Origin of the sequence: Bradyrhizobium sp. SZCCHNGR1005 (assembly GCF_032489995.1) — a bacterium.
Taxonomy (GTDB): Bacteria; Pseudomonadota; Alphaproteobacteria; order Rhizobiales; family Xanthobacteraceae; genus Bradyrhizobium.
Map to the genome: position 1 here is coordinate 619,783 of NZ_JAUEZC010000003.1, position 54,184 is coordinate 673,966.

Annotated in this window: 60 protein-coding genes (2 of these 60 running past the window's edge); 35 read left to right on the top strand and 25 right to left on the bottom strand. The window is 63.9% G+C overall.

The features are described 5' to 3' along the window. The 4 genes from QXZ85_RS15330 to QXZ85_RS15345 all read right to left on the bottom strand — a co-directional run. Positions 1-971, bottom strand: partial view of an elongation factor G gene (locus QXZ85_RS15330; protein ID WP_315768449.1) — the 5' portion only. The gene continues 1,078 nt to the left of window position 1, outside the view; 971 of the gene's 2,049 nt are visible here — the first part of the coding sequence; its start codon is at positions 969-971; its stop codon lies beyond the left edge, outside the window. A 179-nt stretch (positions 972-1,150) separates the two neighbouring features. Beyond that, the gene (locus QXZ85_RS15335) at positions 1,151-1,630 is read right to left on the bottom strand and encodes a DUF992 domain-containing protein (RefSeq protein WP_315704874.1); all 480 of its coding nucleotides are present in this window, start codon (positions 1,628-1,630) and stop codon (positions 1,151-1,153) included. Positions 1,631-1,929: 299 nt separating this feature from the next. Beyond that, positions 1,930-2,457 (bottom strand): DUF992 domain-containing protein, encoded by a 528-nt coding sequence (locus QXZ85_RS15340; RefSeq protein WP_315744074.1) that lies wholly within the window; start codon positions 2,455-2,457, stop codon positions 1,930-1,932. 121 nt (positions 2,458-2,578) lie between these two features. Continuing rightward, on the bottom strand, positions 2,579-3,781 hold the full coding sequence (locus QXZ85_RS15345) for a pyridoxal phosphate-dependent aminotransferase (protein ID WP_315744073.1): 1,203 nt from the start codon (positions 3,779-3,781) through the stop codon (positions 2,579-2,581). A gap of 190 nt (positions 3,782-3,971) precedes the next feature. On the opposite strand from QXZ85_RS15345, the gene QXZ85_RS15350 reads away from it, so the two are divergent. The 5 genes from QXZ85_RS15350 (at position 3,972) to QXZ85_RS15370 (ending at position 7,269) form a co-directional block, all read left to right on the top strand. After that, the gene (locus QXZ85_RS15350) at positions 3,972-5,201 is read left to right on the top strand and encodes a glycosyltransferase family 87 protein (protein ID WP_315765712.1); all 1,230 of its coding nucleotides are present in this window, start codon (positions 3,972-3,974) and stop codon (positions 5,199-5,201) included. A 207-nt stretch (positions 5,202-5,408) separates the two neighbouring features. After that, the gene (locus QXZ85_RS15355; RefSeq protein WP_315704878.1) at positions 5,409-6,062 is read left to right on the top strand and encodes a glutathione S-transferase family protein; all 654 of its coding nucleotides are present in this window, start codon (positions 5,409-5,411) and stop codon (positions 6,060-6,062) included. Between the two features lie 183 nt (positions 6,063-6,245). Then, positions 6,246-6,500 (top strand): hypothetical protein, encoded by a 255-nt coding sequence (locus tag QXZ85_RS15360; RefSeq protein WP_315704879.1) that lies wholly within the window; start codon positions 6,246-6,248, stop codon positions 6,498-6,500. Positions 6,501-6,569: 69 nt separating this feature from the next. Further along, positions 6,570-6,755, top strand: a complete 186-nt coding sequence (locus QXZ85_RS15365; RefSeq protein ID WP_315704880.1) for a hypothetical protein — start codon at positions 6,570-6,572, stop codon at positions 6,753-6,755. A 52-nt stretch (positions 6,756-6,807) separates the two neighbouring features. After that, the gene (locus tag QXZ85_RS15370) at positions 6,808-7,269 is read left to right on the top strand and encodes a GNAT family N-acetyltransferase (protein ID WP_315704881.1); all 462 of its coding nucleotides are present in this window, start codon (positions 6,808-6,810) and stop codon (positions 7,267-7,269) included. Between the two features lie 198 nt (positions 7,270-7,467). Here QXZ85_RS15370 and QXZ85_RS15375 read toward each other — a convergent pair whose 3' ends face one another. From QXZ85_RS15375 to QXZ85_RS15385, 3 genes are all read right to left on the bottom strand, one after another. Then, positions 7,468-7,785: an antibiotic biosynthesis monooxygenase gene (locus tag QXZ85_RS15375; RefSeq protein ID WP_315704882.1), complete on the bottom strand. Its 318-nt coding sequence runs from the start codon at positions 7,783-7,785 to the stop codon at positions 7,468-7,470. Positions 7,786-7,846: 61 nt separating this feature from the next. Next, complete coding sequence (locus QXZ85_RS15380; RefSeq protein ID WP_316174383.1) at positions 7,847-9,070, bottom strand: DUF1501 domain-containing protein; 1,224 nt, start codon at positions 9,068-9,070, stop codon at positions 7,847-7,849. Further along, on the bottom strand, positions 9,067-10,644 hold the full coding sequence (locus QXZ85_RS15385; protein ID WP_315768478.1) for a DUF1800 family protein: 1,578 nt from the start codon (positions 10,642-10,644) through the stop codon (positions 9,067-9,069). Before QXZ85_RS15385 ends, QXZ85_RS15380 begins: the two co-directional genes overlap by 4 nt. Positions 10,645-10,771: 127 nt before the next feature. Here QXZ85_RS15385 and QXZ85_RS15390 point away from each other — a divergent pair, with 127 nt between their 5' ends. The 5 genes from QXZ85_RS15390 (at position 10,772) to QXZ85_RS15410 (ending at position 13,818) form a co-directional block, all read left to right on the top strand. After that, a complete protein-coding gene (locus QXZ85_RS15390) occupies positions 10,772-11,002 on the top strand; it encodes a cysteine-rich CWC family protein (protein WP_315768451.1) in 231 nt (76 codons plus the stop codon). After that, a complete protein-coding gene (locus QXZ85_RS15395) occupies positions 11,002-11,712 on the top strand; it encodes an HAD family phosphatase (RefSeq protein WP_315765715.1) in 711 nt (236 codons plus the stop codon). Before QXZ85_RS15390 ends, QXZ85_RS15395 begins: the two co-directional genes overlap by 1 nt. A 158-nt stretch (positions 11,713-11,870) precedes the next feature. Continuing rightward, the gene (locus QXZ85_RS15400; RefSeq protein ID WP_316174385.1) at positions 11,871-12,482 is read left to right on the top strand and encodes a hypothetical protein; all 612 of its coding nucleotides are present in this window, start codon (positions 11,871-11,873) and stop codon (positions 12,480-12,482) included. After that, positions 12,479-12,964 carry a hypothetical protein gene (locus QXZ85_RS15405; protein ID WP_315704887.1) on the top strand — a complete coding sequence of 162 codons (486 nt, stop codon included), beginning with the start codon at positions 12,479-12,481 and terminating at the stop codon, positions 12,962-12,964. Before QXZ85_RS15400 ends, QXZ85_RS15405 begins: the two co-directional genes overlap by 4 nt. Before the next feature lie 218 nt (positions 12,965-13,182). Beyond that, positions 13,183-13,818 carry a SagB/ThcOx family dehydrogenase gene (locus QXZ85_RS15410; RefSeq protein WP_315704888.1) on the top strand — a complete coding sequence of 212 codons (636 nt, stop codon included), beginning with the start codon at positions 13,183-13,185 and terminating at the stop codon, positions 13,816-13,818. 35 nt (positions 13,819-13,853) lie between these two features. Here QXZ85_RS15410 and QXZ85_RS15415 read toward each other — a convergent pair whose 3' ends face one another. After that, the gene (locus QXZ85_RS15415; RefSeq protein WP_315704889.1) at positions 13,854-14,522 is read right to left on the bottom strand and encodes a TetR/AcrR family transcriptional regulator; all 669 of its coding nucleotides are present in this window, start codon (positions 14,520-14,522) and stop codon (positions 13,854-13,856) included. Between the two features lie 88 nt (positions 14,523-14,610). Here QXZ85_RS15415 and QXZ85_RS15420 point away from each other — a divergent pair, with 88 nt between their 5' ends. Further along, complete coding sequence (locus tag QXZ85_RS15420; RefSeq protein WP_315744066.1) at positions 14,611-15,393, top strand: crotonase/enoyl-CoA hydratase family protein; 783 nt, start codon at positions 14,611-14,613, stop codon at positions 15,391-15,393. A 3-nt stretch (positions 15,394-15,396) separates the two neighbouring features. Here QXZ85_RS15420 and QXZ85_RS15425 read toward each other — a convergent pair whose 3' ends face one another. The 4 genes from QXZ85_RS15425 to QXZ85_RS15440 all read right to left on the bottom strand — a co-directional run bounded on the left by QXZ85_RS15425 (position 15,397) and on the right by QXZ85_RS15440 (position 18,059). Continuing rightward, complete coding sequence (locus tag QXZ85_RS15425) at positions 15,397-16,092, bottom strand: glutathione S-transferase family protein (protein ID WP_315704891.1); 696 nt, start codon at positions 16,090-16,092, stop codon at positions 15,397-15,399. A 138-nt stretch (positions 16,093-16,230) separates the two neighbouring features. Then, entirely contained in the window at positions 16,231-16,938 is a 708-nt protein-coding gene (locus tag QXZ85_RS15430) for a glutathione S-transferase N-terminal domain-containing protein (RefSeq protein WP_315704892.1), read from the bottom strand. A gap of 107 nt (positions 16,939-17,045) precedes the next feature. After that, positions 17,046-17,282 carry a hypothetical protein gene (locus QXZ85_RS15435; protein WP_315744065.1) on the bottom strand — a complete coding sequence of 79 codons (237 nt, stop codon included), beginning with the start codon at positions 17,280-17,282 and terminating at the stop codon, positions 17,046-17,048. Positions 17,283-17,294: 12 nt separating this feature from the next. Beyond that, on the bottom strand, positions 17,295-18,059 hold the full coding sequence (locus QXZ85_RS15440) for a sulfite exporter TauE/SafE family protein (protein WP_315704894.1): 765 nt from the start codon (positions 18,057-18,059) through the stop codon (positions 17,295-17,297). 90 nt (positions 18,060-18,149) lie between these two features. On the opposite strand from QXZ85_RS15440, the gene QXZ85_RS15445 reads away from it, so the two are divergent. The 3 genes from QXZ85_RS15445 (at position 18,150) to QXZ85_RS15455 (ending at position 19,785) form a co-directional block, all read left to right on the top strand. Further along, a complete protein-coding gene (locus tag QXZ85_RS15445) occupies positions 18,150-19,106 on the top strand; it encodes a LysR substrate-binding domain-containing protein (protein WP_315704895.1) in 957 nt (318 codons plus the stop codon). A gap of 279 nt (positions 19,107-19,385) precedes the next feature. Continuing rightward, on the top strand, positions 19,386-19,514 hold the full coding sequence (locus tag QXZ85_RS15450; RefSeq protein ID WP_315730647.1) for a hypothetical protein: 129 nt from the start codon (positions 19,386-19,388) through the stop codon (positions 19,512-19,514). Between the two features lie 88 nt (positions 19,515-19,602). Then, the gene (locus QXZ85_RS15455) at positions 19,603-19,785 is read left to right on the top strand and encodes a hypothetical protein (protein ID WP_315704897.1); all 183 of its coding nucleotides are present in this window, start codon (positions 19,603-19,605) and stop codon (positions 19,783-19,785) included. Here the strand turns inward: QXZ85_RS15455 and QXZ85_RS15460 are convergent, their stop codons facing one another. After that, entirely contained in the window at positions 19,786-21,765 is a 1,980-nt protein-coding gene (locus QXZ85_RS15460) for an alkyl/aryl-sulfatase (protein WP_316174388.1), read from the bottom strand. Between the two features lie 86 nt (positions 21,766-21,851). Here QXZ85_RS15460 and uvrB point away from each other — a divergent pair, with 86 nt between their 5' ends. Both uvrB and QXZ85_RS15470 read left to right on the top strand, forming a co-directional pair. Beyond that, a complete protein-coding gene (gene uvrB, locus QXZ85_RS15465; RefSeq protein ID WP_316174390.1) occupies positions 21,852-25,133 on the top strand; it encodes an excinuclease ABC subunit UvrB in 3,282 nt (1,093 codons plus the stop codon). A 68-nt stretch (positions 25,134-25,201) separates the two neighbouring features. Continuing rightward, on the top strand, positions 25,202-26,404 hold the full coding sequence (locus QXZ85_RS15470) for a hypothetical protein (protein WP_315744061.1): 1,203 nt from the start codon (positions 25,202-25,204) through the stop codon (positions 26,402-26,404). A 7-nt stretch (positions 26,405-26,411) separates the two neighbouring features. On the opposite strand, the gene QXZ85_RS15475 is transcribed toward QXZ85_RS15470, so the two are convergent. Next, on the bottom strand, positions 26,412-27,047 hold the full coding sequence (locus QXZ85_RS15475) for an MT-A70 family methyltransferase (RefSeq protein WP_315744059.1): 636 nt from the start codon (positions 27,045-27,047) through the stop codon (positions 26,412-26,414). A 131-nt stretch (positions 27,048-27,178) separates the two neighbouring features. On the opposite strand from QXZ85_RS15475, the gene QXZ85_RS15480 reads away from it, so the two are divergent. After that, positions 27,179-28,006 (top strand): BglII/BstYI family type II restriction endonuclease, encoded by an 828-nt coding sequence (locus QXZ85_RS15480; RefSeq protein ID WP_315744058.1) that lies wholly within the window; start codon positions 27,179-27,181, stop codon positions 28,004-28,006. 903 nt (positions 28,007-28,909) lie between these two features. Here QXZ85_RS15480 and QXZ85_RS15485 read toward each other — a convergent pair. Continuing rightward, positions 28,910-29,149 (bottom strand): hypothetical protein, encoded by a 240-nt coding sequence (locus QXZ85_RS15485; protein WP_315704903.1) that lies wholly within the window; start codon positions 29,147-29,149, stop codon positions 28,910-28,912. Positions 29,150-29,463: 314 nt separating this feature from the next. On the opposite strand from QXZ85_RS15485, the gene QXZ85_RS15490 reads away from it, so the two are divergent. From QXZ85_RS15490 to QXZ85_RS15510, 5 genes are all read left to right on the top strand, one after another. Then, a complete protein-coding gene (locus tag QXZ85_RS15490; protein WP_315704904.1) occupies positions 29,464-29,913 on the top strand; it encodes a nuclear transport factor 2 family protein in 450 nt (149 codons plus the stop codon). 165 nt (positions 29,914-30,078) lie between these two features. After that, positions 30,079-30,345: a hypothetical protein gene (locus tag QXZ85_RS15495; protein WP_315704905.1), complete on the top strand. Its 267-nt coding sequence runs from the start codon at positions 30,079-30,081 to the stop codon at positions 30,343-30,345. A gap of 187 nt (positions 30,346-30,532) precedes the next feature. Further along, positions 30,533-30,976 carry a nuclear transport factor 2 family protein gene (locus QXZ85_RS15500; RefSeq protein WP_315704906.1) on the top strand — a complete coding sequence of 148 codons (444 nt, stop codon included), beginning with the start codon at positions 30,533-30,535 and terminating at the stop codon, positions 30,974-30,976. A gap of 147 nt (positions 30,977-31,123) precedes the next feature. Next, positions 31,124-32,065 (top strand): hypothetical protein, encoded by a 942-nt coding sequence (locus tag QXZ85_RS15505; RefSeq protein ID WP_316174392.1) that lies wholly within the window; start codon positions 31,124-31,126, stop codon positions 32,063-32,065. Between the two features lie 152 nt (positions 32,066-32,217). Continuing rightward, a complete protein-coding gene (locus QXZ85_RS15510; RefSeq protein WP_315704908.1) occupies positions 32,218-32,640 on the top strand; it encodes a hypothetical protein in 423 nt (140 codons plus the stop codon). Between the two features lie 274 nt (positions 32,641-32,914). Here QXZ85_RS15510 and QXZ85_RS15515 read toward each other — a convergent pair whose 3' ends face one another. The 3 genes from QXZ85_RS15515 to QXZ85_RS15525 all read right to left on the bottom strand — a co-directional run bounded on the left by QXZ85_RS15515 (position 32,915) and on the right by QXZ85_RS15525 (position 34,108). Beyond that, positions 32,915-33,058, bottom strand: a complete 144-nt coding sequence (locus QXZ85_RS15515) for a hypothetical protein (protein WP_315704909.1) — start codon at positions 33,056-33,058, stop codon at positions 32,915-32,917. Between the two features lie 115 nt (positions 33,059-33,173). Further along, complete coding sequence (locus QXZ85_RS15520; RefSeq protein WP_316174394.1) at positions 33,174-33,653, bottom strand: MaoC family dehydratase; 480 nt, start codon at positions 33,651-33,653, stop codon at positions 33,174-33,176. After that, the gene (locus QXZ85_RS15525; protein ID WP_315704911.1) at positions 33,653-34,108 is read right to left on the bottom strand and encodes a MaoC family dehydratase; all 456 of its coding nucleotides are present in this window, start codon (positions 34,106-34,108) and stop codon (positions 33,653-33,655) included. The genes QXZ85_RS15520 and QXZ85_RS15525 overlap by 1 nt, the downstream gene beginning before the upstream one ends. Positions 34,109-34,405: 297 nt before the next feature. Between QXZ85_RS15525 and QXZ85_RS15530 the strand changes: the two genes are divergently transcribed. After that, complete coding sequence (locus tag QXZ85_RS15530; protein ID WP_315768465.1) at positions 34,406-34,699, top strand: DUF4282 domain-containing protein; 294 nt, start codon at positions 34,406-34,408, stop codon at positions 34,697-34,699. Between the two features lie 6 nt (positions 34,700-34,705). Here QXZ85_RS15530 and ychF read toward each other — a convergent pair whose 3' ends face one another. The 4 genes from ychF to QXZ85_RS15550 form a co-directional block, all read right to left on the bottom strand. Then, the gene (gene ychF, locus QXZ85_RS15535; protein WP_315704913.1) at positions 34,706-35,803 is read right to left on the bottom strand and encodes a redox-regulated ATPase YchF; all 1,098 of its coding nucleotides are present in this window, start codon (positions 35,801-35,803) and stop codon (positions 34,706-34,708) included. Positions 35,804-35,836: 33 nt separating this feature from the next. Further along, on the bottom strand, positions 35,837-36,442 hold the full coding sequence (pth, locus tag QXZ85_RS15540) for an aminoacyl-tRNA hydrolase (RefSeq protein WP_315704914.1): 606 nt from the start codon (positions 36,440-36,442) through the stop codon (positions 35,837-35,839). Positions 36,443-36,515: 73 nt separating this feature from the next. Next, on the bottom strand, positions 36,516-37,211 hold the full coding sequence (locus tag QXZ85_RS15545; RefSeq protein WP_315704915.1) for a 50S ribosomal protein L25/general stress protein Ctc: 696 nt from the start codon (positions 37,209-37,211) through the stop codon (positions 36,516-36,518). A gap of 237 nt (positions 37,212-37,448) precedes the next feature. Beyond that, positions 37,449-37,727 carry an accessory factor UbiK family protein gene (locus QXZ85_RS15550; protein WP_315704916.1) on the bottom strand — a complete coding sequence of 93 codons (279 nt, stop codon included), beginning with the start codon at positions 37,725-37,727 and terminating at the stop codon, positions 37,449-37,451. 292 nt (positions 37,728-38,019) lie between these two features. On the opposite strand from QXZ85_RS15550, the gene lgt reads away from it, so the two are divergent. The 5 genes from lgt (at position 38,020) to QXZ85_RS15575 (ending at position 42,656) form a co-directional block, all read left to right on the top strand. Further along, on the top strand, positions 38,020-38,871 hold the full coding sequence (lgt, locus tag QXZ85_RS15555; protein WP_315704917.1) for a prolipoprotein diacylglyceryl transferase: 852 nt from the start codon (positions 38,020-38,022) through the stop codon (positions 38,869-38,871). Continuing rightward, positions 38,868-39,977 (top strand): class I SAM-dependent methyltransferase, encoded by a 1,110-nt coding sequence (locus QXZ85_RS15560; protein WP_315704918.1) that lies wholly within the window; start codon positions 38,868-38,870, stop codon positions 39,975-39,977. The genes lgt and QXZ85_RS15560 overlap by 4 nt, the downstream gene beginning before the upstream one ends. Before the next feature lie 15 nt (positions 39,978-39,992). Continuing rightward, positions 39,993-40,760, top strand: a complete 768-nt coding sequence (gene pgeF / locus QXZ85_RS15565) for a peptidoglycan editing factor PgeF (protein ID WP_315768467.1) — start codon at positions 39,993-39,995, stop codon at positions 40,758-40,760. 126 nt (positions 40,761-40,886) lie between these two features. Further along, on the top strand, positions 40,887-41,537 hold the full coding sequence (locus tag QXZ85_RS15570) for a hypothetical protein (protein WP_315704920.1): 651 nt from the start codon (positions 40,887-40,889) through the stop codon (positions 41,535-41,537). 165 nt (positions 41,538-41,702) lie between these two features. Next, positions 41,703-42,656, top strand: a complete 954-nt coding sequence (locus QXZ85_RS15575; protein ID WP_315704921.1) for a ribose-phosphate pyrophosphokinase — start codon at positions 41,703-41,705, stop codon at positions 42,654-42,656. An 808-nt stretch (positions 42,657-43,464) separates the two neighbouring features. Here the strand turns inward: QXZ85_RS15575 and QXZ85_RS15580 are convergent. Further along, positions 43,465-43,743: a hypothetical protein gene (locus QXZ85_RS15580; RefSeq protein WP_315769573.1), complete on the bottom strand. Its 279-nt coding sequence runs from the start codon at positions 43,741-43,743 to the stop codon at positions 43,465-43,467. 162 nt (positions 43,744-43,905) lie between these two features. On the opposite strand from QXZ85_RS15580, the gene QXZ85_RS15585 reads away from it, so the two are divergent. From QXZ85_RS15585 to QXZ85_RS15605, 5 genes are all read left to right on the top strand, one after another. Next, the gene (locus QXZ85_RS15585) at positions 43,906-45,138 is read left to right on the top strand and encodes a benzoate/H(+) symporter BenE family transporter (protein WP_316174398.1); all 1,233 of its coding nucleotides are present in this window, start codon (positions 43,906-43,908) and stop codon (positions 45,136-45,138) included. Positions 45,139-45,280: 142 nt separating this feature from the next. Next, positions 45,281-46,600 (top strand): sugar ABC transporter substrate-binding protein, encoded by a 1,320-nt coding sequence (locus tag QXZ85_RS15590; RefSeq protein ID WP_315704923.1) that lies wholly within the window; start codon positions 45,281-45,283, stop codon positions 46,598-46,600. Continuing rightward, entirely contained in the window at positions 46,597-47,535 is a 939-nt protein-coding gene (locus QXZ85_RS15595; RefSeq protein ID WP_315704924.1) for a sugar ABC transporter permease, read from the top strand. Before QXZ85_RS15590 ends, QXZ85_RS15595 begins: the two co-directional genes overlap by 4 nt. Then, positions 47,532-48,356: a carbohydrate ABC transporter permease gene (locus tag QXZ85_RS15600; protein ID WP_315704925.1), complete on the top strand. Its 825-nt coding sequence runs from the start codon at positions 47,532-47,534 to the stop codon at positions 48,354-48,356. Before QXZ85_RS15595 ends, QXZ85_RS15600 begins: the two co-directional genes overlap by 4 nt. A gap of 280 nt (positions 48,357-48,636) precedes the next feature. After that, the gene (locus QXZ85_RS15605) at positions 48,637-49,731 is read left to right on the top strand and encodes an HWE histidine kinase domain-containing protein (RefSeq protein WP_315704926.1); all 1,095 of its coding nucleotides are present in this window, start codon (positions 48,637-48,639) and stop codon (positions 49,729-49,731) included. Between the two features lie 94 nt (positions 49,732-49,825). Here QXZ85_RS15605 and QXZ85_RS15610 read toward each other — a convergent pair whose 3' ends face one another. Then, positions 49,826-51,187 carry an MFS transporter gene (locus QXZ85_RS15610; protein ID WP_316174400.1) on the bottom strand — a complete coding sequence of 454 codons (1,362 nt, stop codon included), beginning with the start codon at positions 51,185-51,187 and terminating at the stop codon, positions 49,826-49,828. Between the two features lie 146 nt (positions 51,188-51,333). Here QXZ85_RS15610 and QXZ85_RS15615 point away from each other — a divergent pair, with 146 nt between their 5' ends. Together QXZ85_RS15615 and QXZ85_RS15620 are read left to right on the top strand one after the other, a co-directional pair. Then, entirely contained in the window at positions 51,334-52,119 is a 786-nt protein-coding gene (locus QXZ85_RS15615) for an IclR family transcriptional regulator (protein ID WP_315704928.1), read from the top strand. Between the two features lie 94 nt (positions 52,120-52,213). Continuing rightward, complete coding sequence (locus QXZ85_RS15620; RefSeq protein ID WP_315769567.1) at positions 52,214-53,815, top strand: FAD-dependent monooxygenase; 1,602 nt, start codon at positions 52,214-52,216, stop codon at positions 53,813-53,815. Positions 53,816-53,869: 54 nt separating this feature from the next. Here the strand turns inward: QXZ85_RS15620 and QXZ85_RS15625 are convergent, their stop codons facing one another. Beyond that, positions 53,870-54,184, bottom strand: the final stretch of a protein-coding gene (locus QXZ85_RS15625) for an XdhC family protein (protein WP_315769565.1). Its footprint extends 522 nt past the window's final position; 315 of the gene's 837 nt are visible here — the last part of the coding sequence; the start codon falls outside the window, past its right edge — the gene reads right to left on this strand; the stop codon is at positions 53,870-53,872.

Consider the following 54,184-nt stretch of genomic DNA (forward strand, 5'->3'; position numbering starts at 1 on the left):
CCGTCGTCGAGATGACCGGCCAGGAGCCGCGTCAACGACAGCTTGCCGCCATGCTGCAGATGGAGCGTCTTGAAAACGTAGCCGAGCGCTTCCTTCTGGTCCTTCACGCCGAGCCGCTTCGCGGTCTCGGCCACACCTGGCGCTTCATGGCGCAACGCCTTCAGGAGGCGCAGCACGCCGTTCTCGCGCAGCGCCGAGCCGAGCAGCACCGGACAAATCACCCCTTCGCGCAGCTCGCGGGCGAGATCATCGAACACGGCATCGCGCGGCGGCTGGATGTCTTCGAGCAACTGCTCCATCAGCGCGTCGTCATGGTCGGCGAGCTTCTCCAGCATCGAGAAGCGCGCCTCCTTCTCACGGTCGAGATCGCCGCCTTCGAGCGCGATCACCTCGGAAGCCTTATGCTCGCGATAGACGAAGGCCCGTTCCAGCGCGAGGTCTACGAAACCTTCGATCAACTCGCCGTTCCAGATCGGGATTTGTCGCAACACCAGCGGCATGCGTGAGGCCGGCTGCAAGATCGCCAGCGTGTCCCTGATCCGCGCATTGGCGCGGTCGATCTTGTTCAGGAACAGAAAACGCGGAATGCCGAGCTCTTCCAGTTCGCGCAGGATGATCTGCAACTGCGGCAGCTTCTTCTCGTCCGCCTCGCAGACTACGATCGCGGCGTCCACCGCAGGCAGCGCCCCGCGCATGTCGTGCGCGAATTCGATCGAGCCTGGGCAGTCGAGGAACGTGTAGCTGTCACCCATGAATTGCGTGGTCGCGACCGTCAGGGCGATGCTCATCTTATGATGGCGCGCCTCAGGGCTGGCGTCGCCGACGGAGGTGCCGGCGTCGACGCTGCCGGCGCGCGCAATCGCGCCCGTCCGCGCCAGGATCGCTTCCAACAGAGTGGTTTTACCGCTTTGGAAAGGGCCCACCAGTGCGATGCACCGTGGACCGCGGGGACTTCTGACGTCTTGTCCCATTCGCCGCCTCCTTGATCTGGAGCTCGGCCCTTGATTGGGTCGGCGAAGGCTAATGCTCTGCCTGGCGAGCTACTTTGGCAAGCGGGAAAACGTCGCTGCGTTGCAGAGACGCTTCCTCTCCCCGGGGCTTTACGGAGAGAGGCCGTGTTCACGACAAAGGGAAGATTACAAAAGGAAGATCAACGACCCGGACGCAGTTCCAGGCTTTCGAGTCCTGCCGACACGGCGAGGCCGACCTGCCCTTGCACGCTGAGCGGCTGCAGCGCGATCGAATTGGCGGAGCCGCCGATCAGCACGTTGCCGCCGAGGCCGACGCCGACCGCCGCCGAGCCCTGGGCGCCGGCGTAGTCGCCCGACAGATCGCCGATCCCGAGCCGCGCGACAGGCGCATAGACCACCCAGGCCAGCGTCGATTCCTGTGTGATGCCGAGGTCGACGCCCACCTTCCGGATCGTCGCGATATAGCGGTCCTCGGGCAAGCCATCGGCGCGCAGCACGCAGCCGAGATGAGTGACCGAGCCGACAATAAATCCGATGCTCGTGCCGCCGCGGCATTCGAGCACGCCGACGCGGACGCGGTCCATCTGTTGCGCATGAGCGCCGGCGCCGGTGGCCGCCACGACGATGGCCGCGAGCCCCGCAAGGAGAGACGAGCGCATGAACAAAAACTCCGGATGAAATGAAAGATGATGCAGGCCCGGCGATCAGGAGCGCGATCAACCGCGCACCGCATCTATGGCACAATGAAGGAGTTCGTACCAGGAGGCGAAAGCATCTTCGCTGCGAAAGACAATCAAGACGAACGGCGACGAAGCGATTTCGACTCGCGGAAACCCCATGGAGACGCGGCGGATGCTCGCGTTCCTGAACCTCCATTCATCCACTCCGCTTCGTCCGCGAAGTTCTTCACACCGATCAGGTCGACAAATCGTCGCAGCGCTGCGCGCCTCTCGCGGGCTCAACGATAGAATAGTTCGAGGTGGGACGACGGATGGCTCGGACTGCGATGCAGTGGCAGAATCGGCTGCAGATCGACCTCGACGACGCCGGCGGCGATGTTGAGGCCGATCTGGCCCTGCAGGCTGATCGGCTGCAGCGCCGCTGCACGATCAGGTCCGCCCCACAGGAAATTGCCGCCGAAGCCGACGCCGGCCGAACCGTTGGCCGTGAAGCCGCCATAGCGCCCGCGCAACTCGCTGCGGCCGAACTCGTTGACCGGTGCAGTCACGGCCCAGGCCAGCCTGGTCCGCGCGGTGACGCCGAGATCAATCCCGAAGCGGCGCAGCCGCGCGGCATAGCGCTCGGGGCGATAGCCCTGGCTGCGAAACAAGCAGCGCAGGCGTGCAGAGGAGGTCACGAAATAGCCGGGATGCCGATGGCCTTCGCATTCGAGGATGCCGACACGCATCGGCCGGAGATAATGGGCCTGCGCGACCGGTGCGAACCAAGCCAACAACACGATCGACAGCAGGACCCGGCGCGTCAAAACTCGAACTCCGCAACGCTACAAACTTGCGTTGCAGACACAAGAAAAGCGCCATGTTGAAAACATGGCGCTTTCCCGGGCGGAAATTGACAGTTCCGGATTCGAGGGCGCTGTTGCCCGATTACCTCAAATTGCCGCAGAAGCGTTGGATGCGCTTGCAGGCGTCCTCGAGGTCGGAGGTCTTGGTTGCGTAGGAGATGCGGAATGCCGGGCCGAGGCCGAACGCCGAACCGTGCACCACCGCGACGCCTTCGGCTTCCAGCAATTCGGTGACGAACGCCTCGTCGTTCTCGATCACTTTGCCCGACGGCGCGGTCTTGCCGATCGTGCCGGCGCAGGACGGGTAGACATAGAACGCACCTTCAGGGCGCGGACATTCGATGCCGCTCGCCTGGTTGAGCATCGAGACCACGAGGTCGCGCCGCTCCTTGAAGATCTTGTTGTTCTTCGGAATGAAATCCTGCGGACCGTTCAAGGCCTCGACTGCGGCCCATTGCGCGATCGAGCACGGGTTCGAGGTCGATTGCGACTGGATCGTCGCCATCGCCTTGATCAGTTGCGCAGGCCCGCCAGCGTAGCCGATGCGCCAGCCGGTCATGCAATAAGCCTTGGAGACGCCGTTCACGGTCAGCGTGCGGTCGAGCAGGCTCGGCTCGATCTGCGCCGGCGTGGTGAACACGAAGTCGTCATAGACCAGGTGCTCATACATGTCGTCGGTCATGATCCAGACATGCGGATGCTTGACCAGGACGTCGGTGAGCGCCTTCAGCTCGGCCTTGCTGTAGGCCGCGCCGGTCGGGTTCGACGGCGAGTTGAGGATCAGCCACTTGGTCTTCGACGTGATCGCCTTTTCCAGGGCCTGCGGCTGCAGCTTGAAACCGTGCTCGGCGGTGCAGACCACCGGCACCGGCTCGCCGCCGGCGAGCGCGACCATCTCGGGATAGCTGACCCAATAGGGCGCCGGCACGATCACCTCGTCACCCGGATTGATGGTCGCCATCAGCGCGTTGTACAGCACCTGCTTGCCGCCGACGCCGACGATGACCTGGTTCGGCTTGTAGCTGAGCCCGTTCTCGCGCTGGAACTTGGCGATGATGGCTTCCTTCAGCTCGGGGATGCCGTCGACCGCGGTGTACTTGGTCTTGCCGTCCTGGATCGCCTTGATCGCCGCCTGCTTGATGTTCTCCGGCGTGTCGAAATCCGGCTCGCCGGCGCCGAGGCCGATGACGTTGCGGCCCGCCGCTTTGAGGACGCGCGCTTTGTCCGTGACCGCGATGGTCGCGGACGGCTTCACACGGTCGAGCGCAGCGGCAAGGAAAGGCATCATCAGCTCCTATGCAGGCGTCGTGAACCGCTCTTCGGCCACGACTTGTCATGTTTGGGAAACGCCGCATCGTAAGGCGTGCGGCGCTGCATCGCAAGAAGCTTAACCACATGGCTCCCAAGACTTTAGGGAACATTAAAGCCGCCCGGCTAGGCTGCCACGTAACATTGTTCGAATTTGCCGGCCGAAAATGAACGATTTCCTTGCCGCCTTGCGATCCGGCGACTGGCTGACGGCCGCGCGGATCAGAACCTACAGCCTGATGCTGCTGGGGCTCGCGGTGGTGGCCATCGCGGGCTGGATCGCGCTCTCGGATCATCTGGTCGACCGCAACGGCAAGCCGATCGGCACCGATTTCTCCAATGTCTATGCGGCAGGGGTGCTGACCCTGAAGGGCAAGGCGGCCGATGCCTACGACCCGCCGCTGCAGCACGCCGCCGAGATGGCCGTGTTCGACGGCCGCGACGTGCCGTTCTTCGGCTGGCATTATCCGCCGTTCTTTTTCGCCATCGCCGCCGCGACGGCGCTCCTTCCTTATGCCGGCGGACTGGCGCTGTGGGTGTTTGCGAGCCTTGCGATGTATCTCGCGGTGATGCGTGCAATGCTACCGCGCCCGGAAACCCTGCTCGTGGCGGCAGCCTTCCCGGCAGTGTTCGTCAATATCGGCCACGGCCAGAACGCGTTCTTCACCGCGGCCCTTCTGGGTGGGGCCATGCTCGCGCTGGAGCGCAAGCCCTGGCTCGCCGGCGTGCTGATCGGCCTGCTCGCCTACAAGCCGCAATTCGGGGTGCTGATCCCGCTCGCGCTGCTGGCAGGCTCGCGCTGGTCGGCCATTGCGGCGGCCGCCGCCACGGTGGCGGCGCTGGTCGCCATCAGCTTTGCCACGCTCGGCAGCGAGGTGTGGCATGCCTTCTTTCAATCGATGAATTTCACGCAGACCGTGGTGCTCGAACAGGGTGGCACCGGCTGGGAGAAGATCCAGTCGATCTTCTCCGCAGTGCGGCATTGGGGCGCCGACATCCACACTGCCTACGCCATGCAGATGCTGCTTGCGCTGACGCTCGCAGCGAGCATTGCCTGGCTTTGGCACAGCGATGCCGCATTCGATTTGAAGGCTTCGGCGCTGGCCACCGCGAGCCTGCTGGCGACGCCCTACGTGCTCGATTACGATCTCGTCGTGCTCGCCGTTTCGATCATCTTCTTCGTCCGCCACGGTCTTGCGCACGGTTTTCGCGACTATGAGATCAGCCTGCTTGGCGCGGCCTGGATCGTGCCGCTGCTATCACGCAGTGTCGCCGGCCTCACCACCGTTCCGCTCGGCCTGATCGTCATGCTGATGCTATTCACCCTCACCATGCGACGCGCGTGGAATGATCGCGCTGCCGAGATCGCCGTGCAGGCGCATATCGCGCAAGCGTGATCTCATTTGTTTGAACGGGCGGACAAGTTGTTGCTCGCCGCTGCACTGCGGCAGTGCTTTTCGACTTTTTCCAGCCGCCGGCCCTTGCAGCGCGCCGCCTTCGGCATCATTGTCTGGCCGCATTGCGGGATGATTTGCTATCCTGCTCTGGTAGACTGCGCGTGGCGCTTCCTTCCATCGCAAGCTTCGTCAAACCGAAACGGCCGAATGTACAAGCTCTATTCGATGCAGCGCTCGGGCAACAGCTACAAGGTCCGCCTTGCGCTCGCGCTTTTGAACGCGCCCTATCAGGCGGTCGAGATCGACATCCTGCGCGGCGAAAGCCGCACGCCTGAATTCCTCGCCAAGAACCCGAGCGGCCAGGTGCCGCTGCTCGAGGTCGGCGATGAGCGCTTCATCGCGGAGTCCAATGCGATCCTTTGGTATGTCGCTGGCGGCACGCCCCTGGTGCCGGAATCCCGCATCGAGCGCGCCGAAGCGCTGCAATGGATGTTCTTCGAGCAGCACGCGCTGGAGCCGAACATCGGCGCGGCCTATTTCTGGCTCTTGCTGGTGAAGGGTGGGCGCGACCTGCAGACGCACGCCTTGGAGGACTGGATGGAGCGCGGCTATGCGGCGCTGCAGGTGATGGAGAATCATCTCAAGGGCAACGACTACTTTGCCGCCGGCCAGCTCACGGTGGCCGACATCGCGCTGTATGGCTATACCCATGTCGCCGACCGCTGCGACTACGATCTTTCGACGTTTCCGAAAGTGCGGTCCTGGCTGCGGCGGGTCGAGCAGACCCCCGGCTTCGTGACGATGGACTGGCAACCGGCCGACGTGGCCGACAGCGCCGGAATCGCCGCCGACTACGACTGATGGGCAGTCGGCCCCAAAAGCAAAATATCGGGTAAAAAACCCGGATTAGCGGGAACAAACCCCTGCACTGCCTCGATTTCGCCTTTTTCCATGGCGCACCGCCGCAATCCTGCCTGCCATTCCCTTAGAATTTACTTCTGCGGGTGATTCGCCCGTGCATGTACGGGTAAGGGATTCCGGTTCATGGTTCGGTCGCCTCGCGCCCCGCTCGTGAAGTCTACAAGGCTTCCCCGCAGCCATCCGTTGCGAACGTCGCAACGACGTGGCTCGGGCCCGAACCTGTCGGAGGCCGGCTTTCACGGCGAGACGACACTCACGCTCTCCTCGCATTTCACCAACATGGTGGCCGCGATCATCGCCGTCGGCACGCTGTCACTTTGCGTCAGTGTCACCATCGCGGTGCTGACGATCAAAGCCAGCCTGTCCATCCCCACGTAGCTTCAGGCCATTATGACAACCCATCGCGGTTTTCGCGACAACAGGCGATGATCGTCTCGCGCGCACCACATGGCGATGAAATCAACTGTCGTAATCGTTGCCGTCAGCTTGGCTCTCGCGATCCTGCTGGCCGCCTCCCTTGTCATCGCCATCGAGCGCCGCGGCGAACTCTCGCTGTGGCCGCTCAGCGACGGTCCGGTGGTCCAAGTCCGCGCCGCCGAGCCGCCCACACAACAAACATCCGAGCCGGATTGATCCTGTAAGATATGCCGCGTATCGAAGGTTCGTTCACATGGTGAGACCTTCGATGTCCGACGCACTGACCATTCGCGCCATCACGCGCCAGGATTACGACCGCTGGCTGCCGCTCTGGGACGGCTATAACGCCTTCTATGGACGCAGCGGCGCGACTGCACTGCCGGCGGAAGTGACCGCAACGACGTGGTCGCGCTTCTTCGACGCCTATGAGCCGGTGCATGCGGTGGTCGCTGAAAGCGGCGGGACATTGCTGGGGCTTGCGCATTATCTTTTTCACCGCACGACAACGGCGATCGTACCGCTCTGCTACTTGAACGATCTGTTCACGGCGGACGCCGCGCGCGGCAAGGGCGTTGGGCGCGCTTTGATCGAGGCGGTCTATGACGAAGCCCGGCGTGCCGGATCGCCGCGTGTCTATTGGCAGACCCACGAGACCAATACTGTCGCGCAGGCGCTCTATGACAAGGTCGCGGAGCGTTCGGGGTTCATCGTGTATCGCAAGACGATGTAACACCACGAGAGTTGCAGCGAAAGCTTGCTGCGGTTCGATCATGCGACTGTCACGACTACGTAACACGGCAAGGCTATCCTCATCCGGCGTTTGATCAGGCCCCCCGTCAAGGATCATGCGCAGCGGTCCCGTCAGTTGCCGCATCTGACCGGGGCCGCATTTTTTTTGTAACCTATTGTTGCGCCTGTTTGTCGGCGCTTACTTTCCGCCGACCGTCTGCCGCACTTCAAAGCCTTCGAATTGCGGCGGACCGAGATACATCACCTTGTGGTCGCCGGCGCCCTTGTGCGCGGCACGGAAGGCCTCCGAGCGTGTCCAATCCTCGAAGGCGGCACGGCTCGCCCAGATCGTGTGCGAGGCGTAAAGCGTGTGATCCTCGGCCTCGGGCCCTTTCAACAGATGAAACTCGACGAAGCCCGGCACCTTATCGAGGTGGCTGTCGCGCGACGCCCAGACCTGCTCGAAAGCGGCCTCCGAGCCCTTGGCGACGCGAAAGCGATTCATGGCGATGAACATGCTGATCTCCTGCTACGGTATGTGCCGCGACACCTCAGTAGCAGACTTTGCGGCCGCCCGCCTACGCCACCAATCCCTTCATCGGCTTCACTGCGGCGCTGTCCGGGAATACGGTTGCAGCCAGCGCGCGATCGCCGATGCCGAGATGATCGGCGAGCACACCCTTCAGCACAGCGCGCAGATCGGTCGTCGGCGCGAGGTCCCGGGCCTGATAGAGGTTCGCGGGCTTCAGGCCTGGCCAGTCCGCGATCACGCGGCCACCGTTCACGGCACCACCCGCGAGCAGCGCGACGGTGCCGGTGCCGTGATCGGTGCCCTCGGTGCCGTTGATCTTCGCCGTGCGGCCGAACTCGGTTGCGACCACGACGACGGTGTCGCGCCAATGTGAGCCGAGCCCGCTCTCGAATTCGGCCAGCGCGCCGTCGAGACCCGAGAGCAGGCCGGCGAGGCGCCCGACCGCGCCGCCTTCATTGGCATGGGTATCCCAGCCGTCGAACGCGAGCGCTGCGATCCGCGGACCGTCATCGGCAGCCATCAGCTTGGCGGCACCCCGCGCGACTTGGCGCATGGCTGCGGCGGCGTTGCCGCCGAGCTTGACCTTCATATCATTGCCGAGCGCGACTTTCTCCAGTTGCAGGCCTTGCGAGAGCACGGTCGCCAGCGCCGGATCGCGATGGGTGTAGAGATCGATGAGGCGCATCGCGGTGTCGTCATCGGCTTGCGGCAGGCTCACCGGCGCCCAACCGACCGTCGGAGCCGTGCCCCGCAACACCAGCGGCGTGGTCGGCCCGACCGCGAGCGCACCGGCCACGTGCTCGCCACGCGGCAGCGCCTCGACGGCGCGGTTGAGCCAGCCGGACTGCACCCGGCCGGGACCGGGAAATCCGCTCTCCAGCACGTCCTGACCGTCGAAATGCGAGCGATCACGATAGGACGTCGCGACCGCATGCACCACCGCCGCATGCTTGTCCCGATACATGCGGGCGAATTCCGGCATCGACGGATGCAGCGCGAAGAACGCGTCGAGCACGAGGGCAGGATGCGGACCGTCGGCGCTCAACGCGATCGCGCCGTGCAGGCCGGCATAATCGGGATCGCCGATCGGAGCGACCGTGGCGAGGCCATCCAGCGCGCCGCGCAGGATGATGACGACAAGACGCGGATCGCGCGCATCCGCGGCACATGCTGACCTCGGCAGGTAAGCCCAGGCAGCGAAGGATGCGCCGGCGAGCAAAAACTGGCGGCGTGACGTCAGCAGCGGCGGCTTGATCAGCTCCATCGTCATCTCCTCTGGAATTCCGGCGACATCAACAACAGCGCGAGCGCCTGCTGGCGCGACTCCGCCCGTTCGATGGTGCGCCGCGTCTCGCTCGACGCTGCGTCGCCCGCGACGAGATCCAGCAGCTCGCGCGCATCGATCGCATTGCCGAGCTTCGAGGCCAGCTGCGCAGAGATGTCGAGCCGCAACTTCATGCCCTCCGGCGCGGCCCAGGCCGCGTTGGTATCGGGAAAGCCATTGGGGCCCGCCGGGGTCCACAACGGCTGCCCCAGGCTATTGAGGCCGCCGAGATAAGGGCCGGGATCTTCCGGCACCCGGGCCAGCAAGCGTCCGCTCGCCACCAGGAATTCATAAGGGTTGCGGATCTTGGTCAGCGGCGCCGACCACGCCTGGTCGGCGTCGACGAGCGCGAGCGTGAGCGCGTTCAGGTCGCCATCGGTGCTCCTGAACACGCTCTCGAGCCGCGCCACCAGTGCGGGCGGAGGATCATCGGCAACGAAATGGCGCACGAATTTGGTCGCGATAAATCTTGCGGTCGAGGGATGGCGCGCGATGTCGGCGAGCGCGGCTTCGCCCTGCGCCAGGCCGTTGCCCTGATAGACCTTGCCGAGCAAGGTCTGCGGCCCCGGCTCGTGCGCGTTGGCGTTGAACGCGAAGCTGCCTGGCGTCCCTAATTGGCCCCGCCGCCCGGCGAAGGTCCAGCCCGTGATGATGCGCGCGAGCGTGGTGACGTCTTCCTGGGTGTAGCCGCCGCCGACGCCGAGTGTATGCAGTTCCATAATCTCGCGCGCCAGATTCTCGTTCAGGCCACGCTGGCGATTCCGCCCGGCCCGCGAGTCCGGTCCCAGCGATTGCTGGTTATCGAGAAAGAACAACATGGCCGGATGCTGCTCGACCGCCTTCAGCATGTCCGCGAAGCGGCCGAACACATGCGGGCGGATTGCCTCGCGTTCAAATGCGCCGGCCCAGATCCGAACCAGTTCGCCCTTGCTGGCGGAAATGCAGAAATGGTTCGACCAGAATGCCACCAGCCGCTCGGTGAATCCGCAGTCGGCCAGCACCGCACGCTGCAGCCGAGCCAAGGCTTCAACGCGGTAGGTCTTCTGGATCACGTTGAGCGGTTGTTGTGGCTGCGGCGCCGGCCTGGCCATATTGGGCTGCATTGCCGCGTTGGACTGGGCGACGCCAGGCGCGGCCATGCTCGCATCGCCGTCCGCAGGCTTCGTTTCCCGCGCGCCGCCTCCGATGTTGCTGGCGAGCGCGTTGAGCGAGAGGCTACGTTGCAGCCGCTTGCCACCCGTTGGAGCCGACGGAGGAGACTCGGTTGTTGGCGCACCGGATCTCGCCATTTCTCGCGCGCGCTTCACCTCGTCCTGATAGGCGAAGACGGCTTCCGCCAAGGCTTGCGTCGATTGCAGCCCAGGCACCTCGAGCAGCGCACCACTCGCGCGAGCGATCTCTGATTTGACGAAGCCGCGCGGGTCCGTCGCCGCATTGGTGAAATCGCCTGACGCGCCGCCGCGCGCACCGAAGCCGAAACGATTGAGCGCAACGAGGGCTGCTTGCGGATCACGGGCCATCGTCATCACCTACACGATCTCATGCACCGGCCGATGCAGCGCCCAGCTTGCACTGTGGCATATTGGCCGGCGCGCCACTATACTTGGCGGCCACATGAACCTGACATGAAAGGGCGCGGTTCCGATCGTGACAAATCGTTTAGAAAGCGCCCAGCTTTTGGAAGGCGTTGCGCGCCGCCTTACCTGCGCAGCCTGCGGGACCGAATTCACCTGCGATCCCGGCGGGGCCTGCTGGTGCTTCGAAGAAGCCGTTCGCTTGCCGCTGCCCGCCGCCGGCGCGAGCGGCTCGGATCAGGACTGCTTGTGCCGCGACTGCCTGCGCAGGCTTGCGAATGAGCAGAATGCGGCTGCGCGGTGATGGAACGCTGGCACATCGAGGCCGTCCTGCTCGACATGGACGGCACGCTGCTCGACACCGAGAAGGTCTATCTCGAAGCTTCGATCGCAGCGCTGGGGACGCTCGGCTACACCGATGGCGTCGAGGCGCTGTGCCACCGGATGATCGGCATCCCCGGCCCGGAATGTCAGCTGCTTTTGCGCGAGCATTTCGGCGCTGACTTTCCGATCGAGCAGGTGAACGGGCTGTTCGCGGCGAACTGCGCCGAGATTCTCAAACAGGGCTTGCCGTTGAAGCGTGGCGCGATCGCGCTGCTCGATGCGCTCGAAGCCGCCTGCCTCCCAAAGGCGATCGTCACGTCCTCGTCCCGGCGGACGGCCGCGCAGCATCTCGGCGCGGCCGGCATCGGCGCGCGCTTCGACGCAATCCTGACGCGCGATGATGTCAGCCGCGGCAAGCCGCATCCCGACCTCTATCTGCTCGCCGCCGAGCGCCTCGGCACCGTTGCGCAAGCTTGCCTCGCCGTGGAGGACTCCAATCCCGGGGTCGCGGCAGCCCATGCCGCCGGCGCGATCACGCTGATGGTCCCGGACATCGTCGCACCGACCGAGGAGACGCGGGCGCGATGTGCCGCCGTGCTCCCGAGTCTCTATGCGGCGATCAAGCTCCTCGCGAGAAACGGGGTTCTGGATCTCGCGCGTGGCGACGGCAGTCAGCCCGCAGATCTATGAGCCGACCAGCACGCGGCCTGTCTGGCAGCGATCCGATCTCATCAAAAGCAGGCTTAGGCTGCTAAACTCTATTTACGATCTTCCCTGCGGAATGCAGGCCATATTTTCCGGTTAACCCCTAAATGCTACATCGCGCTCGAATTCCAAATGAGCGTTTCATGACCCGCTTCGTTGTCGTTGTCTGCATTGCCTTCGTCACGACCTTTGTGGGTGTCAGTTGGGCCATTCGCGGCTTTCCGATGCGAGCGCCGGCCCCCCAGTTAGCCGCGCAAGTCCCTGCGCTTGTTGATACGACCTTCGGCGACGATCATGCCAAGGAATTCGAGCGAAAGGCCTGGATCGCCGAGCACACTTCGCAGAGCGACAAGAATCCCAAGCTCGATGCGCTGCGACTCGACGCGCTCCAGGCTGCCACCGCCTACAAAATGTCGCCATGCGACAAGACGATGAAGAAGAACCTGGTCGATGCCGTGACGGCCTATACGCGGGCCTACATCGCCAAACTGGATTGCCCCCGCCCCGGAGGCCTGATGATGTTCTGCAGCGACAAGACGATCAGGGATGCCGCAGACACGTTCTCGACTCCGCTGGACAAGCGCGTGCAGGGTGCCTTCAACGAGGCCTTCGAGCAAAAGGGCGTGGTCAAGGTCGATTTTCCGGAAGATGTTCGGTTCGAGATGCTTCAGTTCACCGGACCGTCCTTCTGGGGTGACGACGAATCACCAATCTGCCTGCCGAGACAGCTGCATACGGGGCGAGACGCGCGATGAGTCGCCTCTGGTTCATCGTCTGGGCCATCGTGATCTGGCAAGTTGCCGTGCGCACCTGGACGCCGGCAGCGACTCCAACACCCGAATCTTTCACGCCGATAAGTGGAATAGAATTCGACGAACACGAGAAATACATCGAGGATGCTCGCCGATCGAATCGCAAAGACGCCTTGGCTGCGCTCGATAGGCCATGGAGCGAGCGCTGCGGCCCGAACCGACCGAAATTCATTGGCGGATTGAATGCGTACTACCGTGATCGCCAGAACCAGCATGATCGCTACCCAGAGATCTACGGTCCAGCCGGCGCTGACTATATTGCCAAGCAATGGGACACGCCCGACGACCGGCGCATTGTGCGCTTGACGCAGGAGGCGTTTGCCAACGGCTATTTGCGCCTGTCGGATTTCGATGGCCTCGCGACCGAAATGGTCAGTGCCGTTGTCCTCGGCGAGCGAGTGACCGGACGCGGCTGCGCTGCGTAGCGCGGCGGAAAATGCAGCGGTCACGAGCGCGTGCGCGGCGCTGCCAGGGGTTCCATGTAGCTAGAATTCCGGGAGCAGCTTCACAACGGCAAAGACGCGGGCCAGAGTGGCGGTTCTCGAATGACTTCCGGTGCGACGCGTTCCTTGATCTGACGCAATACGCGATCTCCGAATGCGGTGCGTGATGCACTGATCGCAACGCCGCCTGGGAGTTCATCGTGAGCACGCTGACCAAGTTTGCGCTCGGCGCCATGGGACGTCTCCGCCCGAAACCCGTCCGTGGCGACGCCTCGCCGACCCTCCCCCTGCCGCCCCCCGACAAGCGCGCGCCCCTGATGCTGGCGCTTGCGGAGCGACATTCCTCGCGCGAGTTCGCCGCCACCGAACTGCCGCTGCCGCTTCTCGCCAACCTGTTGTGGGCCGCCAACGGAATCAATCGCGATGACGGCGGACGCACCGCCCCATCGGCGATGAACACTCAGGAAATCGACATCTACGTTGCCCTGCCCACCGGGGCATATCTTTACGATGCAGCCGCAAACGCACTCCGCCTTGTCGCCGGCAGCGACGTCAGGCGCGTGACCGGCTATCAGGATTTCGTCGACAATGCGCCGCTCGACCTCGTCTATGTCGCCGACCACGGTCGGATGAAGCTGATCCCGGTGAACATGCGCGCGAGCTATGCGAACGTTGCGGCCGGCGCGATCACCCAGAATGTCTACCTGTTTGCCGCCGCGAACGGGCTGGCGACCGTTATCCGCGCCTGGATCGACCGCGAGGCGATCGCCAATGCGCTCGGCCTCAGTCACGATCAGGAGGTCCTGCTGTCGCAGACGGTCGGATTTCCGAAGTAGCGGACGCGGGCGTCAGGTCATAGCCGCGGCGCGGCTCATTGGCCTAGCGGACGCCGGTGCGCGCGTTTCGATGCCGTCGCGGGCCTGCGGATGCCGTCCGTGCCGGAGGCGCCGATAGGACGGGGACCGCCCGCGAGCGCAGCAGCGACCAGCGCGTGCGCGGCGCTGCCGGCCGTCTCCATATAGCCGGCATCCCGATGCAGCAGCACGACGGCGAAAGCGCCGTCCAATAGCAACAGCATCTGCCGCGCCAGTTCGCCCGCGTCGCGAATCCCTGCGGCTTCGAAAGCGGCAAGCAGCCAGCCTTCGAACTTCTTCTTGTGCGCGGCGCCGATCTTGATCGCGGGATGCCCGGGCAGATTGGCGAGTTCGGCCGTGGTGCGCAGGAAGCCGCAGCCGCGCCATTTCGGATGGCGCACCGAGCGCGCGAGGTTCGTGAAGATGGCGGCGACCTTGTCCGGCAGAGCCCCTTCGGCCTCCTCGAACCAGCGTTTGAACAGCGCCAGATTGGGCTGGTCGCGCGCGGCGAGATAAGCGGCGATCAGGTCGTCCTTGCTCCGGAAATGATAATACAGCGTCTTCTTGGTGAGCCCCGCCTTCTCCGCCACCGCATCGACGCTGACGGCGCGGATCCCCTCGCTATAGAACAGCGCGCTTGCCGCCTGGATGATGCGCGTGCGGGTCGGATCGGAGGAACGGGCCATGGCGTCAATGTATACTGACCAGTGAATATACACAATGTGGACCCTCCTCTACTTTAATGACTGCTTTGCCCAGCCGGAGACCACTTGCATGCCCGCCCCTGTCCTGATCGAGATCGAGGACCACATCGCGCTCCTGACGCTGAGCCGGCCTGAGCGCCTCAACGCACTGAACTACGGTCTGATCGATGCGCTGATGGCCGCGCTCGACCGCATCGAAACCGACTCTGCGGTGCGCGCGGCCATCCTGACCGGCGCCGGCGAGCGCGCTTTCTCGGCCGGCGCCGACATCCACGAATTCTCCGTGAGCGTTCGTCAGGGCCGTGGAGCGGCGATCCGCGATTTCGTCCGGCGCGGGCAAGCCCTGACCGCGCGGCTGGAGTCCTTCGGCAAGCCGGTGATCGCCGCCGTCAATGGCCTGGCCTTCGGCGGGGGCTGCGAGATCACGGAAGCCGTGCACCTCGCCATCGCCAGCGAGCGCGCCTCGTTTGCCAAGCCCGAAATCAAGCTCGGCATGCCGCCGACATTCGGCGGCACACAGCGGCTGCCGCGGCTGGTCGGCCGCAAGCGCGGCCTCGAATTGCTACTGACCGGCGATCCGTTCTCGCCTGAGCGCGCAATGGAGATCGGCCTCGTCAATGCGGTGGTGCCGCATGACGAGCTGCTGCCCGCCGCACGCGAGCTTGCGCGCCGTATCACCCGTCATTCGCCCGATGCGGTCACGAGCATCATCACGGCTGCGACGCGTGGGCTCAACATGGCGGTTGCGGAGGGCTTGCTGGTCGAGAGCGAGCAATTCGCCCGCCTCGTCGGCGGTCGCGATCTTGCGGAGGGGTTGGCGGCCTGGCACGAACGCCGGCCGCCGAAGTTCTGATCGTTAGACGGGAAAGCCCGGCGACTTGCGCGCCATGCCATCGAAGGCGTCGAGCAACCGCTCGCGCCAGGCATAGACGGGATCGTCCTGATCCAGCAGCTTGAAGGGGCTCACGACGCGCGCCCATTGAAAGCCGCCGAACACGATGTAGTCGGCGTAATTTGGCTGCTGACCGCCAATGAAGGGCTGCGACTTCATCGTCAGCCGCAACGGGTCGAGCGACTTGCGAAAACCGGGCACGGCCTGATCGCGATTGGCCATCACCTCTTCGAGGCTCTTGCCGAACCGTGCCTCGCGGGATGCGCGGAAGTAATCGGCATCGACGGCGGCAAGATTTTTCGGGATGTCGGCGATGATGAACGGAAAGATGCCGCCGACGATGGCGATGTCGCCCCACCAGTTCATGAAGCGCGCCACGGCGCGACCGCCGTCGCCGCCGAACAGCGACGGTCGTTCCGGATAGGTGTCTTCCAGGTAGTTCGCGATCACCCAGGAATCGACCACCGCTTTGTCGCGGTCGAGCATCACCGGGACCTTGTCCGCACCGTGCGGAGCGATCGCTGCCTTCTCGGTGAAGCGCCACGGAATCGATTCCGCTGTGAGGCCCTTATGCGCCAGCGCCATTCGAATGCGCCAGCAATAGGGGCTGAACGGACGGGTTTCGTCGGTGCCGACGAGTTCAAACAGTTTGAGTGACATGCGTTCCTCCCGTTCCCGATAGTCATGCCCCGCGCAGGCGGGGCATCCAGTACGCCGAGCCGGTCATTGTTGATCGAAACAGCTGCGTCTACTGGATCATCTGCTTTCGCTGATGATGACAGCCGGAACGTGGCCCGTCTAGCGCACCACCGACGCGGTCTGGCCGAACAGGATCTTGCGCTCCTCTTCGGTGCGGATCGCCGGCTGGCCGTAATTGGGATTGACTTCCTTGGCCTTGGCATAAGCGCGCTGCGTCGCCGGTCGCGCCTTGATGTCGGCGAGCCAGCGCTTCACGTTCGGAAAGTCCTCGATGTTCTGGCCCTGCGCCTCGTGCGGCACCACCCAGGGATAGCAGGCCATGTCGGCGATCGAATAATCGTCGGCGATGAATTCGCGGCCGGCCAGGCGCTTGTTGAGCACGCCATAGAGCCGATTGGTCTCGTTGACGTAGCGGTCGATCGCGTACGGGATCTTTTCCGGCGCGTAGTTGCGGAAGTGATGGTTCTGCCCGGCCATCGGCCCGAGGCCTCCCATCTGCCAGAACGTCCACTGGATCACGTCGTAGCGGCCATAGATGTTGGAGGGCAGAAACTGCCCGGTCTTCTCGGCGAGATAGAGCAGCATCGCGCCGGATTCGAAGATCGAGATCGGCTTGCCGCCGCCCTTCGGCTCATGGTCGGTCAGCGCGGGAATCCGGTTGTTCGGCGCCACGGCCAGAAACTCGGGCGCGAACTGCTCGCCTTTGCCGATATTGATCGGGATGATCCTGTAGGGCAGCCCGGTCTCCTCCAGGAACATCGTGATCTTGTGGCCGTTCGGCGTGGTCCAGTAATAGAGGTCGATCATCGCGCGTTTCCCTGTGCCTCATGCAAGAAGATGCATCTGCATGAAACTCGCCGGAACGCATCCGCAAGTCAATGCCGGTCGCGGCACCCGCAGAAATGTGATCGCGCCTACGACGTCCGCCCATGCGTCCGCAACAGCTGCTCGCCCGCTTCGGTCACCGTGATCACGACGCCGAAGCCCACGATGGTCTCGCGCGTGACGTAGCCGCACTCGGCAGCATCCTCGAAGATCGTCAGCCGCGGACACGACGTCTTCCAGGTCGCGATCACCTCGGCGTGGCTGCGCGGCGCCCGCGCGATCCATTCGACGAAGTCCAGCACCAGCGGATCGGCAATTTCGCTCATGCTCGCTCTCCCTTAATCGGCGGCGAGGGTGCTGCGGGCAAACAGCAGCAGCCACCCGCCGTAGAGTATGTAGTAGCCGGCAACGGTCGTGATCAGGCGGTTGGCCCAGATCCGGAACTGCTGCTCGCTCAGCGCCTCCAGGATGCGGCGGGCCAAGGTGGTGCCGAGCATCGAGGCGGCGATCGCAACGACCGCGAGCGTAGGATCGAGGCGCGCGGCCTGGTCGATGATGCCGCCGAAATAGATCAGCTTGGTCAGGTGGCTTGCGACCTGGCAGGTCGCCTTGGTGGCGACGATCGCGCGGCGGTCGAAGCGGGCTCCCAAAAAGAAGGTATCCAGTAGCGGCCCCGATACGCCGGTCATCAGCATCAGCCCCATGCAGACCGAGCCGTACAGCGTGCCCTGCCAGATGCTGTCCGGATCGGGCTTCAATCCGGCCGGCATCATCCGCGCCAGGAACGGCGTGATGCCGAGCATCAGCAGTGCGGCCGGCTTGTCCGGCACGTAGCGGACCAGCGACCACGCCGCCAGCGCCAGCGCACAACCGATGAGATAGACGAGGACCGGCCGCCAGCGGACATGGCGGCGCCACAGCACCGCGCGCCAGCCGTTCGAGGCCATCTGGGTGATCGCATGCAGCACCATGGCCGCGGGCAGCGGCATCAGCGCCAGCAGCACGCCGATCAGGATCAGCCCGCCCACCATGCCGAAGATGCCGGACAGGAAGGCTGTCCCGACCATCAACAATCCAAGTGCTGTGATCAGCGCCGCCGTCATGTCCGTTCTCCTCTGCAGCTATGAATTGCTCCGCATTGCCTGTGACGCAAACCGAGTTATGTTGTCCTCCATCAGCTTTCCTGAGGGTTTATGCGGCGGGTCCTGTTTCTCAACGGCATCAAGGCATTCGAGGCGGCGGCGCGCAGTGGCAGCTTCGCCGCGGCCGGTGCGGAGCTCAACGTCTCGGCTGCCGCGATCAGCCGCATGGTCCACCTGCTCGAGCAGCGGCTGGGCGTCGTGCTGTTCGAGCGCAAGGCCAACCGCCTGGCACTCACCGCCGCGGGCCGCACCTATCAGAACGGCTTGACCCCGATCTTCGATGCGCTGGCCTCGCTCACCGCGCAGGTCATGGCGCCGGCGAATCGGCGCGTGCTGACGCTCGGGGTGGGACCGACCTTTGCGATGAAGTGGCTGATCCCACGGCTGGTGGATTTCAGCAAGGAAGAGCCCGACATCGAGGTGCGGATCACGACCGGTGGCGCCGCGGTCCCGTTCGGCGACGATTGGAGCTGCGGCATCCGGCTGGGCGACGGAGCCTGGCCGGGCCTGGTCGCCGAGCCGCTGTTCGCCGCCGATCTGCTGCCGGTCTGCACGCCGCGGCTGGCGGCCTCCTTGAAGCGGCCCGCGGATCTGAAAGGACCGAGCCTCTTGCGCGTCGCACACGCCGCCGAGGACTGGTCGCTCTGGCTGAAGGCCGCCGGCCTGACGCGGATCGCGGCGCGCGGCACCGTCTTCGAATACTACGGCCAGGCGCTGCAGGCCGCGGTCGACGGCCTCGGCGTCGCCATGGGCATCCGTCCTTATATCGATGACGACCTCGCTGCCGGCCGGCTGGTTGCGCCGTTTGCGCTCAGCGTCCCCAAAGGCGAGCGCTGGTATCTGGTGTATCGCAGCTTCCAGTCCGGACAGCGCGATTTTACCGCTTTCCGCCGCTGGATCATGCATGCTGCAGCGCAGCCCGATGGCACAGCGGCCCGACCCGACGTCGTTCGACAAAAAAGACGTGATCATGTGAACCGACTCACACACGCCGGCACAAATTCATGATGTGATGGAGGTTCGGTGTCTTCAGCCCTGCTGACCGGAATTCGCGTGCGTGGTCGCCGCAGCGGGTTGCGCGAATGCTCAAGTCAGCCTGCTGGGAGCCGCCGCTTGCGTACCGCTATTCGGTCTGAAGTCCCTCAGGTTCGAATCCGCGGCATCCGCGCAGGGGATTTCGGACCGCGGGTACCAGGACTGCTTATGACGTATCAGTACGAGGATTTTACCATCGAACCTTTCGAAGCGGGTCGAGGTCTCTGGCACGCGCGGATTCGCCGCTCGGACATGAGCCCTGTCATCATCAATGGGGTCTCGTTTCCCAGCCTGGAAGTCGGCTTCGCCTGGTCGGATGTCGAAATGGCGGTGGCCGATGCCAAGAGCCACATCGATCGGTTTCGGAAGCGCTGGGGATAACTCGCAAGCTTCCGTGCCAGCCAACTAACAGGCGAACTAAAAAGCCCTTCTCAACCAGTCCTTTCACTGCTCACCGCGGACCGCCATCATGGCCGAGCCTCAAATCCGGCACTGGAGTGCCACGATCCGCTCCCGTTGCCCCGACTGCGACGGGCAGCTGACGGTGCTGCGCGTGATCGACGGCCGCGGCGGCGCCGAATATTGGGCGCTGCAATGCGTGTCCTGCCAGGGCGTGCATCTCGACATCATCGAGCCGCCGACGCGGCACTAGCTACTCCACCGCTTGCTTGGGCGGCTCGACGATCGCGAAGCCGCCGGCAAACTCGTCGAACATCGCAAACAGCTCCTGCAGCTTGAGCGGATTGCCCGACAGCGCGACCTCGCCGGTCGCGACCGCCGCCAGCATGGTGCGCTGCTTGCTCGAGATCGCATCGAACGTGGCGCGGGTCAGCTTGACGCCGGCATCGGCCTTGTCGTCGAGCGGACCGGCGCGATGGGTCAGCGCCGAATTCTCCAGGTTCATCACCTGGGTCTCGCCGCTATCGGTGAAGGTCCAGTTGATCACGATGTGCTTGCCCTCGGCCTTGGCGGCGTTCAGCCGCACGCCGAGGAAATCGAAGGCGAGATCGATGCTGACGCCCTTCAGGAGCTCGGCATTCGCCGCCGCTTGCGGCTTCGGCGGTCCATTGCGCAGCTCGGCCGCGCCGGTGAGATAGGCATCGCGCCAGGTCGCGGCCTCGCTCTGGTAGCCGAGCTGCTCCAGCGCATCGGCCCCGAGCGCGCGCGCCGCCTTGTTCTCGGGGTCGGCGAAGACGAGCTGGCTCATGATGCTCGCCACCCAGCGGTATTGCCCCGCCTTGAAATCCTCCTGCGCCCGCGCCAGCACGGCATCCGCCCCACCCATGTAATCAATGGTCTTCTTGGCGGACTCGCTGCGCGGCAGCGGGTTGAGGTCGGCCGGATTGGCATCGTACCAGCCGAGATAGAACTGATAGACCGCCTTGGCGTTATGGCTCAGCGTGCCGTAATAGCCGCGCGCCGACCAGTCGCCGGCCAGACTCGCCGGCAGCTTCAATTTTTCCGCGATCTCCGTCGACGTCAGCCCGTGATTGAGCAGCCGCACCGTCTGGTCGTGGATGAACTTGTAGAGGTCGCGGTGCCGCTTCAGGAACGCGACGATCCGCTCATTACCCCACATCGGCCAGTGATGCTGCGCGATCACGATGTCAGTGCGGTCGCCATAGCGCGCGATGGCGTCGTCGATATAGCGCGACCACATCCGGCCGTCGCGGATCTCGGCGCCGCGCAGCGTGTAGAGATTATGCATGTTGTGCGTGGCGTCTTCCGCCATGTCCAGGAGCTTGAACTGCGGAAAATACAGCAGCATCTCGGCCGGCGCTTCCGAGCCCGGCACCAGGTGGAATTCGATCTCGACGCCGTCGATCGTGCGCGTCTCGTAGTCCTGCTTGATGAGGTCGTTCGGCGGGATCAGCGAGTTGGTGCCGCGCGACAGCGCCTTGCCGAGCCCGATGTCGATCTGACCGCGCTCGCTGATCGGCAGGTTGATGCCATACATATATTGCGCGCGGCGGGCCATCGCGGCGCCCGCGATCACGTTCTCCGCGACCGCATGCTCCATGAAGCCGTCGGGCGCGAGCACCTTGACCTTGCCGGAGGCGGCATCCTCGGCGGTGATGACGCCCTTGGCGCCGCCGAAATGATCGATGTGGCTGTGGGTGTAGACCACGGCGACGACCGGCTTGGCCGGACGGTGCTTCAGATAGAGGTCGAGCGCGGCCTTCGCGGTCTCGTTCGACAGCAAGGGATCGATCAGGATCAATCCGCTGTCGCCCTCGATGATGGTCATGTTCGAGATGTCGAGGCCCCGCACCTGGTAGACGCGGTCCGTGACCTGGAACAGGCCGTTGGCGGCATTGAGCTGCGCCTGCCGCCACAGGCTGGGATTGACGGTCGGCGGCACCTGATCGCTGTTGAGGAATGCGAACGGCCTGGTGTCGAAGGCCGGCCCGCGCGGACCGGCGATGACGCCATCCTGCACCGTGGCGATGAAGCCGCGCTTGGCGTCGTCGAAGTCGGCGCGATCGGCAAACGGCAGATCCTTTGCGAAAGTCGCGTTGGCCGCGCGGGTCGCCGGCTCGGCATCCGCCTGCTGTGCTGCCAGCTGCTGACAATTCCCTGACAATGCAGCGATGACCGCTCCCGCAATGAAGGCCTTGGGCGCTACGCTCATTCGGTTTCCCTCACGTTCCATGCCGACAGCATCGATGGCTGGCCTTCGCTCTTTTCTGACGGCCGTTTCAGTCCCATATTCCGGCCATGGCGAAGAATCCAGACGCGACCAAGAAACCTGCGAAATCCCCGAAATCCAAAGCACATCGGCCCGACGTGCAGCCGATCGGGCCGGCGCTCGCCGAGCTGTTGAATCCCGCCATCAACAGAGGCGAGAGCGGCATCGGCTCATCGACGGGATTGCAGCCGCCGCCGGATAACTCCTGGGACCGCCGCAGTGGCGGCGAGGCCGCCGCGCATCGCGCCCGCGCTTCGACCCGCGGCAAGAGCGAGGACGTGGCGAAGCGCGATGCCGCAGAGCCCCACCCGATGCCGCTGCGGCCGAACCCGCAGCCGGTGGGGGCAAGACGGTCCGATATCTCGCGTGCGGCGCCCCCACCCAACCCTCCCCCGCAAGCGGGGGAGGGCTCCAGACCGCACACGCCGAGCCCGTATGCGAATAACGATTCCGTGGCCGCGCCGCTTGCGTCCCCTCCCCCGCAGGCGGGGGAGGGTCAGGGTGGGGGCGAGGCGAGCACAGGTCAGCATGGCCTCGCCGAAGCCCCGCAAGCCAATTACGGCACCGCCGCCACCATCCCGACGCTCGATCCTGAGCTCGCACGCCAGCTCGGCCTGCCGACCGCGGAGGACGACGAGGAAGCGCTCGCCCGTCCGCCCCGCAGCAAGATGGAGGCGCTCGGCGTCAAGGCCACGGCGGAAGCGCTGGAGGCGCTGATCCGCGAGGGGCGCCCGGAATTCCGCAAGGATGACGGCTCGCTGAAGGTGTGGACACCGCACCGGCCGCCGCGCCCCGAAAAGAGCGAAGGCGGCGTTCGCTTCGAGATCAAATCCGCCTACGAGCCGAAAGGCGACCAGCCGCAGGCGATCGCCGAACTGGTCGAGGGCATCGACCGCAACGACCGCACGCAAGTGCTGCTCGGCGTCACCGGCTCCGGCAAGACCTACACCATGGCCAAGGTGATCGAGGCGACGCAGCGCCCTGCCCTGATCCTGGCGCCGAACAAGACGCTGGCCGCCCAGCTCTATGGTGAGTTCAAGAGCTTCTTCCCCGACAACGCGGTCGAGTACTTCGTCTCCTATTACGACTACTATCAGCCCGAGGCCTACGTCCCCCGCACCGACACCTATATCGAGAAGGACTCCTCGATCAACGAACAGATCGACCGCATGCGCCACGCGGCGACGCGCGCACTGCTGGAGCGCGACGACGTCATCATCGTCGCCTCGGTGTCCTGCATCTACGGTATCGGTTCGGTCGAAACCTACACCGCGATGACCTTCGCGCTGAAGAAGGGCGAGCGCATCGACCAGCGCCAGCTGATCGCCGATCTGGTCGCGCTGCAGTACAAGCGCACCCAGCATGATTTCACCCGCGGCACCTTTCGCGTGCGGGGTGACGTCATCGACATCTTCCCGGCGCACTATGAGGACCGCGCCTGGCGCGTGAACCTGTTCGGCGACACCGTCGAGAACATCGAGGAGTTCGATCCGCTCACCGGCCACAAGCAGGACGAGCTGGAATTCATCAAGGTCTACGCCAATTCGCACTATGTGACGCCGCGCCCGACCCTGGTGCAGGCGATGAAGTCGATCAAGCAGGAGCTGAAGATCAGGCTCGATCAGCTGCACGCGCAGGGGCGCCTGCTCGAAGCGCAGCGGCTGGAGCAGCGCACCACCTTCGACATCGAGATGATGGAGGCGACGGGAAGCTGCGCCGGCATCGAGAACTATTCGCGCTATCTCACCGGACGCCGGCCCGGCGAGCCGCCGCCGACCCTGTTCGAATATGTCCCCGACAACGCGCTGGTGTTCGCCGACGAGAGCCACGTCACCATCCCGCAGATCGGCGCCATGTTCCGCGGCGACTTCCGCCGCAAGGCGACGCTGGCCGAATACGGCTTCCGCCTGCCCTCCTGCATGGACAACCGCCCGCTGCGCTTCGAGGAATGGGACATGATGCGGCCGCAGACGGTCGCGGTCTCAGCGACGCCGAGCGGCTGGGAGCTGAACGAGGCCGGCGGCGTGTTCGTCGAGCAGGTCATCCGCCCGACCGGACTGATCGATCCGCCCGTCGATATCCGTCCCGCGCGCACCCAGGTCGACGATCTCCTCGGCGAAGTGCGCGCCACCGCGGCCGCCGGCTATCGCACGCTGATCACCGTGCTGACCAAGCGCATGGCCGAGGATCTGACGGAATATCTGCATGAGCAGGGCATCCGCGTCCGCTACATGCACAGCGACATCGACACCATCGAGCGCATCGAGATCATCCGCGATCTGCGGTTAGGGGCGTTCGACGCGCTGGTCGGCATCAACCTGTTGCGCGAGGGCCTCGACATTCCCGAATGCGCGCTGGTCGCCATCCTCGATGCCGACAAGGAAGGTTTTCTGCGCAGCGAGACCTCGTTGATCCAGACCATCGGCCGCGCCGCGCGCAACGTCGACGGCAAGGTGATCCTCTATGCCGACCAGATGACGGGCTCGATGGAGCGCGCAATCGCCGAAACCAATCGCCGCCGCGAGAAGCAGGTCGAGTACAACACCGCCCACGGCATCACGCCGGAGAGCGTCAAGAAGTCGATCGGCGACATCCTCAACTCGGTCTACGAGCGCGACCACGTCCTGGTCGAGACCGGCGGCGGCACCGCCACCGACGACGCGATCTCGATCGGGCACAATTTCGAGACCGTGCTGGCCGATCTCGAAACCAGGATGCGCGAAGCCGCCGCCGACCTGAACTTCGAGGAAGCCGCGCGCCTCCGCGACGAAGTGAAACGCCTGCGCGCCACCGAACTCGCGGTGGTCGATGATCCCACCGCCAAGCAGAAGACGGTGCAGGGCAAGGCCGGGTCCTATGCCGGCGCCAAGAAATACGGCGACGCCGCCAATCTGCCGACCACGGCCCTGAAGGGCCGCGGTGCTTCGCGCGGTGGCTCAAGCCGCCCGGGCGGTCTCTCCTCTCCCTCCCCCCTTGCGGGGGAGGGGTGGGGTGGGGGGTCCGCGAGTCGTGGCGGTCGCGGCGGCGGCAAATCCCGCAACACCGACCCACTGTTGCCGTCCCACGACGAAATCACCGGCGGCTCGTCCTCGCGCACCAGCTCCAAAGTCCACAAGCCCCATCTCGACGAGATGCACGGCCCGGAGTCCCTGCCCTACCGCCCCAACCCCAAGCTGCCGGAAAAACCGTTCGGCTCGTCGAGCCGCATCATCCAGCCCACCAACTCCCGCGACTCCGGCCCCGAATTCGGCCCCGCCCCGCGCTCCACCGGCGGCGCACCGGGGAAAAGAGGTGGATGGAAGAAGCGGTAGCTGGCGACCATTTCTCAACCAAATAGCGGTAACGAGAGTGAACGTACTACTTGGCTCTCGGAGGGAACGTGGCTGGCGGAGATCATGGCTCTCTTACCAAAGAACCACCGCTTTCAACGGTCGACGCTACGATCAAGGCGGTTAGGCCGGGAATGCAATATAAGGTGCTGCTTGCTTACGCGCGGGCTCGTACTCATAGGGATGCGCCTGGACTAGCGAGGCAGCGCTATCTGCTGATAAATCGCGACGGCTCGATAGCATACGATCATTTTTTGTCACTCGTTGAAGCATATGGGCTTGACAACCCAGTTGTCCGAAAAGTCATGTATTTTATCTGGGCCTACCGGGACGATCGGATCAGAACATTTATTTGCGACAAAATTGCTGATAAGCGAGGTGTCTGGAACATTGGGCGCCTCATCGACAAAAGGAATGCACGCTTTTTTGAGCGCTGGGTTCAGCCGAGCACTGCCGTGAAGGCAAGGTCTAATTTCGAATTCTTTCTGGTCGAAACAAAAATTTTCGATCCTGACTCTAGACAAATTCATTTGGAGCTCGACGACGGTTGGCTACAGCACGCGGCAATCGTGGCCGCGCAGCATGAGCAAGACGCAGGAGCACGCGAAGAACTATTAGCAAATCCGATTGCGTTTCTACAACTTCGCGGGTGGCTAGGTCTTCTAAACGGGAACGTCTCCAAGAGTTCGCCAATTTTGGCGATCGACGCAATCCCCCTTGAAGATGCAGGGATCGGAATTCAGGAAGGCAGCACTCAGACGTCCTCCAATTGGGACAGAAAACCTCCCACTGCGTCAGGCAAAACCATAGCCGAAGCGCAAATAGACATCATCGCCCGCGAGCGCGCGAGCCTCTCCCACTTCCGACTTGAAGAATTGCTGGCCAATCTCGCAAAGCGAAAAGGCTTTAAACCCAAATACAACCAGAACATCGATCTTTACTTCAAGAACGCTAGCAGGAGCGTGCTAGTGGAGATCAAGAGCTGCACGGACAGCAACTTTCATACCCAGCTCAGGAAAGCAGTCAGTCAGCTCCTCGAATATCAATTCGTGTACAGCAAGCTGCTGGGTCCGAGCGTCACGATGCTCATACTTATGGAAACGGCTCCTCCGAAGGGAAAGGTTTGGCTGCTGGATTACGCACGTTCAATAGGAATTGTGGTTGCTTGGGCCGATCATGCTACAAAAGCAATTGTGACGACCTGCACCCTGCCTAGCTCCCTCGCTGGCTTCATTCGTAGAATCTCCGTCTGACACGAAACTACTCCGCCAAGATGATGCCCGCTTGCGAATGGTTGGCATATGTCTTCCAGGTCGGCTTGTAGTCCTCTGCCTGATTCCCCCAGGTTGACCAGCCCTTGCGCGGACCACGACCGAACAACTCAATGAATGGTCCTGGCGAACACGCTTCTATGATTTCATATTGCTCGTCCGGCTTCCGCGAGTGTTCGCGTTTACGCGTCTCGATCATGTTGACCTGCCGTCGGCCTGGAGCCAACGTGCGCGCGTTCTTGCCGCGCACGCCAAACAGGATCAGCTCCGTTACATTGCGAAAGTAGAAACCGACGCCCCGTCCGTCCGAGCCGCCGTCCTTCCGTATCTTGTGCCAGACGATATTGGATTTGTAGGTGAAGCCCCAGGCCTTCATCACAGCAAGACCGTCCGGCAGCATCGCATTGGGGCACCACAGATAGAGGTGTGATGTCGCGGCGGAGATCTCGATCAACGGGAGTGCGCAGATTTCATCGAGCTTCATCGTACCGTAGCGCGACAGACGTTTATGCTCTGGAGCAACCTTGCCGGTCTTGTTCGTGAACTGCCACGGAGGATCTGCGAGGATTGTCCCGAAGCGCCGGCCATGTGCAAAGCGCAAAAGATCTTCTCCGGCCGAGAGCATCGCCGACTCCACCACGTTAGGCATCATGAACGATATACGGGGTATGCTGAACGCAAGATACCATGTTCTCGATACGTTCTCAAGATGTTTAGTGGATAAATGTGGGCCGATTCGCTTCTGGACCCAAGACAATGTTTGAACGCCTTCGACAACGCGGTTTCGAGATCGATTTCAAATCACATGCGGAGGCCATTTTAAGCATCGACTTTCCAGAGGTGGCGGAGCAACTGGAACGCGTGCTGGCGACCTCGACCATTCCGATCGAGGAGATTATCGGCTCGGGCGGCGGAGAGACAAAGGGCACTCAACGACTTCGACGCGCGCTCATGGCGGAGGGCTGGTTGAAGCACAACTTCATCGTCCAACGGATTATTGATGGAAGGCCCCGGGAATCGCAATCGCACGAAATCGATCACGTCAAAGAGTTCTATGCCGGCACTATCGCGCTGGAAATCGAGTGGAACAACAAGGATCCATTCTTTGACCGCGACCTAGAGAACTTCAAACGGCTGCACGCCGACGGGGGCATTTCTATCGGCATCATCGTCACACGTGGCGCCACGCTGCAAAATGCTCTCCACGATCTTGTTAAGCGTTTTGCTGACGAGCAGGACATCAACTCACACGACGACATGAGGCGAATCGGCCTGAACCCGACAAACCGGCAAATCCGCGATGTGATGAAACGCGTTCAAAGAAATCAAAATCCGATTCCCTTTCGAGACGCATGGACTGACCAGTTCGTCTCCGACAAGTTCGGAATGGCGACAACGCATTGGAGCAAGCTCCAAGATCGCGTGCAACGTGGCGTTGGAAACCCTTGCCCGCTGGTGCTGATCGGACTCCCATCCTCTATCGTCACTTTCGGCGAAGACCACGCCGAAGTGCAACAACTAATAGAGGAAGGCGAAGGCTTTATGGATTCCGGCCTCGCGCCGTACCGGCGCGCCCCGGAATGACGATCCGAAGACAGCAGCATCCGGATGAGCCTGCGTCGACCCACGCGAGTGTGACCTCCTCTGTGACTGCCCGTCGCGTTACCATGCCGCAGCTGATCTGCCTTGTCATGTCGGCCAAATCAGAACGATGATCTCGCTTATCCCGCCTCCACATGGAGGGGCGTACGCGTCGTCACGATACGTGGGAAGCGGGATGCGGTGGACGCGCGCGGGCTGTACGACGAAAAGCCTCGGGCGCGGACGGCGAAGTCGCGTGGTCCTGATACTCCGACGCTAGTATTAAGTTGGCGAAGACGCTTGCGTGTCTCGCTGGCGACGGTGGCCAAACAGCCCGGCGCACCGGGGAGATCGCGTATAAGCCGTAACCCATCGCGCAGGGAAGGCCGGGATGTTCGGCTCGTACCTGTGGTTCTGCCGCGTGCTTTTTTGCTGCACGCGGACCATGGGTGCGGTCGGCACCCGGCCTTTCCTGCGCCCTCTGTCTCTTGGAGGGTGAGACGAGATGCAAAGCTCGGGCGCAGATCGCGCCGCGAGGACGCGGACGTGTATCCATCTGCGTCATTGCGAGGAGCGTAAGCGACGAAGCAATCCAGAATCATCGAACGGCGCTGGATCGCTTTGCGAAGCCTGCCCTCGGGCGAACAAGGCGGGACCCGGGGGCGCACGATGACCGCGTTGCATGCGTGAGATTGGCTGTTTGACAATTGAATCCAAATTGAAGAACGCGCGCTGACGTCTTCGTTCAGCACGATAGCCAGCCTCGCTATCCAGATCGCGGGGTGGGCAAAGCGGCTTGTCCGCCGAAGCTCGCAGAACGAAGGCGTGCCCACCCTATCGAACGAGGTTGTCATTGGTGGGCACGCGCTGCGCGATTGGCCCACCCTACCCTGTCAGTTCGGCCTCTCAGGTCCGGCCATCGTCCTGGCTCGGCTGCCGCTGCTGACGCTGCTGCTGCATTTGCTGCTCCTTGGCGTGGTGGCGGCCGTAGAGGCAGCCGGCGGCGGCGCCGAGCATGCCATGATGGCCGGCATAATGGCCGGCGACGCCGCCGACGATGGCGCCCTTGATGCAGCCCTTGGCCTCGGCGGCCTGGGCGGTGAGCAGCGCGCAGGCTGCGAGCGAAGCGGCGATCAGCATCTTCATGGTGAATGCTCCGGAAAGGAATCTTGCAAGCTTTAACCACCACGGTGGACCACGGTTCCCGCGAGACCGACGGCAAGCGGCCTGCGGCTTATCCCGGCACCACGCGGCGAACGCGAATGCACCGGCGCGAAGCGTCGAACCCAGCGCGCGCTGGCGCGACAAACAGCTGCAAGCCGTCGATCTGCGCCGGAATTGCTCAGCATTCGTTCACTCTTTCAGCGATTACACCGACACCTAATCGCGGAGGTAGTTGACGGTCGCGAGCCCTTGCGCAAGTTGGGAACAATGACCGGCTTCCCCATCATGGAGACCGCATGAACGAGCAAACCAACCGCGAACGCGTGCTGCAGCTGCTCGATGCGTACTCCGCCAGCGATTTCGATAAGGTGCTGTCGTTGTGCAGCGAGGACGTCGAGCATCTCGCCTCGGCGCCGATCGACATCCTCCCGCATCTCGGGCCGCGCCGCGGCAGAAGCGAGGTGCGGCGCATGTGGGAAACCGTGCGCAGCCGCTATGTCGAGCGTCGGCACGAGGTGCTGGCGCTGATCGCCGAGGGCGACCAGGTCGCCGCTGATCTCCGCATCTATTTGCGCAAACGCTCCAACGATCGCATCGTCCGGTACGACGTCGCCGTGTTCTACACCCTCAAGGATGGCCGCATCACGCGCATCCGAGAAATCATGGACACCTTCGACCTGGTGCAGCAGGTGCTGGAGCGCGATCTCGCCGCGCTGGCAATGGAGCATCTGCCGCGCGAGCCGTGAGCGGGTTCGAAGCTTCGGCCGACTCGTCCGCAGCCTTCTCATCGGAACGTCCAATTCAACGGCCCACGCGATTCGCCGATTTGCCGGTGCTCCGAACGCGCCGCTTGAACCTTGCACCGCCGCGCTGCGACCTATCGCAATCAATCGAGCGAGCGCACCAGTGGCATGAAAATCACCTTGCTAGCCTTCGCGGGGCTGATCATCGGCATGTTCGGGGGTGCCGTGCTCGGCGTCGGGCTCGGGCTGGCCTGGACCGAGATCGCCAACACCAGCGATTTCGAGGGCTATAGCGGCATGCTGGTGTTCTTCACCTTCATGCCGCTCGGCGCGGTGGTCGGCGGGCTCGGCGGTGCCGCGCTGTTTGCGCTGCTCGCGATTCGCGACCGTGACGTCGCGCTCGCCCGCACGCTCCAGCCGCGCGAGAACGGCTGACTGCAGCGGTAGCGTGCATTTGTGCAATGCAAAAATATCGATTGCACCCCGGGCGGAATGGCTTATGTGGGGGCCTCGCAATTTTCATGAAGCGCACTTGATGTAGCGCCCCTGGCCGTAACGTCGCGAATGACGTCACCCGAAGGCCGGCGCGCCCTTGCAAAGCCAGTTCAGGACCACATTCACCATGGCAGAGCATCGTCTCTGGCGTCTGTCGCGCGATTTGCAACGCGCGATCAACGAACGCCATTTCGAAGACCTCGCAGAATTGCTCGACGAAGACATCGATTGGGCGATCTACGGCCCGATCGACATGTTTCCCTTTCTCGGCGCACGCCAGGGCAAGGCCGCGGTAATCGAGGTCGTCAGGCAGATCTCGCAAACCTTGCGGATTCGCCGTCTCGACCGCGAGACCATCATGCTGGATCAGGATAGAGCGGCGTCCATGGTGCGGTGTTCGTTCGCGACGCGGGATTCGGAGAAGCCGATCACGACGCGCTTTGCCCATTTCGTGCAATTCCGTGCCGGCAAGCTGATCCGGCTGCGCGTGCTGGTCGATACGTTCGACCTGGTGGAGCAGACGCTCGGTCGCCCGATTCATCTGCCGCGGGTCGGCTCCTTCGCCGGCTAGCCTCGGACGCAGCGGCGGAGCGATGCCGTGAATGGTTCTTGCGATCACGTTCACTGAACCAAGACGTGACTTGTGCAGTCATAATTCTGCGCCCAGATTCCACCATAATGCGACGTGATTTTCCGCGAGGGGCGGGGGTTGGTTCTCATGATGATCGGCAGGTTGACGCTGGCTTTTTTGGCGGCGAGCGCGAGCTTTACTGCATGCCCGGTTGTGGCGCAGAGCCTGACGCAACCGCCGAAGCAGCAGCCGCTGCAGCTCGTGCCCTGGCAGCAGATCGCCCCCGCAGATGATGCCGCCGAGGACGCGAGCGACGCGCCGAAGGCGGCCGCGGCCGATTCGATGCAGGAGGTCGACGTCAGCAAGGTCGACTGGAGCCAGCTCAACGTCGATGCTTCCACTTTTTTCGACCGTCCGGAAGCAAAGCCCCGTTCGGGCAAGCCCGCAACGGCCAACGCGGGCAACAACCTGAACTGGTCGAACAACAACAAGGACAACGGCACTTCGGCCGTCTCCGTCAAACAGAGCGTGTCGCCGTTCTGGGACGCGCGGGTCGGAGCCGACATGACGGTAACGAAGACGCCGACCACGATGTCCGAGCTCTTGGCCGAGAGGGCCGAGAACGGCGGCAACGTGCCGCAATCCGGCGGCACCGCATGGGCCGCGGTCACGGCGCCCGGCGCCGGCGCGATCTGGGACAAGACTGCGATCGAAGCGCGCGTCGATCCGAACGCGGACCAGAGCAAGATCGGCACCACCATCACGAAGGCGGTGCCGCTCGACGGCTATAATCTATCGCTGCAGAACGGCTACAACGTGAATCAGCAGGGCATGGTGCCCCTGCCCGGCGCTGCCCCGCGCACCAACCGCAGCTTCGACACCGAGCAGTCCGCCAAACTCTCGATCGGCGAAACCGGCACCAGCCTGACGGCCGGCCAATCGCTGTCGTCGAACGACGACAAATGGCTGCGCAAGATCGGCGCCGAGCAAAAGCTCTACGACGGCGTCACCATCTCCGGCGCGATCGGCGAGACCGCGCAGGGCACCACGAGCAAGAGCATCTCGGCGGGATTCAAGCGCAGCTGGTGATCGCCTCACATGGGGCAATTCGCAGTCAATCGTCGAACCATTGCCGCATCTTGGCCGCGATGTGGCCCAATTTCGCCGCAACTGATAGATCCACGTCACTTTCGTCGTGCGGGGACACCGCGCTCGCGTAACGCGCAACAGGGATTTAGCCGATGAACGCTATTCGTCCGGACAAGGTCGAAGGAACTGAAACCGAGCTGAGCGCCGATCTCGCGGCGGTCTCCGAAGTCGAAGCCGGCATCCGCGATTTCGTGCGTAACGACATCGCTTATTTGCGCCGGCCGGGACCTGCGAACGGCGCCGATCCCGCGCTGGTGGACGTCAGCACAGACGCCGCCGTCAACAACGTCAACTCGCTGATCCAGCGCGTCGCCGGCACCTCGCTGTCGGAGATCGAGCACCTGATCTCGGAGCTGGAAAGCCTGCGCGACGTGCTGCACGCCGAAGGCCAGCGGGTCCAGCGCGAGATCGCCAGCTATGCCCAGCTGAGCCAGGCCGCGATGAAGTCGACCCGCATCATCGCCGAAAGCGTCACGCAGTGGAAGCGCGCCGCGGACGGCCTGCGCAACGGCTGACGCGGAACGGCAGAAACCAACGAACCGCCATCCCACCGGACCGCCGCGCGAGCGCCCTCGTGCGGCGGTCTTGGTTTATGTCCCGGGGGGGCCGCAAGCTGGATCGCGCGGCCGCGACCAAGAACCAGCACGTTGTCGGACGTCGTCGATCGCAGTTGCGGTGTTCGCCGGAGCTGGAGCTGGAGCCGCTGATGCACGTCAACCGGGCTTCGGAGCGCTTGGACGCGGTGCCGGCGGGCGGTCATCGCCGCACGTGGTTAACGAAGCCTTAAAGTTATTGACCGTCGACTGCGGTCGTCTCGAGCGTGTAGGACCCGTCGGCATAGCCCTTCACGACCATGCCAGTTGCGAGCATCACTGCCAGCATCACGCTCGCGAAGATGAAGCCAAGAAGTTTCAGGCCGCCGCGATCTGCCATGATCGTCCCTTACCACGCTTGTACCAAGTGGCTGTCTTATAGAGTCGCGGTTCAAAATGCGTTAGCGCGAAATTGGTTCCGGCCAGACAATCCTAATCGCCGTGACCTTTTCGCCTCAACCTCTGTTCCGTCGCGGGACGAAGCCCGACGCAAGGAACGAGAACACAAGTTCGCTGCGTTGATTTGTACCGACATTGCGCGCCTGCAAAATTCCCCATTCCGGGCGCGAGGTGGACAGGCGCAAGGATTCGATCTCGCTAGTAAAGCTTATAACATCGCCAGCCAGGACCGGCTTGATCCAGCGCAATTCTCGGAAGCCCGGTGACGGTCCGCCGACGGCGACCGGCTCTCCGCGAGCGCGCGCGAGCTCCGCAAGACGCTGATTGTCGACCACGAGGAGCTTCATGCAGACCGAGGCGACATGCCAGCCGGATGCAGCAAGCCCGCCGAACAGCGAGTTGCGTCCCTCCTCTTCATCAAGATGGAACCGCTGCGGATCGAATTGCGACGCAAACCGCTTGATGTCCTCGGCGGTGAAAGTGAACGAGCCGAATTCGCGCCGTTGGCCAACTTCGAGATCTTCGAAAAACCGCATCAGGCGACCTGCTCTTTGCGCCGCTCGACGATGATCGGCGAGACCATCTCGCCGAGCTTCTCTCGGACCGCGTTCCGCACCACGCATTTGAAAGTGACGATCCCGGTGGTCGGACGGCTGCGCGACACCCGTGCTTCCAAGACCTCGACATCGAGCATCAAATCGTCGCCGGGGCGCAGCGGCGACATCCAACGCATTTCGTTGACCCCGGGCGAGCCGAGTGACGCAGTGCGGCCAATGAAGCCGTCGAACATCATTCGCATCGTCAGCGAGCAAAGATGCCAGCCGGATCCGGAAAGCCCCTGGAGCATGGAGGCGCGGGCCGCCTCCTCATCGAGATGCATCGGCTGCGGATCGAATTCGGTCGCGAAGGCGATGATCTCCTCGCGTGTCACGTGCCGCGGGCCAAAGCTGCCAAAATGGCCCAGCGGAAAATCTTCAAAGGTGAGTGTCATGGACTGATCAATGGCTGAAAGAAGCCCGATTGTGGCCGTACTTTGCAGCAATCACAACCCGCCCACCCGCATGGCTCATAATCCATCCGACCGAAACCCGTCACTGCCGCTCTCAGCGGCCTCCATTTCGGCGAGACTTGGACAAATGAGGCTTACAAGTGAGACTTGGACAAGTGAGAGTCGGACAAGTGAGAGTCGGCCAAAAGAGGCTTGGACCAAAGAGACTTGGACAAATGCATGGGGCGGGCATTAGGACCAGATCCTGCTCGCACATTCGACTTAGCTGGGGAGTTTAGGATGTTCGAATTTCGCGATTTGTTTCAGTGGGACCGGTTCATTACGCCGGCAATCATCAAGACGTTCTACTGGCTCGTGATTGCGCTCGTCTTCCTGTTCGGGATATCCGGAATCTTCTCCGGGCTCGCGGCGATGGCGATCAGCCCGTTCGGCGGCTTCCTGATGCTGTTGTCCTCGATTGCCGGCGTCATCGTCGGCATCGTGTTCTCGCGCATCGTTGCCGAATTCGTCCTGATCGTGTTCCGCATCAACGAGCATCTCGGCGCGATCCGCGAACAGGGCCGGATGCACTGACGGTGTTTACGTGTTGAAACGGAAGTGCATCACGTCGCCGTCGGCGACGACATAATCCTTGCCTTCCAAACGCAGCTTGCCGGCGTCGCGTGCGCCGGCCTCGCCGCCGAGCGCCACGTAATCGGCATAAGCGATGGTTTCGGCGCGGATGAATCCCTTTTCAAAATCGGTGTGGATCACGCCTGCCGCCGCCGGCGCCTTGGTGCCGCGATGGATGGTCCAGGCGCGCGTTTCCTTCGGTCCGACGGTAAAATAGGTGATGAGATCGAGCAGCTGATAGCCGGCCCGGATCAGCCGATCGAGGCCGGCCTCCTCGAGACCAAGCGTCTCCAGGAATTCCGTCCGCTCCTCGCGCGATAATGTCGCAATCTCGGATTCGATCTTGGCCGAGATCACGACAGCGACGGCCCCTTCCTTCTGAGCCTGCTCGAACACCTGGCGCGAGAAATTGTTGCCGTCCTTGGCCGACCCCTCTTCAACGTTGCAGACATAGAGGACTGGTTTGGAGGTCAGCAGACCCAGCATGCCGAAGGCACGCTCCTCCTCGGGCTTGCGTTCCAAAAGCCGCGCCGGCTTGCCGGCACGCAGCAGTTCGAGCGCACGGATCACGAGCTCGTACTGCTCCTTGGCGTCCTTGTCGTTGCCCTTGGCCTTCTTGGAGAGATTGTCGACCCGCTTCTCGAGGCTGTCGAGATCTGACAGCATCAGCTCGGTCTCGATGGTCTCGATATCGGCGAGCGGCGCGATCTTGCCCTCGACATGAGTGATATCGGAATCCTCGAAGCAGCGCACGACATGCGCGATCGCATCGACCTCGCGGATGTTGGCGAGAAACTGGTTGCCGAGACCTTCCCCCTTCGAGGCGCCGCGCACGAGGCCCGCAATGTCGACAAAGGTCAGCCGGGTCGGAATGATCTGCGCCGACTTGGCAGCCGCCGCAAGCTTCTCCAGCCTGGGATCGGGAACGGCGACCTCGCCGACATTGGGCTCGATCGTGCAAAATGGGTAGTTGGCCGCCTGAGCCGCAGCAGTCTCAGTCAGCGCGTTGAACAGCGTGGATTTGCCGACGTTCGGCAGCCCGACGATTCCGCATTTGAATCCCATGATCCGTCCCGAATTCCGCTGGCCCGCCGCGCATCAAGCTGCGCCGGCATCGCCCTTGTCCAAAAATCCCTTGGCCTGCAGCACCAGGTGCACCTTGTTCGCGAAGGTGGAATCGCGCTTGCCGGTCAACAGCCCCGCATTGTCGGCCACCGCGTCGCAGAGGGCTTCGACCCATGGCATCTCGGCCTTGGCGAAATCCGACAGCACATGCCCGTGCACCAATTCCTTGACGCCGGGATGACCGATCCCGAGTCGCACCCGACGATAATCGTTGCCGATATGCGCCGAGATCGAGCGCAATCCATTATGGCCGGCAATTCCGCCGCCGACCTTGACGCGCAGCTTGCCGGGCGGCAGCTCAAGCTCGTCCTGGAACACGGTGACCTCGCCGGCGCCGAGCTTGAAGAAGTTCAGCGCTTCCTGCACGGAGCGGCCGGACTCGTTCATGTAGGTCGTCGGCTTCAAAAGGATCACCCGCTCGCTATCGAGCGAGCCTTCCGACGTCTCGCCTTGAAAACGCCGGCGCCACGGCGAGAAACCATGGCGGCGTGCGATCGCATCGACCGCCATGAAGCCGATATTGTGCCGGTTGCGCGCATACTTCGCGCCGGGATTGCCGAGGCCGACAAACAGCAACATGACGCGGCATCCGCGCTCCGAGCCGGTGTTCTGAAGCTCGCGGGCCTACCCGCGAGCTTCAGAAGCACGCAGCTTACTTCTTCTTGTCGCCGCCGGCGGGCGCCTTGGCGGCAGCAGCCGGAGCCTTAGCCGCGGCAGCCGGGGCGGCAGCGGCCGGAGCTGCGGCACCTGCAGCCGGAGCGGCACCCGCCTTCTGCTCTTCGCCATAACCGGACGGCGGCACGATGGTCACGAGCGTCGCGTCCTCGCGCAGCGGCTTGACACCGGTCGGCAGCTTGACGTCCGACATATGCAGCGAATTGTTGATCTCGAGCGCGCCGACATCGGCTTCGATGAACTGCGGGATGTTCTCCGCAAGACATTCCAGCTCGAGCGTATGGGTGACGATGTTCACCGTGCCACCGCGCTTCACGCCCGGGGCGGTTTCCGCGTTGACGACGTGCAGCGGCACGCTGACGCGAATGGTTGCGCCCTGCCCGAGCCGCATGAAGTCGACGTGGATCGGGAAATCCCTGACCGGATCGAGGTGGAAGTCGCGCGGGATCACGCGGTGCTTCTTGCCGTCCAGGCTGACGTCGAAAATGGTGGTCAAGAACCGACCGGCGGCGATGCGCTGGCGCAGTTCACGGTCGTCGACCGAGATCGGCAGCGGGGGCTGGTTGTCTCCATAAATCACTCCGGGCACTCTCCCGGCGCGACGCTCTGCCCGTGCGGCCCCCTTGCCGACTGACGGACGGGCGGTCGCCTTCAGTTCTCTGACGGTCGCCATTGTGGTAAGTCCTTGTTTTAAAAAAGTTAAAGGCCGCAACGCGGCCCGTTCTCGGATCCAACGGCAAGCCTCCAGGGGTGCGGGGGCCGCGGACACGGCGGCGTTCTAGCCGCAAAGCGGCAAAATGACAAGGAAATGAAAGGATTTTCTTGCGGCCTCCTTCCCTTTCCAGCCCGGCGGTTCGCGCCTATCCCTGCCGGGCGGCCGACGAATCCCGCCCGCCCACCGGCCGCGTCTTCAGGCCCCCGACGCCGGCCCCGGCTGGCCGCCCCCGAGCTTGCCTTCCAGCGCGGCGATGCGCGCCTTCAGCACCTCGTTCTCCTCGCGGGCCAGACGTGCCATCTCCTTGACGGCCTCGAACTCCTCGCGCTTGACGATGTCGAGGTCGTTCAGGATCTTTTCCGCCTGGTTGCGGACCAGGGAATCGACTTCGCGCTTCATGCCTTGCGCTGCGCCCGCGGCATCGTTCATCAAGCGACCGAGTTCGTCGAAAAACCGATTGGTGGTCTGGGTCATGCAAAACTCCGCTTCGCGCTCAGGTTCGGCCTTAAAACTTGGCCTTTAGGTTCGCCTTGGGCTCGATCACACAATGGCGATCCGGACGGCTCCGTTCAAGCCGAACCTCGCCTTGTCATGCACCAGTTTCCTTGTCATCGTAGTTGAAGTCATGACATGTCCCGGGTATCGCACGGTGCAATCGTCCCATTAAGCGGGTGCGCTTTAAGAAGTACATCTGGCGGGCCTCGCGAGGGCCGGTGGTGTCCCGCAGATCCCAGATGAGGGATGCCGTGTCCACGAAAGCCTCTGCATGACCCCTCTCCTCATCGACTTTCCGGTGTTCGATCCGGTGGCCATTGCGATCGGGCCGTTCGCGATCCGCTGGTACGCGCTCGCCTATATCAGCGGCATCGTCATCGGCTGGCTCTACGCGCGCTCGCTGCTGAAGAATGAGCGGCTGTGGGGTGGTCCCGCGCCGATCTCGCTTCTGCAGCTCGACGACTTCATCCTCTGGGTCACGCTCGGCATCATCCTCGGCGGCCGCACCGGATACGTGCTGTTCTACAACCTGCCCTTCTTCGTGCAGCACCCGCTGGAGATCTTCGAACTGTGGAAGGGCGGCATGTCGTTCCACGGCGGCTTCATGGGCTGCGTCATTGCCGTCATCTGGTTCTGCCGCCGCAACGGACTGCCGATCCTCTCGCTCGGCGATATCACCACCGCAGTCGGGCCGATCGGCTTGTTCCTGGGCCGTATCGCCAATTTCATCAACGGCGAATTGTGGGGCCGTTCCGCCGACCCCAGCCTGCCCTGGGCGATGATCTTCCCGAGCGGCGGCCCGGTGCCGCGACATCCCAGCCAGCTTTATGAGGCCGGCCTCGAGGGAATCGTGCTGTTCATCGTGCTGGCGATCCTGGTTCGCTTTGGTGCTTTGAAACGACCCGGCCTGATCCTCGGCAGCTTCATCCTGCTCTATGGGATCGCCCGCATCACCGGCGAGCATTTTCGCGAACCTGATCCGCAGCTCGGCTTTCTCTGGGGCGGCCTCACGATGGGCATGCTGCTGTCGGTCCCGATGTTGATCATCGGCGCGATCCTCATCCTGAGAGCGCTGCGCAAGCCCCAACATCAGCCAGCCCCATCCGTGCAGGCCCAGCCGTGATCGAACTGTCCCCGCTCCACACCGAGATCAAGCGGCTGATCAAGGCATCCGGCCCGATGCCGGTCTGGCGCTACATGGAGCTGTGTCTGCTGCATCCGCAGCATGGCTATTATATCTCGCGCGATCCGTTGGGTCGCGAGGGCGACTTCACCACCGCGCCGGAAGTCAGCCAGATGTTCGGCGAGCTGTTGGGCTTGTGGGCCGCCTCGGTCTGGAAAGCGGTCGGCTCGCCGCAGCAATTCCATCTGATCGAACTCGGGCCCGGACGCGGCACCATGATGTCGGACGCGCTCCGCGCGCTGCGCGTGCTGCCGCCATTGTATCAGACGCTCTCCGTGCACATGATCGAAGTCAATCCGGTGCTGCGGGAAAAGCAGCAGGCGATGCTGACGGGCATGCGCGACGTCACTTGGCATGAGCGCTTCGACGAGGTGCCGGAAGGCCCTTGCGTCATCTTCGCCAACGAATATTTCGACGTGCTGCCGATCCATCAGATGGTGCGACGCGAGACCGGCTGGCACGAACGCGTCATCGAGCTCGATGACGACGAGAACTTCACCTATGGCGTCGCCGCCGAGCCGACGCCCGGCTTCGAGGCGCTGCTGCCGCCCTTGGTCCGCGCCGCGCCCCTCGGCGCCATCTTCGAGTGGCGGCCCGACACGGACATCATGGCGCTCGCCAAGCACGTGCGCGATCAGCGCGGCGCCGCGCTGATCATCGACTACGGCCATACCCGCAGCGAGGTCGGCGACACCTTCCAGGCGATCGCCCGTCACAGCTTCGCCGATCCGTTGAAAGCACCTGGCCTCGCCGATATTACCGCCCATGTCGATTTCGACGCCCTGGGCCGCGCCGCCGACGCGGTCGGCGCGCGCGTCCATGGACCCGTGACCCAGGGTGAATTCCTGCAGCGGCTCGGCATCGAGACACGTGCACTCACCTTGATGCAGAAGGCCTCGCTTGAAGTGGCCGAGGACATCGCCAGCGGGCTGAAACGCCTGATCGGCGGCGGCCGCGGCGGCATGGGGGCCCTGTTCAAGGTCTTGGCCGTCTCCGACCCCGGTATCCCCGTGTTGCCGGCGCTCAGCGACGACAACGGGAACTGACAAAGCGGGAGCGTGATGATGCTGGCATCGGACCTGATCTCCGCCGTTCCCGGATTGCGGCACGCCTTCTTCACCCGCGAGGGCGGCGTTTCCGCCGGGATCTATGCCGGATTGAACGGCGGCCTCGGCTCGAACGACCTGCCGGACAATGTCCGCGAGAACCGCCGTCGCATGGCGGCGCATCTCGGCGCAACGCCGGAGAACTTCTTGAGCGTGCACCAGATCCACTCGCCCGACGTCGTGGTCGCCACCGGACCATGGGACGGACCGGCGCGGCCGAAGGCCGATGCCATCGTGACTCAGATTGAGAAGTTGGCGATCGGCGTCACCACGGCCGATTGCGGTCCCGTGCTGTTCGTCGACCCGCACAAGCGCGTGATCGGCGCGGCTCATGCCGGCTGGAAGGGAGCCCTCACCGGCGTTCTCGAAGCCACCATCGGTGCCATGGAGATGCTCGGCGCCGAACGCGGGCAGATCATTGCCGCGATCGGCCCGATGATCCGTCAGCCGAGTTATGAAGTGGGCGCCGAATTCGTCGAACGTTTCCTCGACGCCGATGCGGAGCACGCGATGTTCTTCCTGCCCTCTACACGCGAGGGACATGCGATGTTCGATCTCGCCGGCTTCATCCGCACGCGACTGGAAAAGGCCGGCGTGCTCATGATCGACGATCTCGGTCACGATACTTACGCCGACGACCGCTTCTTCAGTTACCGCCGTTCGGTGCACCGCAAGGAGCCGGATTATGGCCGCCATGTGCACGCGATCATGCTGGAAGGCTGAAGCTGGCCCAAACTGTGACATCACTTTGTTTGCTTAACTATTTCTGAACAATCAGCTGCATTCTGTCCCGCTCTGTGTCACCGGCGACCTAGACGTTAATCGATTTTAACGATATCGCTCCAATCGATGAGGGGAGCGTCAATACTACTTCACCGACTCGGCCGGACTCCGCGGCACGCTTGCGTTGCAGCGATGCTGATGGTGTGCGCCTGTGCGCTCGCTGGCTGCGCGAGCAACAACAGCGCGAGCAATTCCTACGCGATGGCGACATCGACGGTTCCGAGCGATGGCGCGACCATCGCGTTCGATCAGATCGACGGTCCGCCGCCGCAGGTCTTCGACCGGATGGTGAATGTGCTCGACAGCGAGTCGAAACTCCGCAGCCTCGCCATCGTGTCGCGCGAGGCACCCGCCGCCTACCGCGTGCGCAGCTATCTCTCCGCGCAGGTGGTCAGCGGCAAGAGCGTGGTCGCCTGGGTATGGGACGTCTACGATCGCAATCAGCAACGTACGCTGCGGCTGTCGGGCGAAGAGCCGACAGGCCGTGCGGGACGAGATGCGACGCGTGATCCGTGGGGTGCGGCGGACGATCTCGTCCTGCGCAAGATCGCGCAAGCCGGCTTCAGCGGGCTCACCAGCATGCTCAATGGAACGGCGCCGGCCGACAATCCACCGCAGCCTGCTCCCGCATCGCAGGGCCCTGCAGTCGCGACGGCGGCTCCGGCCGACTCGGCCGAGAGCACCAATGTCGCGGCCCTCGGCTACACCGATCATTAGCCGGGGCGATCGAATTCGTGGCCATTTTTGGTCGGAAAAACGCCTCCCGCGGGTTGCCAGCCGCGCTATGTCCTTGATATCACCTCGCGCGTCCAACATTGCCGGTTCCACGGGTAGCCCGATATGCTGAATATTGTCTCCAGCAAAGCGCGAGGAGAAATCTCGATGTCGGCCAAGAACGGCTCCATCAAACTGGTCGCCGGCAATTCCAATCCAGCATTGGCGAGCGCAATCGCGGCCGAACTCGACTTGCCGCTCACAAAGGCTGTGGTCCGGCGCTTCGCCGACATGGAGATCTTCGTCGAGATCCAGGAAAACGTCCGCGGTTCCGACGTCTTCATCCTGCAGTCGACGTCCTATCCGGCGAACGATCATCTGATGGAACTCCTGATCATCACCGACGCGCTGCGCCGTGCCTCGGCGCGCCGCATTACCGCGGTGGTGCCCTATTTCGGCTATGCGCGGCAGGATCGTAAATCCAGCTCGCGCACGCCGATCTCGGCCAAACTCGTCGCCAATTTGATTACGCATGCCGGTGCCGACCGCGTCATGACGCTCGACCTGCATGCCCTCCAGATCCAGGGCTTCTTCGACATTCCGGCCGACAATCTCTATGCCTCGCCGGTGATGGTGCGCGACATCAAGGAGCGCTTTGATCTCGCCAAGGTGATGGTGGTGTCGCCCGACGTCGGCGGCGTGGTGCGCGCGCGCGGCCTTGCCAAGCGCATCAACACCCCGCTTGCAATCATCGACAAGCGGCGCGAGCGCGCAGGCGAGTCCGAGGTCATGAACGTGATCGGCGACGTCGCCGGCTTCACCTGCATCCTGGTCGACGACATCGTCGATTCCGGCGGTACCCTGGTGAACGCGGCTGACGCGTTGCTCGCCAACGGCGCCAAGGAGGTCTACGCTTATATCACCCATGGCGTGCTCTCGGGCGGCGCGGTCAGCCGCATCACCTCGTCGCGGCTGAAGGAGCTCGTCATCACCGACTCCATCATGCCGACCGAAGCGGTCCGCAATGCACCGAACATCCGCGCCCTGCCGATCGCGCCGCTGATTGCCGAAGCCATCGGCCGCACCGCGGCGGAAGAGTCGGTATCGAGCCTGTTCGACTGACGCTGTTTTCCTAACAGGGTCCCGCGTCCTCCTCGGACCATTCTCCTCGCGCGCAAGCCTCTCGATTTGGCCGCCCCTCCCCTGGAGGGTGAGGGGCGCCTCACGAGGAGCGCAGCGAAACGTAAGGCAGGGTGGGGTGATGTCTCCACGTCCGGCCCGACAATCACGATCAGCATTTCAGACGAACTTCCACGATCTCGCGGCGCGTTTCGCGTCCGAGCTTTGCTCACAGCGTCACCCTCATAAGGTGGAGGGTGCAGGGAAGGCCGGGCGCTGGCCGCGCCCGTGGCCCGCCTGCGGCAAAAAAATGCAGGCGGCAGGTACCACAGGTCTGGCCGAAAACACCCGGCCTTCCCTGCGCGATGGTTTTGACGGCTGCTTCGCGTTCTCCCCGGTGCGCCGGGCTTGTTGGCCACCGTTGCCTGCGCGACGCGCGAGCGTCGTCGCAAACGTGACACCAGCATCGGGGTGCCAGGACCGCGCGACTTGACCGTGCGTGCCGGGTTGTTCGTCGGCGCAAATGACTCACGCTGCAACCCGAACCCGCCCACCGCATCCCGCTGCCGACGTCCGTGACGACCGCGATACGTCCCCTTCCGACGCAACGGAACGGCCGCGACCATAATGCTGATTTGCCGAAATCGCCAAGCGATTTCTTTCTTCCAGAAGGGCTGGACAGGATTTCGCGAAGCGACCTGGTTTGCCCGCCGGGCAGAGATCGTCTGCTAAGTTCGACCGTGTTGCGCGAGAGCCTCTTCACGCAGGCATGCACCAAAGAAGGCGCGGAGACGTTTCCTCATGAACCAACTCATGGGGTTCGAACCCATGGCGACGCGCCATCCGTCCGCTCGGCTTTGCACCCTGCAGGCAGGTCCGAAATGTCATGCAAACTCGGATCGAACTGGAGCAACCCGCCGACATGAACGAAATGACCGTCTGCAGCGCTGTAATGATCATTCTCGCCGCACATGAATTGCCAGCCGTCGGATTCATGCAAAGCATATCGAATACGACGCTCGCGACGGAACACGTGGCCGCAGCAAATGACGCCAAGCCGCGGATTGGAAAAACCCGAGGACATCTTCATCGGTTCGCAGTGAAGCTCACTCTTGCTCCCCGTCACTCCTCGAAATGACGATCGCCAAGCGCGGGCGTCTGCACCGCGGCTTGCACACCCACTTAGGTTGGTTCACAACATCCCACGATCTGCCCCGGACAACAATAAGAACACCGCGAGAGCCCTGCCCTCATGTTCAGCGCTATCGAACGCCCCGCGGGACCACTGCCCGGCCTCGGCCGGATCGCCGATGATTTCGGCCCGCTCTACGCCTCGCATGGCTTCATCGGCTGGTTGTTCGCCATCACCGGGCCGGTCGCCATCATCCTGTCCGTCGGCGCCAATGGCGGTCTGTCGCAAGCGGAGATCGCATCCTGGATCTTCGGCGTGTTCTTCGTCAACGGGCTGATCACCCTTGTCCTGTCGTGGCTGCATCGGGAGCCGCTGGTGCTGTTCTGGACCATTCCCGGCACGGTGCTGGTCGGTCAGTCGCTGACGCATCTCACCTTCCCGCAGGTCGTGGGCGCATTCTACGGAACCGCGCTGTTGATGCTGGTCCTGGGGCTGACCGGCTGGGTCAAGCGCGCGATGCAGCTGGTGCCGATGCCGATCGTGATGGGCATGGTCGCCGGCGTGTTCCTGCGCTTCGGCCTCGATCTCGTCCGTGCCGTCTTCACTGATGTCGCCATCGCCGGCCCGATGATCGTGGTCTGGCTCGTCCTGAGCGCGCTGCCCGCGCTCGGCCGCCGCTGCCCGCCGATCATCGGCGCGCTCGTCGTCGGCACGCTGGCCGCCCTGCTGCTCGGGACATACGATCAGGGCGCAGCGCTGCGGATCGAGCTGATCACGCCGGTGATCCAGGTACCGTCCTGGTCACTTGCCGCCATGATCGAGCTGATCGTGCCGCTCGCGGTCACCGTGCTCGTGGTGCAGAACGGCCAGGGCTTTGCGGTGTTGACGGCCGCGGGTCACACGCCACCGGTCAATCTCGTCACCGTCGCCTGCGGCCTCGGCTCGGCGCTCGCTGCCGTGGTCGGAGGTGTCTCCACCTGCCTGACTGGGCCGACCAATGCGATCGTCGTCTCTGGCGGCGAGCGCAAGCGTCACTACACAGCGGCGATGTTCGTCGGCCTGCTCGCACTCGGCTTCGGCCTGCTGGCGCCGACCTTCACCCGCCTGCTGCTGATCGCGCCGAAATCCCTGGTCACCGCGCTCGCGGGGCTCGCCATGCTGCGCGTGCTGCAGACGGCGTTCGTGACCGCGTTCAAGGCCCGCTTCTCGCTGGGTGCGCTGATCGCCTTCCTGGTCACGGTCGCGGACGTGCCGCTGCTGAATATTGGTGCCGCATTCTGGGGTCTCGTCGCCGGGTTCGCGCTCTCGTGGTTGCTGGAACGGGCCGACTTCGCGGCTGAAGCGCAGAGCTGAGCCATCCGTTTTCCTCACGGCCGGCTTCGCCGCATCACGCTCAACCGTTGCATCCCCAAACTCGCAGGCAAGGCGCAGTTGCAGCGCCGCTGGATCGCGCTACACTTCCCTGCCAAACAAGAAACATCCTGGGGAGGACACCATGACAGCGATCACGCGCCGCAACATGCTTGCGGGCACGGCAACGGCGGGCGCATTGGCGCTGACCGGCCGGTCGGCCTGGGCCGAGCCGCAGTGGAAGAAATACGCCGGCACCCGACTCGAGGCGATGCTGATCAAGGGGCCGCGTGGCGACAATGTGCAGAAGTACCTCAAGGAATTCACCGCACTGACCGGCATCGAGGTCGAGTCCGAGCAGATTCCCGAGCAGCAGCAGCGCCAGAAGGTCGTCATCGAGCTCTCCTCCGGCAAGCCGAGCTTCGACGTCGTTCACTTGAGCTATCACGTGCAGAAGCGGCAGTTCGAGAAGGCCGGATGGCTGGCCGACATCACCGACTACATGAAGGACCCGAACCTCACCGCGCCGGATCTCGTCGAGAGCGATTTCTCAACAGCTGGATTGGCTTACGCCAAGAACGACAAGGGGCGGATGCTGTCGCTGCCGTGGTCGGTCGACTACTTCATCCTCTACTACAACAAGGAGCTGTTCGCGAAGAAGGGCGTCGCGGTGCCGAAGACACTCGACGAGATGGCCGAGACTGCCGAGAAGCTGACGGATGCCAAGAACGGCACCTTCGGCTTCGTCGGCCGCGGCCTTCGCAACGCCAACATGACCTTGTGGACGAATTTCTATCTCAACTATGGCGGCGAATTCCTCGACGACAAAGGCAACATCCTGAGCGACGGGCCGGAAGCCGTTGCAGCAACCAAGCTCTATCAGAGGCTGCTCACGACGAGCGCACCGCCTGGCGTCGCCGGCTTCAACTGGATGGAGTCGATGGCCTCCTTCACGCAAGGCCGCTCTGCGATGTGGATCGACGGCGTCGGCTGGGCGCCGCCGCTGGAAGACCCGAACGCCTCGCGCGTGGTCGGCAAGGTCGGCTACACCGTGGTGCCGGCAGGACCGAAGGGACAGTACTCCGCCACCTATGGCGATGGCATCGGCATCGCGGCAGCCAGCAAGAACAAGGAGGCGGCCTATCTGCTCTGCCAATGGATCGTCTCCAAGACGCAAGGCGCGCGGCTGCTGCAGGCTGGCGGCGGCGTGCCGTTCCGCAACTCCATCCTGAACGATGCCGAGGTGCAGAACGGCGTGAAGCTGCCGAAGGAATGGCTGCAGTCGGTGATCGACTCCGCCAAGATCTCGAAGCTCGGCCTGCCCGTCGTGATCCCGGTCGCCGAATATCGCGACATCGTCGGAGCCGCATTGACCGCAACCCTCTCCGGCGCCGATCCTGCGAGCGAATTGAAGAAGGCGCATGAGCAGTATCGCCCGATCCTGGAGCGCAGCGAGAAGGCGTGAGCACGGTCCTTGAACAGGCCTCCGGCATAGCAGAGCACGTCACCGTGCCGGAGCAGCAGTGGCGGCCGCCGTCCTATTGGCCGTTCGTGCTGCCGGCGCTCGTCGTCGTGCTGTCGGTGATCATCTTCCCCTGGCTGTTCACGATCTGGATGAGCTTCCAGGAATGGAAGGTTGGCTCGCCGACAATCTTCGTCGGCGCCGCCAATTACCTGCGGCTGCCGGCCGACCCGCGCTTCGTCGAGGCGGTCGGGCACACGCTGTCCTACACCGCGCTTTCGGTGTTGCTGCCGCTCGTCTTCGGCACCTTCGCGGCCGTGGTTTTCCACGCCAGGTTTCCGGGCCGGGGGCTGTTGCGGGCGCTGTTCATCATGCCGATGATGGCGACGCCGGTCGCGATCGCGCTGGTCTGGACCATGATGTTCCACCCCCAGCTCGGCGTGCTGAACTACCTGCTGTCGCTGGTCGGCCTGCCGCCGCAGCTCTGGGTGTTTCATCCGGCCACCGTGATCCCCTCGCTGGTGCTGGTGGAGACCTGGCAATGGACTCCGCTGGTGATGCTGATCGTGCTCGGCGGCATCGCCTCGCTGCCGACCGAGCCTTACGAAAGCGCGCAGATCGACGGCGCCAGCCCGTGGCAGATGTTCCGCTACATCACCCTGCCCCTGATCATGCCGTTCCTGTTCATCGCCGCGATGATCCGCTGCATCGACGCGGTGAAGAGCTTCGACATCATCTTCGCGATCACCCAAGGCGGCCCCGGCACCGCCTCGGAGACCATCAACCTCTATCTCTACAATGTCGCCTTCGCCTATTACGATCTCGGCTATGCCTCCGCCATCGCGGTCGTCTTCTTCGCGCTGATCGTCGCATTGACCGCGCTGCTCCTGCTGCTTCGGCGACGCGCGCAGTGGAACGCGCTCGGGAGTGAGGCATGAACGGGCGCGCGATCCTCGCTCGGATCGGATTGGCGCTGGCGGTCTTCGTGATCGTCTCGCCCGCGATCCTGTTCTTCCTCTGGATGCTGTCGCTGTCGGTGAAGTTCGAGATCGACAACGCGGCCTATCCGCCGGTCTTCATCCCTGAGCGGTTCGCCTGGAGCAACTATGCCGACGTGCTCGCCTCCAACCGCTTCCTGACCTATTTCGAGAACAGCGTGCTGGTCACCGGCGGCGCCACCTTGCTGGCGATGCTGGTCGGCGTGCCCGCGGGCTACGGCATCGCGCGGATGGCGGCGCACAAGTCCGCCATCGTGATCCTGATCGCACGCATCACGCCCGGCCTGTCCTACCTGATCCCGCTGTTTCTCCTGTTCCAATGGCTCGGCCTGCTCGGCACGCTGGTGCCGCAGATCATCATCCATCTCGTGGTCACCGTCCCGATCGTGATCTGGATCATGATCGGCTATTTCGAAACCACGCCGATCGAGCTGGAAGAGGCGGCAAGGATCGACGGCGCCACGCGGTGGCAGGTATTCCGTCATGTAGCGCTCCCGGTCGCCAAGCCCGGCTTGGCGGTCGCCTTCATCCTGTCCGTGATCTTCTCCTGGAACAACTTCGTGTTCGGCATCGTGCTGGCGGGGCGCGAGACGCGCACCTTGCCGGTCGCGGTCTACAACATGATCTCGTTCGACCAATTGAGCTGGGGCCCGCTCGCCGCCGCCGCGCTGATCGTGACCGCGCCCGTGCTGCTGCTCACCGTGTTCGCGCAGCGACAGATCGTGGCGGGGCTCACGGCGGGTGCCGTCAAGGGTGGCTGAGAACCACGTATACAGCATGCCAGCGTGAGCGCGCGAAAGAAGGTCGGAGCTGCCTTGGTCAGGCCATACTCTGCCTTTTGGTTGTTCCTCATGGAATCGAGTTTCGGCCCGCGCGCCTGACGTGCGGACACTCGCCTCGAAGGTTTCATCCTGTTTCCGTGCCGGCTTCGTTCGAGCCGAAGTAAACCGCGCCGCACGACCGTCCAATGCCGGATGGGGTATCCGGCTCGGTCCTCGTGCGGCATGTCCGCATCGGCTCAACCGCCCGACGAAGTCCAGCATGCCCCCCGATCGTGACTCTCCCGCGCCGGACCGACTGACCAGCCTGTCGCAGACGGACCTGCTCGACACTCCGCCCGAGCCGGGCTTCGATCGTGTCACGCGCCTCGCGACGCGGCTCTTGCAGGCGCCGGCCGCGATCATCGCGCTCGTCGATCGCGACAGGCAATTCTTCAAGAGCTCGATCGGCCTGTGCGAGCCGTGGAATTCGTTGCGGGAGACGCCACTGAATCACTCCTTCTGCCAGCACGTCGTGAGCACAGCAGCGCCGCTGGTCGTCACCGATGCGGGCCAGCATCCTCTGGTGAAGAACCATCTTGCCGTGCCTGTCCCCGGGGTGATCGCCTATCTGGGTGTTCCCTTGAAGCTGTCGGGAGGCGAGGTGATCGGCGCGCTCTACGTCATCGACCACGTCCCGCGTGCCTGGAGCGAGGATGACATCGCCCAGCTCACCGAACTCAGCGAGATCGTGATGGACGAGATCGCGTTGCGCGCCGAGAATGCGCGACGACGGACCGTCGAGCAACACCATCGCCTGCTGGTCCACGAGCTCAACCACCGCGTCAAGAACACGCTGGCCCTGGTCGACAGCATCATCGCTCTCAGCGTCCGCGCCGACGCGACGTTCGTGAATTTCGGCGAGGCGCTGCGCGGCCGCATCGCGGCGCTGACGCGCAGCCACGCGCTGGCGCTCGATCGCGGCCGTGAGGCGATCACGCTCGACGAGCTTGTGGAGGCCGAGCTGGCGCCGCTGCAATGCGAGCGCATCGCGGTCGACGGCCCTTTGGTGCAGCTTGCTCCGGGTATTGCGCTTTATCTCTCGATGGGACTGCATGAGCTCGTCACCAACGCGGTGAAGTATGGCGCACTCTCCAACGATGCCGGCGGCGTGACGCTGGGCTGGAGGCTCGACGGCGGCCGCCTCGAGCTGTCGTGGCAAGAGAGCGGCGGACCTCAGGTCACGCAGCCGGCCCGCAACGGTTTCGGCTCGCTGCTGTTCGAGCGCATTCTCGGCCCCGCGCTCGGCGGGGCGGTCACGCGCGACTTCGCCGCCGACGGGCTGAAGGTGAGGTTCGACCTGCCGCTCACGAGCTGACAGGCGAAGCGGCCGCAACATCGTGCCGCCTGTCAGCGCAATACGAGCCAATGCCGAGGCGCCTTCGCCGCTCATCCATTCAGCATCGACGACTTCAACTGCGCTGTCTGCGCTCCCCTTCGCCAGGCGGCGTAACACGCACCAGTGCGGCAGCCGCCACGGCTGCGATCAGCGCCGGGATCGCCGCCGCCGCGAACAACATGTCGACGCCGACCTTGGCGGCCAGCATCGCGCCGCCGACCAGCGGTCCGACGATCGAGCCGATGCGGCCGATGCCGAGCGCCCAGCCCATGCCGGTGGAGCGGATCGCGGTCGGATAATAGGTCGCCGTCAGCGCGTTGGCGGCGATCTGACCACCGACGATGCAGAAGCCGGCGGCGAAGATCGCGACCGTGACGAAGCCGGTCGAATGGCTGGTGAAGCCGATCGCCGCGACCGCCAGCGCCGCACAGAAATAGACGATCGCCAGCGCCTGGAAGGAAAAGCGGTCGATGACGCGGCCGAGCGTGAAGGTGCCGACCACGCCGCCGACCTGCAGCATGGCGCCGATCACCGCAGCAACTGAGACCGAGGTGCCGAGATCGTTGAGCACGGTCGGCAGCCAGTTCGACAACAGATAGAGATCGAGCAGGCTCATGAAGAAGACGACCCAGAGCAGCAGCGTCACCCGGCCGCGATGCTCAGCGAACAGATGCGCGAGCGGCAGACCCGGCAGTTTCGGCTCGCGCACGACGAAGTGGGCGTCGGGTGCGACCTCGACCGTCGGCGCGACCCGCCGCAACAGCGCAGCGACCTCGCGATCGCGGCCACCGACCAGCGTGAGATAGCGGATCGATTCCGGCAGCACGACGCCGAGGATCGGCGCCAGCACCAGCGGCACCAGCCCGCCGACCAGGAAGACCGAACGCCAGCCGAAGGCGGGAATCAGCGCAGCTGCGAGCAGGCCTCCGAGCGCAGCGCCGATCGAGAAGCCTGCGAACATCGTCATCACCATGGTGGCGCGGCGCCGGTGCGGGCTGAGCTCGGAGGTCAACGCCACCGCGTTCGGCATCGCGCCGCCAAGGCCAAGCCCGGTGAGGAAGCGCAGCGCGATCAGCCAGGTCGCATCCTGCGCCAGCATCGTCAGCAAGGTGCCGACACCGAATGCGGCGGTGCTCAGCACGATGATCCGCTTGCGCCCGATCCGGTCGGCGATCGTACCGAACAGCATGGCCCCGATCATGAGGCCGAACAGGCCGGCGCTGAACACCGGCCCGAGCGCGCCGCGCGTCAGCTTCCATTCCTGCGCCAGAGCCGGCGCGACATAGCCAATGGCCTGGGTGTCGAACCCATCGACGAACAGGACCGCCGCACAAATCAGGAGCACGCGGATCTGGAAGGGACCGACCGGCAAACGGTCGATGGTCTCCGGCACGTCGATAACAGCTGCCGCCCTCGCCCTGACGTCGAGATCCATCCGCGTCGTCCTTCCCCGTGGCCTGCCGGCCTGTTATCGATTTTTGTCTCAAATCTCTTATTATGAGATTTTATTCAACACAAGCCGTCAGCCGCGAGCATTTTCGCGAACCCGCAAATCCGGGTATCAGGACGGCGGCGTGAGACATGGTGAGGCAGGCGTTGAAGAAGACCAACAGTCAGGATCGAGTGCTGGCGCTGCTCGACCTCTTCAGTGAGAGCCGCCCGCTCTGGACGCCCGAGGAGTTGATGCGCGAGCTCGGCTACACCAGGCCGACGCTCTATCGCTATCTGAAGAGCCTGAAGGACATCGGGCTTTTGATGTCGACACGGGGAGGCCGCCTGACGCTCGGTCCGCGCGTTGTCGAAATGGATTACCTGAGCCGCCGCGCCGACCCTCTGGTCGCAGCGGCCACGCCGCATCTGGCGCGCCTCACCACTGCCCATCCCTGCACCGCGCTGGTCGTGCGCTGGTATGGCGACAAAATGCTGTGCGTCGCCTCACAGTCCTCCGCCCCCAATCCCATCAGCAGCTATCCGCGCGGACGGCCGATGCCGATGGGACGCGGCGCGATCGCCCGCTCGATCATGGCGTTCCTGCCGAAGCCGCAACTGATGGCGTTGATCGGCCGCTATGCGGACGATCTCCGCCAGGTCGGCGTCGGCAGGACGCCGGATGACATCCTGGCCGCGCTCAAGCGCATCCGGCGCGCCGGCGTCGCGGTGGCATTCGGCGAAGTGACGCCTGGCGCAGTCGGTGTCGCCGCACCGATCCTCGATGCCGGTTATCCGGTGGCCAGCCTCTGCGTCACCATCGGCGGACAACAGGCGAATGGCGAGCTGATCGACCGGATCAGCACGGAGGTGTGCGAGGCGGCTCGGCTGATCGGGACAGAAGCCTTCGACGAATCCATTCAAAATCTCAATATATGAGATTCTTATTGACGCATCGGGCGACAGACGGCATGTGAAGCACCGGAGCGCCCGGCAGACCGGAATGACCGCGGCGCGCGAAGAGAGGAGACGCATGCGGATGATGGCGCACCCAAAAACGCCTGTCATGATCGTCGGCGGCGGCCCGGTCGGCATCGGGCTCGCGATCGATCTTGGCCTGCGCGGCATCAAGTCGGTCGTCGTCGAGCGCTACACCGAGCCGCAGCAGATCCCGAAGGGCCAGAACCTGACCCAGCGCACCATGGAGCATTTCCATGTCTGGGGTGCGGAAGATGCGCTGCGCGCCGCGCGCACCATCCCGCGCGAGTACGGCATCGGCGGGCTCACCGCCTATGGTTCGCTGCTCAGCGGCTACAACTATGACTGGCTGCAGCGCGAGCTGGTACGGCCGTTCTACTTCACCGACAACGAACGGCTGCCGCAATACGCCACCGAAGCCGTGCTGCGCCGGCGCGCGGCGGAGATCGAGGCGATCGAGCTGCTCTATGGCTGGACCTGCACCGCCGTCCACCAGAACGCTGACGATGCCGAGGTCGAGATTGCCGATCGCGACGGCGGCAAGCGGATCCTGCACGCCGAGTACGTGGTCGGCTGCGACGGCAGCCGCTCGCTGGTGCGCGAGCAGGCCGGCATCACCCAGACGAAATCCGACCACGATCGGCTGATGGTGCTGCTGGTGTTCCGCTCCAACGGCCTGCACGAACTGCTGGCGCGCTACCCCGGCAAGTCATTCTACAACGTGCTGCATCCGGCGCTTGACGGCTACTGGAAGTTCTTCGGCCGCGTCGATCTCGGCTCGACCTGGTTCTTCCATGCGCCGGTGCCGGCCGACACGACACGCAACAATTTCGACTTCAAGCGCTTCCTGCACGAGGCCGCGGGCGCCGAGTTCGATGTCACGCTCGAGCATGTCGGCTTCTGGGATCTGCGCTTCGCGATCGCCGACAGCTATCGCGCGGGGCGCATCTTCATCGCCGGCGACGCCGCCCACAGCCATCCACCCTATGGCGGCTATGGCGTCAACAGCGGGCTCGAGGATGCCGTCAACCTGTCCTGGAAGCTGGCCGCCCGGCTGCAGGGCTGGGCAGAGGCCGGCCTGCTCGACAGCTACAGCGCCGAGCGGCAGCCGGTGTTCGCTTCCACCGCACGCGACTTCATCGAGAAATCGATCCTCACCGACCGCGACTTCCTCCGCAGCCACGATCCGGCCCGCGACCGCGCCGATTTCGAGACGGCCTGGCGCGAGCGGCAGTCCGGCGCGCGCGCCGAGGTGAACGCATTCGAGCCGAACTACGAGGGCTCGCCGATCGTGTGGGGAGCGCCGGGCGCCGTGAGTAGCGCGATCGGCAACCATGCTTATGCCGCTCGTGCCGGCCATCACCTGACGCCGCAGAAGCTGTCATCGGGCAGGAACGTGTTCGAGGAGCTGGGCCAAGGCTTCACGCTGATCGCACTCGGCGCCGGCGACGCGGCCTCCCACTTCGCGAAGGCGGCCGCGGACCTGCGCGTGCCGCTGAAGGTCATCAACGACACCGCAACAAATGGCCGCGAGCGATATGAGGCCCGCCTGATCCTGGTGCGGCCCGATCAGTTCGTGGCCTGGGCCGGCGACGATGTGTCCAGCGAAGAGCCAAGGCGCCTGCTGCAGCGCGCGATCGGCGGAAAGATGATGTAAGCTGCGCGAAGACCGCGCGACATCGCCCTGCCGCGAAGCGCATGGTGGCTCTTTCTAACCGGTCGGGGAGGCATGAGCGCTGCGCTGCCCCCGCCTCCGCTCGATCGTCATCTCCGCCAGGATCGACATCGCGATCTCCTCCGGCGTGATGGCGCCGAGATCGAGCCCGGCGGGCGCCTTGACGCGGTCGAGATCAGCAGGATTTGCGCCCTCGGCGATCAGCTTGGTGCGCAAGACGGCCATCTTGCGGCGGCTGCCGACGAAGGCGTGATAAGTCGCATCGGTGGCGATGGCCGCCCGCAGCGCCGCCTCGTCGCCCTTCCCTTGCGTCGAGACGACGACGAAGCGCTTGGCATCGCCGAGCCGATC

Coding starts and splice junctions, on each gene's coding strand:
- QXZ85_RS15600 (WP_315704925.1), top strand. CDS start 47,532: ATGAACGGGCGCGCGATCCTCGCTCGGATCGGATTGGCGCTGGCGGTC.
- QXZ85_RS15385 (WP_315768478.1), bottom strand. CDS start 10,644: ATGGCCCGTGATCCGCAAGCAGCCCTCGTTGCGCTCAATCGTTTCGGC.
- QXZ85_RS15545 (WP_315704915.1), bottom strand. CDS start 37,211: ATGGCGACCGTCAGAGAACTGAAGGCGACCGCCCGTCCGTCAGTCGGC.
- QXZ85_RS15365 (WP_315704880.1), top strand. CDS start 6,570: ATGGCGATGAAATCAACTGTCGTAATCGTTGCCGTCAGCTTGGCTCTC.
- QXZ85_RS15530 (WP_315768465.1), top strand. CDS start 34,406: ATGTTCGAATTTCGCGATTTGTTTCAGTGGGACCGGTTCATTACGCCG.
- lgt (WP_315704917.1), top strand. CDS start 38,020: ATGACCCCTCTCCTCATCGACTTTCCGGTGTTCGATCCGGTGGCCATT.
- QXZ85_RS15490 (WP_315704904.1), top strand. CDS start 29,464: ATGAACGAGCAAACCAACCGCGAACGCGTGCTGCAGCTGCTCGATGCG.
- QXZ85_RS15520 (WP_316174394.1), bottom strand. CDS start 33,653: ATGCGGTTTTTCGAAGATCTCGAAGTTGGCCAACGGCGCGAATTCGGC.
- QXZ85_RS15350 (WP_315765712.1), top strand. CDS start 3,972: ATGAACGATTTCCTTGCCGCCTTGCGATCCGGCGACTGGCTGACGGCC.
- pgeF (WP_315768467.1), top strand. CDS start 39,993: ATGATGCTGGCATCGGACCTGATCTCCGCCGTTCCCGGATTGCGGCAC.
- QXZ85_RS15420 (WP_315744066.1), top strand. CDS start 14,611: ATGCCCGCCCCTGTCCTGATCGAGATCGAGGACCACATCGCGCTCCTG.
- QXZ85_RS15515 (WP_315704909.1), bottom strand. CDS start 33,058: ATGGCAGATCGCGGCGGCCTGAAACTTCTTGGCTTCATCTTCGCGAGC.
- QXZ85_RS15445 (WP_315704895.1), top strand. CDS start 18,150: ATGCGGCGGGTCCTGTTTCTCAACGGCATCAAGGCATTCGAGGCGGCG.
- QXZ85_RS15400 (WP_316174385.1), top strand. CDS start 11,871: ATGACCCGCTTCGTTGTCGTTGTCTGCATTGCCTTCGTCACGACCTTT.
- QXZ85_RS15405 (WP_315704887.1), top strand. CDS start 12,479: ATGAGTCGCCTCTGGTTCATCGTCTGGGCCATCGTGATCTGGCAAGTT.
- pth (WP_315704914.1), bottom strand. CDS start 36,442: ATGTTGCTGTTTGTCGGCCTCGGCAATCCCGGCGCGAAGTATGCGCGC.
- QXZ85_RS15590 (WP_315704923.1), top strand. CDS start 45,281: ATGACAGCGATCACGCGCCGCAACATGCTTGCGGGCACGGCAACGGCG.
- QXZ85_RS15575 (WP_315704921.1), top strand. CDS start 41,703: ATGTCGGCCAAGAACGGCTCCATCAAACTGGTCGCCGGCAATTCCAAT.
- uvrB (WP_316174390.1), top strand. CDS start 21,852: ATGGCGAAGAATCCAGACGCGACCAAGAAACCTGCGAAATCCCCGAAA.
- QXZ85_RS15415 (WP_315704889.1), bottom strand. CDS start 14,522: ATGGCCCGTTCCTCCGATCCGACCCGCACGCGCATCATCCAGGCGGCA.
- QXZ85_RS15335 (WP_315704874.1), bottom strand. CDS start 1,630: ATGCGCTCGTCTCTCCTTGCGGGGCTCGCGGCCATCGTCGTGGCGGCC.
- QXZ85_RS15345 (WP_315744073.1), bottom strand. CDS start 3,781: ATGCCTTTCCTTGCCGCTGCGCTCGACCGTGTGAAGCCGTCCGCGACC.
- QXZ85_RS15370 (WP_315704881.1), top strand. CDS start 6,808: ATGTCCGACGCACTGACCATTCGCGCCATCACGCGCCAGGATTACGAC.
- QXZ85_RS15455 (WP_315704897.1), top strand. CDS start 19,603: ATGGCCGAGCCTCAAATCCGGCACTGGAGTGCCACGATCCGCTCCCGT.
- QXZ85_RS15610 (WP_316174400.1), bottom strand. CDS start 51,187: ATGGATCTCGACGTCAGGGCGAGGGCGGCAGCTGTTATCGACGTGCCG.
- QXZ85_RS15495 (WP_315704905.1), top strand. CDS start 30,079: ATGAAAATCACCTTGCTAGCCTTCGCGGGGCTGATCATCGGCATGTTC.
- QXZ85_RS15375 (WP_315704882.1), bottom strand. CDS start 7,785: ATGTTCATCGCCATGAATCGCTTTCGCGTCGCCAAGGGCTCGGAGGCC.
- QXZ85_RS15510 (WP_315704908.1), top strand. CDS start 32,218: ATGAACGCTATTCGTCCGGACAAGGTCGAAGGAACTGAAACCGAGCTG.
- ychF (WP_315704913.1), bottom strand. CDS start 35,803: ATGGGATTCAAATGCGGAATCGTCGGGCTGCCGAACGTCGGCAAATCC.
- QXZ85_RS15485 (WP_315704903.1), bottom strand. CDS start 29,149: ATGAAGATGCTGATCGCCGCTTCGCTCGCAGCCTGCGCGCTGCTCACC.
- QXZ85_RS15450 (WP_315730647.1), top strand. CDS start 19,386: ATGAGCCCTGTCATCATCAATGGGGTCTCGTTTCCCAGCCTGGAAGTC.
- QXZ85_RS15620 (WP_315769567.1), top strand. CDS start 52,214: ATGCGGATGATGGCGCACCCAAAAACGCCTGTCATGATCGTCGGCGGC.
- QXZ85_RS15360 (WP_315704879.1), top strand. CDS start 6,246: ATGGTTCGGTCGCCTCGCGCCCCGCTCGTGAAGTCTACAAGGCTTCCC.
- QXZ85_RS15380 (WP_316174383.1), bottom strand. CDS start 9,070: ATGACGATGGAGCTGATCAAGCCGCCGCTGCTGACGTCACGCCGCCAG.
- QXZ85_RS15475 (WP_315744059.1), bottom strand. CDS start 27,047: ATGCTCTCGGCCGGAGAAGATCTTTTGCGCTTTGCACATGGCCGGCGC.
- QXZ85_RS15500 (WP_315704906.1), top strand. CDS start 30,533: ATGGCAGAGCATCGTCTCTGGCGTCTGTCGCGCGATTTGCAACGCGCG.
- QXZ85_RS15570 (WP_315704920.1), top strand. CDS start 40,887: ATGAGGGGAGCGTCAATACTACTTCACCGACTCGGCCGGACTCCGCGG.
- QXZ85_RS15505 (WP_316174392.1), top strand. CDS start 31,124: ATGATGATCGGCAGGTTGACGCTGGCTTTTTTGGCGGCGAGCGCGAGC.
- QXZ85_RS15440 (WP_315704894.1), bottom strand. CDS start 18,059: ATGACGGCGGCGCTGATCACAGCACTTGGATTGTTGATGGTCGGGACA.
- QXZ85_RS15425 (WP_315704891.1), bottom strand. CDS start 16,092: ATGTCACTCAAACTGTTTGAACTCGTCGGCACCGACGAAACCCGTCCG.
- QXZ85_RS15550 (WP_315704916.1), bottom strand. CDS start 37,727: ATGACCCAGACCACCAATCGGTTTTTCGACGAACTCGGTCGCTTGATG.
- QXZ85_RS15615 (WP_315704928.1), top strand. CDS start 51,334: ATGGTGAGGCAGGCGTTGAAGAAGACCAACAGTCAGGATCGAGTGCTG.
- QXZ85_RS15525 (WP_315704911.1), bottom strand. CDS start 34,108: ATGACACTCACCTTTGAAGATTTTCCGCTGGGCCATTTTGGCAGCTTT.
- QXZ85_RS15580 (WP_315769573.1), bottom strand. CDS start 43,743: ATGAAGATGTCCTCGGGTTTTTCCAATCCGCGGCTTGGCGTCATTTGC.
- QXZ85_RS15585 (WP_316174398.1), top strand. CDS start 43,906: ATGTTCAGCGCTATCGAACGCCCCGCGGGACCACTGCCCGGCCTCGGC.
- QXZ85_RS15605 (WP_315704926.1), top strand. CDS start 48,637: ATGCCCCCCGATCGTGACTCTCCCGCGCCGGACCGACTGACCAGCCTG.
- QXZ85_RS15395 (WP_315765715.1), top strand. CDS start 11,002: ATGGAACGCTGGCACATCGAGGCCGTCCTGCTCGACATGGACGGCACG.
- QXZ85_RS15435 (WP_315744065.1), bottom strand. CDS start 17,282: ATGAGCGAAATTGCCGATCCGCTGGTGCTGGACTTCGTCGAATGGATC.
- QXZ85_RS15430 (WP_315704892.1), bottom strand. CDS start 16,938: ATGATCGACCTCTATTACTGGACCACGCCGAACGGCCACAAGATCACG.
- QXZ85_RS15460 (WP_316174388.1), bottom strand. CDS start 21,765: ATGAGCGTAGCGCCCAAGGCCTTCATTGCGGGAGCGGTCATCGCTGCA.
- QXZ85_RS15480 (WP_315744058.1), top strand. CDS start 27,179: ATGTTTGAACGCCTTCGACAACGCGGTTTCGAGATCGATTTCAAATCA.
- QXZ85_RS15355 (WP_315704878.1), top strand. CDS start 5,409: ATGTACAAGCTCTATTCGATGCAGCGCTCGGGCAACAGCTACAAGGTC.